We start from the raw sequence: 54,441 nt of genomic DNA on the forward strand, positions 1-54,441 counted from the left end.
CACCACCGGCGGCTACCTCACTCAGGTGCTCTACTCGATGAAGGCCGTCTTCGACATCAAGCCCGAATCCGATGTCTTCTGGTGCACCGCCGACGTCGGCTGGATCACCGGTCACTCCTATGTCACCTACGGCCCACTGGCCGCCGGCACCACTCAGATCATCTACGAAGGCACTCCGGACACCCCGCATCAGGGTCGTTGGTGGGAGATCATCGAGAAGTACAGAGCCACGATCCTCTACGCCGCACCGACGGCGATCCGCACCTGCATGAAGTGGGGCGAGGAGATCCCCGCGAAGTACGATCTGTCCAGTCTGCGCCTGCTCGGCAGCGTCGGCGAACCGATCAACCCCGAGGCCTGGCGCTGGTACCACCGCGTCATCGGCAGTGAGCGCTGCCCGATCGTAGACACATGGTGGCAGACCGAGACCGGGGCCCACATGATCGCGCCTCTGCCCGGCGTGCTCTCAACCAAGCCCGGCTCCTCACAGCGTCCGATTCCCGGCATCTCCGTCGATGTCGTCGATGATTCGGGTGAGAACCCGGCCGGCCCCGAAGGCGGACTGCTCGTCATCCGCCGCCCATGGCCGTCGATGCTGCGCGGAATCTGGAAAGACCCGGAGCGCTTCAAGGAGACCTACTGGTCGCGGTTCGAAGACACGTACTTCGCCGGCGACGGCGCCCGCCGTGATGAGGACGGGGACATCTGGTTCCTCGGGCGTGTCGACGACGTGATGAATGTGTCCGGTCACCGCCTGTCCACCGCGGAGATCGAGTCCTCGCTCGTCGCGCATCCCAAGGTCGCCGAGGCGGCTGTGGTCGGCGCCGCCGACGACACGTCCGGTCAGGCCGTCGTCGCGTTCGTCATCGTCTCCAACGGCGTCGAGGACTCCCCCGAGACCTCTGAGGAGCTGCGTCAGCATGTGGGCAAGGACATCGGCCCCATCGCGAAGCCGAAGAAAGTCCACATCGTCACGGACCTGCCCAAGACCCGCTCGGGCAAGATCATGCGTCGACTGCTCAAGGACGTTGCCGAGAACCGCGAGGTCGGCAACACGTCGACCCTCGCCGATGCCTCGGTGATGGATCAGATCGAAAAGTCCGTCACAGGAGCCTGAGCCCCTCGCTCTGAGGCCGAAATCGGATGACCCGTCGGTGACAGACGACCCTGCCGCATAACGGCGGTCGTCCGGATCCGACGGGTTTTCCCGGTTCCCCGCCGATTCGCCTTTGGCCGCAGAGCCCGTTCAGACTACTCTTAAGTTAGATTGTCCTCGTTCTCGATTTAGGAGCTCTCATGGCCGAACGGTCCATCAGCGAACTGATCAAAGGCATCAGCGACGATTCCAAAGCGATCGCCGAAGAAGAGATTGCCCTCGCCAAGGCCGAGGCCACTGCCGGTGCGAAGAACCTGGGCATCGGGGCCGGACTGGCCATCGTCGCTCTCTTCCTGCTCTTCCTGTCCTCGTTCATGGTGATCTTCGCCGGTGCGGCCGCATTCCATGAGGGCCTGGGCTGGCCATGGTGGGGCAGCTTCCTCATCGTCTTCGGCATCCTCGCCGTCATTGCGATCATCCTCGTCCTTGTGGCCCTCCCGCTGTTCAAGAAGGGCAACCCGGTTCCCGGCACCGCGATCGGTTCGGCCAAGTCGCTGGCGGCCTCTGTCAAGCGCGCAGTGAAGAATCCCTCGGGACCCAGGTACTGACACCTCTCCCAATCTGAGAACCGCGGCAGATGCGAGAAGCGGCGCCGGACATTTCGTCCGGCGCCGCTTCTCGCATTCACGCTCAGCGTCGCTTCGCGACTCGCTCCTTGGCTTCCCGCAGAACCTGACGTTCCCGTTTCCGTGCCTCAGCCAGCACCTTCTGCGCCTGCCGGACCGCTTTCTGCGCCTCTCGCAGCTTCTTATCGGCCGCTACCGCAGGGTCATCATCGGCGATCGCGGCATGCCCTGCAGCCGCTGCCTCCGTCGCATCATCGGGCGCGGCGACTGAGGTCGCTGCGCTCGAGCCGTCGTTCGCCACGTCGGACACGGCACCTGCCCGCGCGTTCACGATCGCCTCGATGAAGGCCTCCACCCCGTCCAAACCTCGTTCGAGCCCGAAGTCGAAGGGATCGAATTCCGAGGCGAAGACCCCCGCATCGATCGCCTTCCTGAGGAAGGGATATCCATCCTCGGTGATGACGGCGTCGAAGAGACGCTGCTCCCGCGCCGCCACCTCGGCGGCGTCCAACCCGGTCGCTCTGCTCTGCTCCTCGTAGCCTGCCGCAATCAGCCCTTTCCAACGAGCCGCACCGGTGACGAGAAGTGAGACAGCGATCCCCTCCTCTTCGGTCAGACCGGTATCGCGGAGCGCCTCGAGATCGGCTTCCAGCCAGGCCGAACTGTTCGGTGTGATCGGGCTGCCGGTGATCGGCATCGACAGCAGCCAGGACTGACGCGAATAGATCTGTGACTGCGCCTCATAGAGTTCACCGAGTCGTGCCCGCCAGCCGAGATCCTCCTCGCCTGGCTCCGGAGGCAGGCCGGTCGCCTCCTCCTGCATGAGCAGCAGCAGATCGTCCTTCGAGCTGACATAGCGGTAGAGCGACATCGGCGTGTACCCGAGTCGTTTCGCGACCGCCGACATCGACACCGCCTGGATGCCGTCGCTGTCGGCGATCTCAATCGCAGCGTCGACGATCTTCTCGACGCTCATCTCCCTCTTCGGCCCCCGCTGGGGAGTCGCCGCGACACCCCAGGCCAGTGCGATTCCACTGGGAAGCTGCTCGATCAGATCATCCGTGCTCATGCCGCCAGTCTATATTGTGTATGGCATATATTGCGTGTTATTGTCATACACAGTTTCTATCATATACAGAAACTTGCTCCGGGAACCACGACTCGTGAGAGGACTCCCATCATGACCACGGACAGTTCAACCAGCACCGCACAGGACTCAACGGCACCGTCACCGAAACCGACAGGGCACATCGACACGGGTGACCTCCGTTCTCCCGCTATCTCCTTCACACAGGTGGGCAAGCGCTTCGGAACGAAGACCGTCCTCGACGGACTCGACTTCCACGTGCACAGAGGCGAGGTCTTCGCACTTCTCGGCTCCAACGGCGCCGGGAAGACCACATGCATCAATATCCTCACCACGCTCGTCCGCCCTGATGCCGGATCAGTTCGAGTCATGGACGTCGATGTGCGTGAGTCACCCGCCGAGGCGAAGCGGCGATTCGCCGTCACCGGCCAGTCAGCTGCCGTCGATGCCCATCTCTCGACCGAAGAGAACCTCGTCCTCCTCGGTCGGCTCTCCGGGCTGAGTCGGAGTGCCGCGAAAGCGCGAAGCCGCGACCTTGCCGAGAGGCTCAGCCTCACAGCCTTCATGTCCACCCGGGTCGCCGCACTCTCCGGCGGTATGCGTCGCCGCCTCGACCTGGCTCTCAGCCTCGTCGTCCCTGTCGATGTGCTCATTCTCGACGAACCCACCACCGGGCTGGACACCCGCTCCCGGCAGGAGCTGTGGACTGAAGTCAGCGAGCTCTCCCGAGGCGGCGCGACGGTGTTCCTCACCACCCAGTACCTCGACGAGGCCGATGCACTGGCCGACCGGATCGGCCTGCTCGACAGCGGCCGAATGGCGGGTCTGGGCACACCGGCAGAACTCAAGGCACGCATCGGCGAGGACACCGTGTCGATCCGCGGAACAGACGGAACTCAACTGGATGAGATCGCGACCGACGGCACTGTCGCCGGCCTCGCCGCGGCTCTCGAGCCGTGGACTTCCCGATCGCCTCGGGCCTCGGTTTCCCTGCACAGTCCCAGCCTCGACGATGTCTTCCTCGCTTTCACCTCGGCCGGCTCACCTCACTGAGCGCTCGATATCCGATCCCACGTCTCCGATCTCCACACCGTCCAGAGAGGACAGACCAATGTCACACAGTCACCCGATCACCGATACCCCGACGACAGCAGCGACCACCGCCTCTCCCCTCCCCCGAGGGGTCTCCCGTACACGCCCTCGCGGGTTCTCCACCGAGGCCGCCTTCATCGGCAGGAGCCTGCGTCACGCTGTTCGCGACGTCGAATCGCTGCTGATGGCCGTCGCTCTGCCGGTGATGCTCATGCTCATGTTCACCTTCGTCTTCGGCGGCGCTCTCGATCCCGACGGCGGCTACGTCGACTACGTCGTCCCCGGAATCATCCTCACCTGCGCCGGATTCGGTGCCGCCTCGACCTCGCTGTCGGTGGCTTCGGACATGACCTCCGGGTTCGTCGACCGACTGCGGACGATGCCGGTGCGAGCGTCTGCCGTCATCACCGGGCACGTGGCGGCGAGCCTCGCAAGGAATCTGTTCGCCGCTTCCATCGTCCTCCTCGTCGCCGTCGCCATCGGATTCCGCCCCTCCGCCGGAGTGGCCGAATGGCTGGCGACCGTCGGACTCGTCGCCCTCTACATTCTGGCGATCACGTATCTCTTCGCCGCTATCGGCCTCGCCGCGAAGTCTCCCGAATCCGCCAATGGATACGGTTTCATCCTGCTCTTCCTCCCGTACGTCTCCAGCGCGTTCGTGCCGGTCGAGACCATGCCGAAGTGGCTGGAGGTGTTCGCCGACAATCAGCCGATCACCCCGATCATCGACGCTCTGCGCGCACTGCTCATCGGCACCGAGATGGGCGCTTCCGGCTATCTCGCTGTCGGCTGGTGTCTGCTCATCCTCGCTGTGGCGGCGGTGTGGGCCGCGGTGCTGTTCAGAGCGAAGGCCGGGCAGCGCTGACCGTCGCCGGAATCCGCAGTGGCCGCTGTCAGAAGTCGATGGCGATGGGAACCTTCTTGTCCCAATCACCGGCCCAGCCGAGATGGTCGAGGGCGAAGTCGAGGATGCCGGCAGTGAAGCCCCATACCTTGAGGACTCCGACGTCGAAGGCCGGGGTCGAGATCTTCAGATCGGGACGGGCGAAGGTTCCGCGGTTGGCGGGGGCGACGAGGTCGGCGATGGCCACCCGATAGACGGAGTAGGACTCCCGCTGATCCATCACCTGGACTTGGCCCGGCTGACGCCAATAGCCGATGACCGGAGTGACCTCGAACTTCGAGACGGGGATATAGAGCGGGTCCATCTCTCCGAGTACTTCGACGGTGTCCGGGGAGATTCCGGCTTCTTCCTCCGCTTCACGCAGCGCGGCGGCCGCCATGGAATCGTCTTCGGGGTCACGACCGCCTCCGGGGAAGGCGACCTGCCCGGGATGATGGCGCAGGGTCGCGGCACGCTGGAGAAGAACGATGTCGACATCGGCGACGCCGAGTTCGGCCAGGCGCGATGCTTCTGCTCCTCCTGCCTCGGTGCGAGGCTCTCCCCCGCGCCCGAAGAGCATGAGAACGGCGGCGTCACGGGCGGACTGCTCTGCGGCGTCCTTCTGTCGGCGCAGCCACAGCGGGGACCCGTGCGAGGCGGCGAGATCTTCGAGCTGCCCGCGCAAGGCCCCATCGGCGATCGTCGCCGATTCGGGTGGAAGGTCGGGGATTCGGGCGCTCATCGTCCCTCCTCGGGGACAGCCTCCTCGGCGGGAGTGGCCAAAGGCGCCATTTCGAACCGAAGCATGGCACGTGCCTTGTCCGGGTCGAGTTCCCCGATCCCGAACGATGGGCACAGCGCCGTCAGGGGGCAGGCTCCACAGGCGGGCTTGCGGGAATGGCAGATGCGGCGGCCGTGGAAGATCACCCGATGCGAAAGCATGGTGAGGTCCTTCTTCGGGAACAGGGCCGCGATCTCGTGCTCGGCCTTGACCGGATCGGTCTCCTCGGTCCAACCGAAGCGGCGGGCCAGCCGGCCCATATGTGTATCGACGGTCAGCCCAGGGGTGTCGAAAGCGTTTCCGAGGACGACGTTCGCGGTCTTTCGTCCGACTCCGGCGAGCTTGACGAGCTTGTCCAGCTTGTTCGGCACCACGCCGTCGTATTCATCGACAAGTTCGTTCGCGAGCTTGACGATGTTGCGGGCCTTGGCTCGGTAGAACCCTGTGGAGCGGATGTGCTCCTCGACCTCGATGAGATTGGCCACGGCCAGGGCGTGGGCGTCGGGGAAGGCGGCGAAGAGGCTCGGGGTGACCGAGTTGACGCGGATATCGGTGGTCTGGGCGGAGAGGACGGTAGCGATGAGCAGCTGGAACGGAGTCTCGAAGTCGAGCTCGCACTTCGCGTTCGGATACACCTCGGCGAGGATGCGATGGATCTTCCGCGCCCGGCGGGTCCGGCCCAGCGGGGTCTCCTTCGCGAACTTCCGCGCGCTCTTCTCTGCCACAGTCAACACGACTCACCATCCTAATCCGTGCCCTGTCATTCCGCAGTCATGCCGGTCACACCCGTGAATCATGTTCGCGCCCGGATCTGCGCACCTTGTTCTGGCCGGCTGCGGGAATGGTGTGGACGGGAGTCGTGTTGGGCGGTGCGGGAGAGGTTTTCATACTGATGGGCCACACTCCCGCGTCTTTGCTGGTATCGATGCAGATGACCAGGTAGATTTGTGTGTGATTATCACGACAAGGAGGAACCAGTGGATATTGAAGTGGTGCGGGGCGCGACGCTCTTCGCAGGTCTGGACGATGAAGCCACCAGTGCATTGATGAAGTTCATGAACCCGCGGAGTCTCCGTCGGGGAACCGTGCTCTTCCATGAGGGCGATGCCGGTGACGAGCTCTACATCGTCTCCTCGGGCAAGCTCAAGATCGGCCGTGAGTCCTCCGACGGCCGTGAGAACCTGCTGTCCGTGGTCGGCCCCGGCGAGATCATCGGTGAGCTCAGCCTCTTCGATCCGGGCCCGCGTTCGACCTCTGTCACTGCCGTCTCCCAGTCGGAGCTGCTCAGCCTCAAGCACGAAGACCTCACCACTTGGCTCAACGAGCGTCCGCAGGCCGCGATGAACCTGCTCAAGGCCCTCGCCCAGCGTCTGCGTCGCACCAATGAGACCGTCGGCGACCTTGTCTTCTCCGATGTGCCCGGCCGTGTCGCCAAGGCTCTGCTCGATCTCGCCGCTCGCTTCTCGAAGCCGGCTCCCGACGGTGTGCTCGTCGCTCACGACCTCACTCAGGAAGAGCTGGCTCAGCTCGTCGGTGCCTCGCGTGAGACCGTGAACAAGGCACTGGCCGACTTCGCCGCCCGCGGCTTCATCCGTCTCGAGGCCCGCTCCGTCGTCATCCTCGACATGGACCGCATGCGCAACCGCGCCCGCTGATCCTCCCAGCGACCTCCGGCCGCTGTGGCCGCGTGGACGCCGCGACAAATGGACGCCCCAGCCGATTCGGCTGGGGCGTTCGTTCTGGTCGGGACAGGTGTGCGTCGTGGCCGGCGCTCGCCGTCTCAGGGACTGTCGCGTGAGGTGTGGGAAGTTTCGTGATCACGTTCTGATCCAGTCATCGAGTTTGAACTCGATGACTGGATCAGAACCCGAGTCGTGAGTGGTGTGTCATCCAGCTGGACCGAAGATGTCGCGCACCAGGCGCCGCGGCAGGACTCAGGCGTCGGCGGCGGGCAAGGCGTCGAGGTAGGCCAGCTGAGCCTTGACGATCTGCTCGGCCGCCGACCGCACGCTGGAGTCGACGTCGTGGTAGACGATGTCGCAGACCTCCGAGGCGGTCTTCGCGCCCTGTTCCAATGCCGCTTTGACCTGCTCGATGCGTTCGAGTCGGTGGGAGCGGTAGTAGTCGATCACCTCGGCGGGGGCGTCGATGCGCTCACCGTGGGCCGGCTCGATGATGGCGAACTCCCCGTCGTCGAGCAGCTCCTTCAAACGGTCGAGGGAATTCAGATAGTCGCCCAGGGAGCCTTCCGGGTGAGTGACGATCGTCGTTCCCTCCCCCAGGATCGTATCGCCGCTGTAGAGGGCTCCGGAGTGGATGAGGCTGATGCTGTCGCTCGTGTGTCCGGGGGTGGCGACGACGCGCAGAACGTCGGCCGGAGTGTCACCGAAGGCGATCTCGTCGCCGTCGACCACGGAGTCCGTGTGCCGAGCGAAACGCTCGAGCACGGCATAGACGGGCACGTCGGGGGCCCACTGGTCGATGCTTCCGAGCATCTCAGAATGGTCGGCGTGCTGGTGGGTGAGAACGATTGCCGCCAGATCACGGTCGGCCACTTCCGCGAGGAAGGCTTCACGATGATCGGCCATCTCCGGTCCGGGATCGATGACAACTGCGGACGTGTCATCCTGGCTGGTGAGCACGTAGGTGTTCGTACCGGTCAGGGTCATCGGGCCGGGGTTGTTCGCACGGATTCTCATGAGTCGTCGTTCTCCTCGTCTGTCGTTTCGTCATCGTCACCGCTGAATGTCAGGAAGCCGGGGTTCTGGTCGGTGTCGGTCTCGCCGACGGCCACAGCCCGGTCGCGCAGGCTTCCCTTGCTGTGGGGGTCCTTGCCCGTGTGGATGACGACCTTCCAGTCGCCGTCGTCATCGACGATCTCCGGACGCAGCGGGTGGAGGTTGCGGATCTGCGCCATGGCCGCGCCCACGGTCGGGACCTCGGCGAGGCTTTCGACGATGATGCGGGCGGCCGCTCCGATGCGGTCGGGGTCTCCTCCCACCTCGGCGATGATCTGGTCGGGGCGTTTCCATCCGGCAGAGGTCTCGTTCGGTGACAGGAAGTCGACGTCCTGGCCGAAGGGCACGGTGGCGATGAAGTAGGTGGTGTCGAACCGGTGCAGCTGGGTGGGGGTGTTGATCCAACGCAGCCACGGTTTGCACAGATCGGGACGCAACCGCAGGTCTCGGTCGCGTAAGACCTGTGACCAGGACACTTCGTTCGAGAACAGCCTCGACCGGGTGGTGTTCCAGTCCGTCTGCGGTGTGGCCACGATCTCCCGGTCGACATCCTCGGCGAGCAGGATTCCGGTGGCAGCGAAGGTGATGCGGGCGGCCGCGGAGAAGTGGTGGAGGGCGCGGGATTTGTTTTCGATGCTCAGCGCACGGGCGCACCGAGCCGAATTCCATCCGGCCAAAGGCAGCTTCCGCACATCACCCGGGCGCAGGCTGCTGGTGGGAAATGCCCACCGGTTGCGGTCTTCGACGCCGCGGGCGTCGAGTTGCCGGGTGATGAAGAGTTCCAGCCCGTCCGCGGAATCCCGGATCAGCACGATCGCCGAGGTGGGGCGCGGGGCCTCCGGGACGGGCCACCGTCCGTCGGACTGCCAGTGGTCAAGCAGCCACCGCAGCTCCGACGAGACAGGAAGAGTGCGTCCGCTAAGCGGCATCGCCTGAGACCTCGACGATGACTTCGACCTCGACGGGGGTGCCCAGAGGCAGAGTGTTCACGCCGACCGCGCTGCGGGCGTGCTGCCCACGGTCTCCGAAGATCTCGCCATAGAGCTCGGACACGCCGTTGATGACGGCCGGCTGCTGGGTGAAGTCGTCGGCGGAGTTGACGAAGCCGGTGACCTTGACGACGCGCACGATCTTATCGAGATCGCCGATGACTCCGGCGATGGCGGCCAGAGCGTTGAGCCCGGCGGTGCGTGCAAGCTGGTAGCCGGTGTCGAGGTCGACGTCCGTGCCGAGGTGACCGGTCGCAGGCAGCTTGCCGTCGACGACGGGCAGCTGGCCCGAGGTATAGACGTAGTTCCCGGTGCGCAGGGCGGGGACGTAGGCGCCGGCTGGAGTGGCGATCTCGGGCAGTTCGAGGCCGAGTTCGTTCATGCGCTCAAGGGTCTTCGACATTGTTCTTCTTTCGGTGAGGGTGGGGTGTCAGCGGTCCGGCCGGTTCAGCTCATTCTTTGGGGCGTTTGAGGTAAGCCACGAGTCCGTTGTTGTCGGGACCCGGGACGACCTGCACGAGTTCGTATCCGTCCTCGCCCCATTGGTCGAGGATCTGCTTGGTCGCGTGGACGATGAGCGGCACGGTGACGTATTCCCACTTGGTCATGGTTCTCCTCAGTTGTTGGTGCGGCGCCGAGGCGGTCCGAGTGATCCGGTATGACCAGGCTTTCCTGGTGCGGTCGACGACGCAGGTCCGTTCCCCACACTAGCCCAGACTGGGCACGCTGGGCACCCGTGTTCCGTGGGCGGCGGTCACAGCTGTTTCGCTGCGGCGACACCCGTGAAAGTCAGACAGCGAAGGCGGGGAGGCCCTGGTCCTCCCCGCCTTCACCGGGACGTTCTCCGCCGGGTTCTATCGGCCGGTCACGACCGGCATCTCATCGGCTCAGTTGCCGCCGAGGCCGGGAGCCTCGCCGCCGCCGTCACCGCCGTCACTGCCGCCGTCACTGCCGCCGTTGTTGCCGCCGCCGTTTCCGCCGCCGCCTCCGTTGTTTCCGGAGTTGCCGCCTCCACCGCCGCCGTTGCCGCCGCCACCGGTGCCGCCACCGCCGTTGCCGTGGCTTCCGCCACCGCCACCAGTGCCGGTGCCGCCGCCTCCACCGCGGCCGCCGCTGGACGAACCGCCACCACCGCCGGAGCCGCCGCCGGAGAAGTACTTGCTGCTGGGCTTCGGGAACCCGGTATTGCCCTTGGTCTCCTTCACCGCCTGGCTCATGTATGCCTGCCAGGTCTTACCGGAGATGGTCGCACCGTAGATGTGGCCTCTGACGGCGCCGGCGCCGTTGGTGCGCCAGTCCCGAGTGCCCCCCGGATCGCCGGTCCAGACCGCAGTCGACAGCGTCTTGGTGAACCCGAGCAGCCAGGTGTGACCGACCTCGAAGTTCGTCGTACCGGTCTTAGCGCCTGCCGGAACTCCGATCTTCAGCGAGCTCGTCGTACCGCCGTTGAACGTCTGAGTCAGCGCGTAGGCGACGCCCTTGGCCACTTCCTTGTCGAGCACTCGCTTGCAGCCTTCGCCAGGCAGGTCGAGCTTCTCGCCCTTGCGGTCCTTGATCTCAATGATCGGCTTCGGTCCGCAGAATTCGCCTTCGTTCGCGAAGGTGGCGAACGCCGCGGCCATGGCGATCGGCGTGGTCTCCGTCGTACCGAGAATCGACGACGGTGACAGGGCTTGGATGAAGCCGGACTTGTCCTTGAAGTCGAGCGCCTCTCCGCTGCCATAGCGGATGCCGAGGTCCATAGCGGTGTCCATGACATCACACATGTTCAGCTGGTTGCCCATCGCCGCATAGCCCGTGTTGACGGACTTCTTCGTCGCCTCCAGCGCGGTCATCGAACCCTTGCCTTCACCGTCGCCGGCGTTGTTCGGGTCCCAGTCTCCGCCCATATTCGGACAGCCCTCGTACTTCCAGGAGCTGGCCGGGAAATTGCGCTTCGTCGCATTGACGGTGGTGTTGAGGCTCTTTCCTTCCTTCAGCCATGCCGTCAGGACGAAAGGCTTCCACGTCGAACCGACCTGGAAGCCGCCGCCTCCGTTGTGCTTCTTGTCGACGGTGTAGTTGATCGAGGTCTTCTTGTTCTTGTCCTTCTTCTTGACCTCTCCCGCGGTGTATTCGCGGTTCTCGGCCATGGCGATGACTTCACCGGTTCCAGGTTCGATCGTCACCAGGGCGTGACCGGCGCCGGAGGGGTCGCCGACGGGGACGCGCTTCTTGATCTCCTTGTCCGCGATCTTCTGGATATCGGGATTGAGGCTCGTCTTGATCTTCAGACCGCCACGTTGGAGGAAGGCCAGGCGTTCGTCAGCCGTGTCGCCGAAGGTGTCATCATTCATAATGACGTTCTGAACATAGTTGCAGAAGAATTCTGCCTTGCTCTTGGCTGCCGAACAGCCGTTCGGTGTCTCATGCAGGTCGAGGTCGAGGTCGGTCTTGACCGCCTTGTCGTATTCCTTCTGCGTGATGTGGTCGTACTTGAGCATCTGCCCGAGCACGGTGTTGCGACGCTTGAGCACCTGGTCGGGGAACCGCTGCGGGTTGAACGCCGAGGGGTTCTGCACGATTCCGGCGAGCATCGCCGACTGCTGGATGTTGAGATCCTTCGCGTGGATGCCCCAGTACCGGTAGGCGGCGGCTTCGACACCGTAGACGTTCGGGGAACCCGAATAGTTGTTGATGTTCATGTAGCGGTTGAGGATTTCCTTCTTGTCGTACTTCTTCTCAACCGCGACAGCGAGTTTGGCTTCGCGCAGCTTACGCGCATAGCCGGCGGTGCCTTCGGACTCCTTCGCCGCAGCCACACCTTCGGGGTCCTCCTCGGCATGCGCGTTCTCTGCCAGCACGTTCTTCACGTACTGCTGGGTCAGCGTCGATCCGCCCTGAGTCGTCGAGGACACCATATTGTGCACCGCTGCACGAGCAATGCCCTCGATGTCGACGCCGCCGTGTTCGAAGTACCGGTAGTCCTCGACGGCGATCGTCGCATTCTGCATATCCTTCGAGATCTTATCCAGCGGGACCTCCTGGCGGTTCTGCCAGTAGAACTCCGCAAGCTCGGACCCATCGGAGGCAAGCATCGTCGACTTCTCACCGAGGTCCTTGATCTCCAAGGTCGCGGGGAGTGAATCGAAGATCTCGACAGCGCTGTTCGCACTGGCTGTTGCGACACCGACTCCGGGAATGGCCAGACCGGCAGCGACGATTCCCGCCACTGCGCTGACGGCCACGAACTGCATGAACGCGCCCATTTTTGTGGGTGGGGCGTTTGACTCAGGAGACACCATGGTAGCCAGTTTAACGAATTTGCCTTGTGCAAATCTTCAGAAACCGCTGAACGGGTTAGGCCATTGCGACGAGTTCCAAGACGCTGACTTCAGGTCGGCAGGCGAAACGCACTGGTGAGTACGGTGAGAATCCGAGACCGGCGGAGATGGCGACGAGGCTCTTCCGGTACGGAAAGACTCCGCGTGCGCGTGTCCGATCGAGGTCGCAGTTCGTCACCGGCGCACCCCAGAAGGGCACGCGGATCTGTCCCCCGTGCGTGTGTCCGGCCATGATGAGGTCCGCCCCCGCCGAGGCGAACGCCTCCAAGGTCCGCGAATACGGGGCGTGTGTCACGCCCACCTTGAGCCCGGCCTCGGAATCGAACCGCGGATACTCAAGCACGCCCTTGCCGGGTGCTCCTCCACTCCAACGGATCCGGTCGCGGTCGATATGGGCGTCGCCGAGCCCGGTGAAGTGGATCCGGGTGCCCTTGATCGTCAGGGTCGCCTCGGTGTTGTCGAGGAAATGCCATCCCTGACCGCCGGCCGTCGAGTCCGACGGGGATGTCGGTTCTTCGAATCCGCGGACGAGGGCCCCTACGTCGAGATCGGGGTTCACTCGGTGTTTGACCTGGGACGGCGAGCGCAGATACTTCGCGGGATTCTTCGCCTGCGGCGAGAAGAAGTCGTTCGACCCCAGGACGAAGACACCGGGTGTGTCGAGCAGACCGGAGAAGACGTCGAGGACGTCGGGCACGATATCGGCCGAGAGGTTGTCACCGGTGTTGACGACGACGTCCGGTTCGAGCCGGGTGAGCGCTTTGACCCAGGAGGCACGGTGCTTCTGCCAGGGCGCCAGGTGCAGGTCGGCGACGTGGAGGATCCGGATGGATTCGGCTCCGGCAGGCAGGATCGGCAGGGTGTGGTGGCGGATGGCGAAGAGGTGCGGTTCGATGACCGCACCCCAGATTCCGGCGGCCGTGGGGGCGGCAAGAGCACCGGCGAGGAGAGCGCGCTTCTTCATTCCCCCAACTCTATCCGCTCCCAGAACTACCTGACGGCGGCCCAGCAACCTCGCGCGAGGTTGCTGGGCCGCCGTCAGGTAGCAACTAGGGGGTGGGGATGGGTGTGTTGTGTTCTCTTGCGGCGCGGTGGGCGCGGCGGCGGTGCAGGGATTTCATCCGGCGACCGCCGACGAGTCGGCAGACGACGTAGATGAGGAACGAGATCGTCGTGACGAACGGGCTGATCGGGACCACCGGTGAACCGAGCGCAATGAGGATGCCACCGACCGAGGCGGTCACGGCGAAGATCACGCTGAGCACCGGAACCCACACCGGCGAGGCCGAGAGCTGGGTTGCTGCGGCGGCCGGGGTGATGAGGAGAGCGAGGACGAGGAGGACACCGACGACCTGCACGCTCAGCGCCACCGCGAGTCCGAGGGTGAGCATGAAGACGATGGTGAGCACACTGACCGGCACACCTTTGGCCCGTGCCACCTCGGGGTCGAGGCTGGAGAACATGAGCGGACGCCAGACGATCGCCAACACCACGAGTACTGCCAGCGCACAGATGATGAGGGTGAGGATCTGGCCGGGTGTGATCGCGACGATCTGGCCGGTGAGCAGCCCGAACTTGCTCGCCGCTCGCCCGTCGTAGAGGGCGAGGAAGAGGATCGCCAGCCCCAGACCGAAGGGCATGAGGACGCCGATGATCGCGTTCTTCTCCGAATCCTTGGCCCCGCCGATGCCGATGATGAGAGCGGCGACGACGGACCCGACGATCGACCCGGTCACGACGTCGAAGCCGACGAGCAGGGCGAAGGCAGCACCGGCGAAGGAGAGCTCGGAGACCCCGTGGACTGCGAAGGGGATGTCCCGAGCCATGACGAAGACACTGATGAGGCCTCCGACAACGCCGAGCAGCGCCGCGGCGATGAGAGAATTGGCCAGCAGCGCCACGAGCTCGCCGTAATCCTCGAAGGTGAAGAGGTTGGCAAAGATCTCAGGAATGCTCATCGGTTCACCACCGTCCCGTCGAGGTCGAAGGAGTCATCGGGCAGGTTGTGGTGGTCGACGCATTCCTCTTCACCGCCGACGACGACGAGGCGGCCGCCGACGCGGACCACTTCGACCGGGGCCCCGTAGAGGCGGGACAGCGATTCGGTGGTCATCACCTCGGCGGGGGTGCCGATGAGGAAATGACCGCCGACGATGTAGAGGACCCGGTCGACATACGGCAGGATCGGGTTGATCTCGTGGGTGACGAAGACGACGGCGGCATCGCGTTTGACCCGCTGTTCGTGCAGCAGCGCGGCCACCACCTGCTGGTGGTGCAGGTCGAGGGACAGCAGCGGTTCGTCGCAGAGCAGCACCGTGGGATCGTTGGCCAGGGACTGTGCCACGCGCAGTCGCTGCAGCTCACCGCCGGAGACCGTGCCGGCGGGGGCGTCGGCATAGTCGGTGGCGCCGACGGAGGCCAAGAGGTCTTCGACCTTCTTCTTTCGTCCCCGGGACAGCAGGCCCATCCCCCACCGGTGACCATCGATGCCCATGCGCACCAGATCGCGGCCGCGCATCGGAGTGTGCGGATCGATTCCGCGCTGCTGCGGAATGTAGCCGATGGCGGGATTGCCCTTGTGCACTTCCCGACCGCCGACCTCAGCGGTGCCGGCCGACAGCGCATTCTGGCCCAGCAGCACCTTGAGCAGGGAGGTCTTGCCGGTGCCGTTGGGGCCGAGCACGGCGAGGAACTCCCCGGGCGCGACGTCGAGGTCGAGATCGTGCCAGAGCACACGCGGGCCGAACCGCAGTTCGGCATCGCGCAGTCGAATCACCGGCTCCCGTCGCGTTGCCGGTGCGGAAGCGTCGGATTCCTTGGCCATGTTCAGTGCTTGTGCCCTTCGAGTGCGGTTGAGATTTCGGTGATGTAGCCACCCATCCAGTCGGCGTAGTGCGTTCCCGAAGGCATGGTCTCGGCGAGGTCGACGACCGGGACGTCGGAGTCCTCAGCGGTGGACTTCAAGGCCTCTGCCTGCGGACCTGCCGCTTGAGTATTGTATCCAAGCAGCACGGCATCTCCATCGGAGATCTGCTTCTCCGCGGCCTTGAGCACCAGCGGCGGCACATCATTGCCCTCTTCGACCGCGGCGAGGAACTCCACCGAGGTGACGTTCTCGAGCCCCATATCGTCGAACAGCCACAGCGGAATCGGTTCGGTCGCAGCGACCTTCTCGCCGCCGTGTTCCTTCTTCACCGCATCGATATCGTCCTGCAGGGCGGTCAGCTGCGCCTTGTACTCTTTCGCGTTCTCCTCGAACTCGCCCTGATGTTCCGGCAGGGCCTTGCCGAGGTGGGTCGCCGCCTCGTCGACGAGCTTCGTCATCGTCGGGACCGAGTACCACAGGTGTTCGTTGAATGATCCGTGATCGTGGCCTTCGTGGCCCTCTTCATCGTGGCCTTCTTCGGCATGTTCATGATCATGTGCCTCCTCGTCTTCGTGAGCGTGCCCGCCGCCGTGGGCTTCCTCGTCGTCATGGCCCTCACCGTGTTCATGGTCGTGGGGCTCGTTGCCGAGGCCTTCCGAGCCGGGCAGGCCCGAGATCGAAACGGTATCGATGATGTCGACGTCAGTACCGGAGGCATCGAGCATTCCGGTCATGAATGCGTCGTAGCCGCCGCCGTTCTGTACCACGAGGTCGGCCTTCGACAGTTTGAGTCGATCCTGCGTGGTCGCCTCGTAGGAGTGAGGATCCTGGTTCGGATCATCGATGATCGGGCTCACCTCGGCGAAATCGCCGGCGACTTGGGAGACGATGTCGGCGTAGACGTTGGTCGAGGTCACCACGCGCAGTGCCCCGGTGTCGGCTTCGGAGGCCTGTCCCCCGCAGCCGCTGAGGACCAGCGTCGCCGAGGAGGCGATGGCAGCGGAAGTGAGAAGAATGCGCGAGGAGGTCATGAGGAGCCTTTCTAAGGCATCGAGGATGAAGCAACATCGTCGACGATACTCAGATCAGAGGCCCGCCACTAATATAAATATTTATATATAGCAACGCTTTTATATGTTCTGGCCACTTTCGACACTTGGCACCCATACCGTCACCCGAGGTCCGCTCGTTCAAGGCGGAGCGCACTTTTCGCTCCGTGTACCGCGTGCAATCTGCGGTTGCGCTTGAACAAGTTCGACCGGCGTGCGGGAACTCTGGATAAACGAGCGTGGCCTTGAACGAGACTGCCGCTGACGGGCAGTCGAGTGCGACTGTAGGAAACAACGAACCGCCCGAAAGCGTGTGCTTCCGGGCGGTTCATCACCTGACTGTCGTTGCCTTGCCGGCTCAGGCGGCCTTCGCCTCGAGCTTCTTGGCCAGCAGAGCGGCGATCTGCACGGTGTTCAGTGCCGCGCCCTTGCGCAGGTTGTCGTTGGAGACGAAGAGGACGAGTCCCTTGCCTGCTGGTGCCGACTGGTCGGCGCGGATGCGGCCGACGTAGCTGTCGTTCCGACCTGCGGCCTTGAGCGGGGTCGGGACCTCGTCGAGGGAGACTCCGGGTGCCTGCGACAGGATCTCGGTGGCCTGCTCGGGGCTGATGTCGGAGTCGAATTCGGCGTGGATGCTCAGGCTGTGTCCGGTGAAGACTGGCACGCGCACGCAGGTGCCGGCGACCAGCAGGTCGGGCAGTCCGAGGATCTTCCGGCTCTCGTTGCGCAGCTTCTTCTCTTCATCGGTTTCGTTCTGCCCGTCGTCGACGACCGATCCGGCCATCGGCAGGACGTTGAACGCAATCGGTTCGACGTAGTTGTCAGGCTCCGGCAGGCTCACCGCGTTTCCGTCGGTGGTGAGCTTGCGCGCATCGGGCAGACCGGCTTCGAGCTGACCGGCGAGCTCCTCGACCCCGGACAGACCCGAACCGGACACGGCCTGGTAGGTGGCCACGATGAGACGGCTCAGTCCGGCCTTGTCATGGAGAGCCTTGAGCACGGGCATGGCGGCCATGGTCGTGCAGTTCGGGTTCGCGATGATGCCCTTGGGCGGCTCATCAAGGGCATCCGGGTTGACCTCACTGACGACGAGCGGAACCTCCGGGTCCGAACGCCACGCCGAGGAGTTGTCGACGACGATGGCACCGGCCGCGGCGAAACGCTCGGCCTGTGCCTTCGACGTCGCCCCACCGGCGGAGAACAGGGCGATATCGAGTCCGCTCGGATCCGCCTCGGTGGCGTCTTCGACGGTGATCGGCTGACCCTTGAAGTCGATCGTCTTCCCGGCCGAACGGGCCGAGGCGAAGAGCCTCAGGGCCCCGATCTCGAACCCGGGATCGTCGGCCAGCAGGTCGAGCATGACTCCGCCGACCTGGCCGGTCGCACCGACTACTCCGATATTGACGCTCATCGTCCGGTACCTCCGTACACCACTGCTTCGTTGTCTTCACTGTCGAGTCCGTAGGCGGCATGAGCGGCACGGACCGCGTCGTCGAGCAGGTCTGCTCGGGTGACGACGCTGATGCGGATCTCCGAGGTGGAGATCATGTCGATATTGACCTGGGCTTCGCTGAGCGCTTCGAACAGGGTAGCGGTCACGCCCGGGTGGGAGCGCATTCCGGCGCCGACGACGGAGAGCTTGCCGATCTGGTCGTCGTAGCGGACCTGGTCGAAGCCGATCTCTGCCTTCACACCGTCGAGGGCCTCGAGCGCCTTGGCTCCGTCGTCCATGGGCAGGGTGAATGAGATGTCCGTCTTCCCCGGCTCGCGGGTGGAGATGTTCTGGACGATCATGTCGATGTTGGCTTCCTGCTTGGCCAGAGTCTTGAAGATCTCAGCGGCCTTGCCGGGGACATCGGGAACACCGACGATCGTGACCTTGGCTTCCGAGCGGTCGTGGGCGACGCCGGAGATGATTGCCTGTTCCATGGTGGACTCCGTTTCTGGTTCCGCTGCCGGGGTCGATGATCCCCGGCCCTGGCGGAAGGCTTCGGGGATGGGTGAATCGGTCACCCAGGTTCCTTGGTTGCGAGAGAATGAGGACCGCACGTGCACCGGCACGTTGTAACGGCGGGAGTATTCGACGCAGCGGAGCATGAGGACCTTGGCGCCCGAGGCGGCCATCTCCATCATCTCTTCGTAGCCGATCTCATCGATCTTGCGCGCCGTGGGCACGATCCGCGGATCCGCGGTGAAGACGCCGTCGACGTCGGTGTAGATCTCACACACATCGGCGTCGAGCGACGCGGCCAGTGCCACAGCGGTGGTGTCGGAGCCGCCGCGGCCGAGTGTGGTGATGTTCTTCGCAGTCTGGCTGACGCCCTGGAATCCTGCGACGATGGCAACGTATCCCTCGTCGAGGGAGGACCGGATGCGGCCGGGAGTGACGTCGATGATTCGGGCCTTGCCGAACTGCTCATCGGTGATGACTCCGGCCTGGGAGCCGGTGAAGGACTGGGCTTCGAAGCCGAGGTTGGCGATCGCCATGGCCAGCACCGCCATCGAGATGCGCTCACCGGCGGTCAGCAGCATATCGAGTTCACGGGCGGGGGGCATGGGGGAAACCTGTTGGGCCAAGTCGATGAGATCATCGGTACTGTCACCCATGGCCGACACCACGACAACTACTTCGTGACCGGCTTGACGGTACTCGACAATTCGTTTGGCCACCCGCTTGACCGATTCCGCATCGGCTACCGAGGACCCACCGAACTTCTGGACGACTATGCTCACTGCAGTATCTTCCTTATCGCTGATAAGTTCCGTGCCAGGCGATCGATTCCATGGTTCCAAACATGGAGGTCTCGTGCTGCATCGATCAGGATTTCAGCCGTGTCGGGCTCCCGGCACCTGAACCATTGTATGAGGTGCGTCATTCCGCTTCACCTTCGCCCGTCATTCAGACACCGCCTGACCGGGCCGAATGTCCGCCCCTGCGGACCCGAGCGTTGACTGTGCACATAGGCGAGGCGGCGGTTGGTCACCGGGCGTTCAGCCCCTGCTCAGAAATCGTTATAAACGAGGCATCGTGGAACGCCGGATTCACTCGCCGAGGCGGCCCGCCGGCTTCGTGCCGACGGGCGCTGCTCTTGACGGTCAGTCCGATCGTCGCTCCACGGTGAAGAGGTCACCAGGCTGACAGTCGAGGACCTCGCACAGAGCGATGAGAGTGGAGTAGCGCACGGCCTTCGCTCTGTTGTTCTTGAGCACGGAGAGGTTCGCGAGCGAGACCCCGACGCGTTTGGACAATTCGGTCAGGCTCATGTCTCGCCGGGTCAGCAGACTGTCGAGGTGGCAGATGACCCGGGAGGAGCCGAATCCCTCGACCATCACACGAGCCCTTCGAGCTCTTCTTGAGCTTCGCGTCCTGATCTGAAGCACCGCCGCAGCAGTTCGGCGCCGCCGACGACCCCGAGAACGAAGAATGCGTGGACGACGGTGATTCCCGGCTCCACTTCATCAGCGATGCCGATATCGGCGGAGATCCAGTTGCCGCCGGGAACCTTGGTGATGAAGTGGAGAATCCACCCGATCGCCACGATCCACTCGAACGCCGCAAAGGCGCGGGATGCCCGGGGCGTGAAGGGTGTTCCCGCCGCGATGTCACGGATGACAGGCACCAGGGAGATCGCGGCCGCCAACACGGTGAGGATAAGAGTGACTTCGGCAATGGTCACCAGCACGACCGCCCCGGCCGAGACGTCGGCCGTCGGAACGACGATCTCGGTGAGTCCGGACAGGGATACCGCTCCGTTCCCGGCATCGAGCGAGGAGGCGGAGCCGTCGGAGAAGTCCACCGTCACCGCCACTTCGGAGCGGATCATTCGCGTGACGAGATCAGTGACGGCATAGATGACGTAGAAGCCGACCGCTAAACCGATCCATAGTTCGTAACCTGTTCCGAACGCCTTGCGCTTCTGAGGTTCGCCGTCCGGCCTCTGTTCCTCTGTCGGTGACATGACAACGCCTTCCCGTCCCGGCGAGCAGCAGACGAGCTTTCCGCCGACCTTCGCCGCATCCGATGATTTATCGTTTGTCGATATATCGATAAACAATATGTTTCACGATTATCGATATGGTGTCAAGAGGGCGAAACCGAGGCGGTCAGTCGATTTCGCGACGACCGGAGAATGCCCGACCGAGGGTGACTTCGTCGGCGTATTCGAGGTCGCCGCCGACGGGCAGCCCCGAGGCCAGGCGGGTGACGGTCACGCCGAGTGATCCGAGCAGGCGGACGAGGTAGGTGGCGGTGGCTTCGCCCTCGAGGTTCGGGTCGGTGGCGATGACGGTCTCCTTGACCTCACCGTCCTGCAGACGCGTCATGAGCTCTTTGATCCGCAGGTTGTCGGGCCCGACCCCGGCCATCGGGTCGATGGCTCCGCCGAGGACGTGGTAGAGGCCCCGGTATTCTCGGGTCCGTTCGATTGCGACGACGTCCTTGGGCTCTTCGACCACGCAGATCATCGACCGATCGCGGCGCGGGTCCTGGCAGACCGTGCATTCGGCCTCCTCGGAGACGTTTCCGCAGATCTCGCAGAACCGCACTCGCTTCTTCACGTCGGTGAGCGCCTGGGCCAGCGCATTGACGTCCTGCGAGTCCGTCTGCAGGATGTGGAACGCCAGACGCTGGGCCGATTTCGGCCCGATGCCCGGAAGCTTGCCGAACTCTTCGACCAAGTCCTGAAGGGCACCTTCGTATACAGCGCTCATACTTCTCTTTCGTCAATGATTTCGCCGCCGAGGACCCGTGCGATCACATCGACGCCCATCTGCGGCGCTTCGGAGACGTCGAGGTCCGTTTCCGGATCATACTCGTCCTCGTCCGATCCCGACCCCTGCGGGTAGGGGTTCGATCCCGGCGCCGAGGCGGCCCCCGGTGCTGTCCCGCCTGCCGGGTTGGCCTGCGGAGCAGATCCGTAGCCGGGTCCGGCAGGCGGAGTGGTGGTGGCACCGTGCTTTTCGGCGAGTGCGGCGAAGCGCGATTTGAACGGTTTCGCCTCTCCCCCATGGGTCGGTGGCGGCGACTGCACGGCAGGTGCCGACTGGTCGAAGGCACCTCCTCCGAAGTCGCTCGAGGTGTCGCCGAGATCGGGATAGTCGAGATCGTCGTCGGGCGGCGGAACGACGACGGCACCGACGTCGACAGCTCCGCTGCCGGCGCTCGTCTCGTCGACGTCGTTCGAGGCTGTGCCTGTCGATGCCGCATCGACCGGTGAGGGGTCGATCGGGGAGGGACCGTCGTTCCAATTCGGTTCCTCCCACCGCGGTTCGACATATTCCATCGGCGAATCGTCGGCGAAGCCGGACGACCTTGCTGGAGCTGGTTCCTGCTCGCGCGAGTGGTCAGACCGTCCGAAGTCGTCGGTCGGTGCGTTACCGGAGTCGGTCGACTCGGTTCCGGTGTCTGTCGGCGCACCGAAGAAGTCGTCGTCGGACAGGTCGGGCACAACAACATCCGGGACCGCTGGTTCGGAAGAATCGTGGTCAGGATCTCTCGGCTCAGGAGCAGTCCAGTCTGATCCTTCAGAGTCGGCCGAGTCCGCAGCGGGAACCTGAGCGACCGAGGATTCCGGCTCAGAATCGGCCGATCCCTCTTCGGTAGTTTCGGCCGGTTCACCGGGGTTGTCCTGAGGTGTGGGTTCAGTCGGAGGGCCCGGCTGTTCCCCCTCCTCGTCGTCGGAGGACCAGGGACCCTGTGTCGGACCGCTGGGTTCCCAGAACTTCTCGTGGTCAACCTGTGGTTTGTCGACTTCACGAGTACCGACGACTGCGGCGACCTCCTGTGGACTCGGGCGTCGTTGGCTCGGCACCGGTCCGTGATTGCCGCCGGAGTCATTCATGGGCGGAGCCGAGGATCCTTTGCCCTGGCTGCCTCCGCCGGCAGTTCCTCCGCCGATCCGACCGACATCACCGACGTCGATACGAGCCTGGATGCCGAGAACGTCGTTGATCGCCGCCGCGAGTTTGGCCGCATGGTCACGCTGCTGGAATCCCTGCACGGATCCGGCGTTGTTGAAGCCGAGGTAGACGACCCCGTCGGAGAACGACTGCGGGATCGCATTGGCCGCGATGATCGCTCGTGTCAGTCGGCTGCGCTTCTCCACCGAGGCGAGGATGCTCGGCCATGCGCGGCGGATCGCTTCGATCTCACCGCCGATGTCGCCGGATCCCGCCACCGAGGTCGCTTCCGGTGCCGCTGCCTGCTCGGACTGTTGTGAGCCATCGCCAGGTCCGGCTGGTGACGCAGACGCGGGAGCCGACTGACGCTGAGGCTGGTTCGCCGGCGCGGAGTCCGGTGCAGAGCTGTGTGCGGAGGCACCGGCAGAGCCCTGTCTCTGCTGGTTGTCCTGCACAGATTGCGACTCATTCTGCGGCGCGCCCGACGCTTCGGCCGCAGGCTCGGGCGGCGAATCGGGAGATGGCTGCTGTTCCTGCGCCGGCTGGCCGTCAGCTGCGCTCCGGGGATCCTCAGCAGACTGCTGCTGCGGACCCGCGAGCGCTGTCTGAGATTGAGGTCCGGACGGCGATGCCTGCTCCGGCTCGGTCTGGCCATCGTGCTGATACGACTGAGCCTGCTGATCCGACTGATCTCGTTGCTCGGCCTGCCCTTGCGCCCCCTGCCGATCAGATTGACGCTGCTGCCCCTGCTCACGCTGCTGCGCTGGCTGCGCTACCGGTTCGTTGAGCATCGACTCGGCGGCCGCGGCCATGGCCGCGATGTCGTCGAAGTCGTCGTGAGCTGCGCTCTGAGGCTGACCGGCAGTCGCATCCGCATCCGGTGCTCCGGCCCCGCGGCCCGGCGCACCAGGCGACGCATCACCTGCCGGCGGTCGACCGCCCGACTGTCCCTGATCGACAGCAGGTGCCTGCCCCTGCACAGGGGCTTGCGCCGCACCCTGATCCGGGACTGCCTGCGGCGGCGGCACGTTCGCTGCCACACCGGTGGCCGACATGCCGATGCGACGTTCCATCCGCTCCATACGACTGAGCACAGCATCCCGGCTGCGGCCGGAACCGGGCAGCAGAATGCGGGCACAGATGAGTTCGAGCTGCAGCCTCGGCGAGGTGGCACCCGACATCTCCGTCAGTCCCACGTTGAGCAGGTCTGCGGCGCGGGAGAGTTCACCTTGTCCGAAACCATTGGCCTGCAGGGTCAGCCTCTCCAGGCGGTCCGGCGGCACTTCGGGCAGGAAGGCATGGGCCGCCTCGGGGGCGGCGTTGATGACGATGAGATCCCGGAAGCGCTCGAGCAGATCTTCGACGAAGCGCCTCGGATCCTGACCGGATTCGATGACCCGCTCCACCGCGCGGTACACCCCGGCACCGTCGCCGGCAGAGAACGCATCGACGATGTCGGACAACAGCGAATCCGGAGTGTATCCGAGCAGCGCGACGGCTCGACCGTAGTCGACCCCATCGGGCCCAGCCCCGGCGATGAGCTGGTCGAGGACCGACAGCGTGTCACGCACCGATCCACCTCCGGCCCGCACGACCAGCGGCAGCACGCCCTTGGCCACCTGCACACCCTCACGAGCGCACAGCTCCTCGAGGTAGTTGCCCAGGGCCTCCGGCGGCACCAGTCGGAACGGATAGTGGTGGGTCCGCGACCGGATCGTGCCGATGACCTTCTCGGGTTCGGTCGTGGCGAAGATGAACTTGATGTGCGGAGGCGGCTCTTCGACGATCTTGAGCAGAGCGTTGAATCCCTGCGAGGTGACCATGTGCGCCTCATCGAGGATGAACACCTTGTATCGATCGCGCGCAGGCGCATAGACGGCACGTTCACGCAGGTCACGGGCATCATCGACGCCATTGTGGCTGGCCGCGTCGATCTCGACGACATCGAGCGAACCGGGTCCGCCGTTGGCCAGATCCCGACAGCTCGGGCATTCCCCGCACGGCACCGGGGTCGGCCCCTGCTCGCAGTTGAGGCACCGGGCCAGGATCCGCGCCGAAGTGGTCTTGCCGCACCCGCGCGGGCCGGAGAACAGATAGGCATGGTTGATGCGGCCGCGTTCGATGGCGGCCTTCAGCGGATCGGTCACATGCTCTTGACCGATGACCTCATCGAAGGTCTCTGGGCGGTATCTTCTGTACAGTGCGGTGGACACGTCCCCTAGCCTAATGCCAACGGCTGACACGAGACACGGCCCCGGACTCCCCGCCGTTGTCGCCGACTTCCCGATCAGGCACGATAGAGATCATGAGCTCAGCCACCCCCTCCCCCGACGAGAACGACCCCGCAAAGACCTTCCGCATCGGCCACAAAGAGCGCGACGAGGCGATCGAGCTGCTCCGCGAAGCCGCCGGCGACGGTCGGATCACGGTCGACGAGCTCGACGAACGGATGGAGAAGGTCCAGTCCGCGAAGTTCCCCATCGACCTCGACGCGGTGCTCGCCGACCTCACAACCGAGCTGCCCTCCGATCGCTTCCGCCCCGCCTCGGCGATCGCCCCTGCCCCTGGCCGCGCGATGGCGATCACGGGGCATGACCGCTTCGATCCGCTCGTCATCAAGGCCGGCTGGGAGTCCGCGGTCCGCCGCGCCAGGTGGGCGGTCCCGCCGTATATCCGCTGCGAACCGTCGATGTCGAACATCGAGCTGAACTTCCTCGAGGTCGAGACCGATCTCGAGGTCATCGAGATCGAGATCGTCGCCGGTATGGGCTCGGTCACCGTCGTCATCCCCGACGACTGGGCGGTCAACGTCGACCAGCTCTCAAAGTCCTGGGGCAGCGTGAAATCCGTGGTCGATGCGGTGCCAACCGGGCGCCGACCCCTCGTGCGCGTGGGCGGATCGATCGGCATGGGCTCGTTCAAGGCCCGCTTCGCGAACTACTTCGACCGTCGGCGAATGGCGAAATGATGCAACCCGGACTCGGTGCTGTCATCTTCCTCACCCTGTGCATCGTCGTCGTCTTCAGCGTCGGTGCCTTCCTCGTGTACCGGGTGATGAACACTCCCGGTTCTCATATCGGCTCCCGCCTGCCCAAACACGATCCCCACGCCGAGGCGGCCCCCACCGACCCACCCGACCGCGGATCCGCTGCGGACCAGTCCGACCCCGAGGGAACGAACAGCACCGACGGCCCTGACCGTCCTGAGGACCCCGAACCGCGGCGTCCTTGAAAACCGGCACCTGCCGTGATCGACTTTCACTATGTCTGAGATTCAGATCACGCGCATCGCCGCCGACGATGAATCTGCGCTGCTGACGTGGAACGACGTCATGCGCACCGCTTACACCGAGGGCCGCACCGCCGCCTGGTGGCGCAGCGCCGAGACGACGCTGACCCAATTCGCCCACCCGCGTCCGGGAGGGCAGGACATCGCCCTGGCAGGCCGCCTCGGCGAGGAGATCATCGGCGGCGTCGAGATCAGTCTCTCCCCCGAAACTCCGACCGATATCGAACTCGGAGTCCTCTCGGCTCACCGTCGGCAGGGTTTCGGCACTGCCCTCGCCGAGGCGGCCGCACAGTTCCTCGATGATGGTGACGATTCCTCGGAGATCGTGCAGACCGAAACCTACTGCCCGGCCGGGGTCGCCTTCGCGCAGGCGCACGGGATGAGCATCGGCAACGAAGAGCACCGACTGCTGCTCGACCTGCCCGCCTACCTGGACGCCGATGCGAATCGGTACAAGGATTCGGGCGCGTCGACGGTTGTGCCGGTGATCAGGGAGGACCCGGACTTCTCGGTCACCTCATGGATCGGAGCCTGCCCCGAGGAGGTGTTGGAATCCTGGACCCAACTGCGTGTGCAGATGGATGAGGACGTGCCCGTCGGCAAGCTCACCCGCTCCGCCACCCATGCCAGCACTGCGGCGATCCGCAGCCATGAGGAGCGGATGGAAGAGCAGGGCTGGACCTTGGTCAGCTCGATGGCGCATGTCGGCGATCTCGCCGTCGGCTATACGGAGATCATGGTCTCGTCCCACGATCCGCAGATCGTCATCCAGGAGGACACGCTCGTCGACCGAGCCTATCGAGGCCGCGGGATCGGTCGGGCCCTCAAGGTCGCGAACCTGCGACAGCTGCCCGCGGTCGCGGCGACCGCCTCGGCGAAATGGGTGCAGACGTACACGGCGACGGACAACGAACCGATGCTCGCACTCAACCGCGACCTCGGGTTCTTCATCGCCGACACGATGACCGCTCTGGAGAAGAAGTCCGATCACAGCCGCGCGTGACATTCCGGTCGACTAGAGTGGGCGGTGACCCGTCCGGCCATCGAACCGAAGCAGACCGCCGTGCCCACAGAACTCCTCATCGCCGTCCTCGTCTTCATCATCGTCGTCCTCGTGACCGTGCTCGTCATCCGAACACGTGCCAACAAGGCCCGCAAGCAGGAGCAGACACAACAGCCGCCCGCCCCGCGCGATCCCTTCGCCGCCGACCAGAACACCGGCGGTGATCCCGAGACCATCAAGGCCGGGGACCTCCTCGAATTCGGCAACGAGAAGTTCTTCGTCCGCGGCACCCTGCGCATCTCCGAAGGCGGCTACGACTGGGCCGAGCACTTCTTCCAGGCCGACGCCTCGGCGACCCGCATGTGGCTGAGCGTCGAACGCGACCCCGACGTGCAGATCGCCCGCTGGCGCGACCGCCCCGACCTCGACATCGAACCGAAGGCCCGGACCATCACCATCGACGGCACCGACTACGACCTCGTCGAGCACGGCACCGCATCCTACCGGTCCGAAGGCACCACGGGACTGAATGAGAAGGGCGGGGTCGACTATGTCGACTACGAATCCGGCGACGGCCGCCTGCTCGCCTTCGAACGCTTCGACCACGGACGCTGGGAAGTGAGCACGGGAGAGACCATCCCGACCGGTTCCTTCACCATCTACTCCGGCAGCTGATGCTCACCCTTCCCCGCCCGCTCGACGTCCCCTTCACCGACACCAGTGCCGAGGCGCTGCGGCTGAGCCTCGACCACGGCCGGATCGTTCCGCTGGCCTCCCGCAACGTTCATGTGCCTACCGTAGCCGCACCCACTGACACAGTGATCGCTGACACCGGGCCCACCCCCGCCGAGGAGGCACCGCACCTCACCCTGACACTGACCGTCATCGGTTCCTCCCACCAGGCGGTCCTGAGCACCGGGCCCACCGATGTGTTCATCGAGACCTTCGCCTGCCTCGGCGAGGATGGGGACGATTCGTCGCAGACACGACCGCGGTGGGACCGCGAGGACATCCGCCACGGCAGGTGGGCCGGATTCACCGAACACCGGTTCACCGCGACCCGCACCCACGTGTCCGGGGACTTCCCGACGGCCGCCGCCGAGGTACTCGCCGTCGGTGCCGACCGTGCCCTCACCGCAGACGACCACCTCTCGGTCGCGTTCCCCGGACAGCCCGGCGCACTGACGGCGCTGTCGCTGACCGCAGCAGGTCCCGAGCGGATCGCTTGGCAGTCGTGGCACTGCTACCCGCAGCATGGAGAGATCGTGCACAGCAGCAGCGAGCTGAGGAGGTCGACATGAGCCAGGGACCGAACGTCTCGATGGGCGGAGGCTCTTTCGATTTCGACCGCGAAAACTCCGGCCCTTCCGGCCCACAGCGTCCCTCCGGACCGCAGCGGCCCGGCGGCGGATCGGGGCGGAAGCCGCGCCGCATCGGCTGCGGAACGATCATCTTCTTCGTCGTCATCCTCATCGTCATCGGCAACATGTTCCGAGGCTGCGGTTCGTCCGGGTCGTCGGCGAACTGCGGTGACTACGACCTCAGCAACGGCCAATACGTCTCGAACCCCGGCGAGGGCGATTACGAGAAGAACGGCAGCAGCTATGACTACGTCGGCTGCGACTCGTCCCGCTCCGGAGGCGGCGGATTCTTCTTCCTCCCGTTCTTCTCCGGCGGCGGATCGAACTACGGCGACGGCTCCGGCTTCCGCGGCGGCGGACCGGGCACCGGAAAATAGGCACGATCAGGCACAGCGAAAGGCAGACATGCTCCTGAATTACCTCATCTACGAGACCGGAGTCGTCCTCTCCTATGCGGGCTGCGGACTCCTCCTCATGGTCATCGGCTACTTCGTCGTCGACCTGCTCACCCCGGGCAAGCTCCACGTCATCCTGTGGGAGCAGAAGTCGCGCAATGCCGCGGTCCTCGTCGCCTCCGACCTGGCCGGAGTCGCGATCATCGTCATCGCAGCCATCCGCGCCAGCTCAGATGACCTGGCCGCGGGCATCCTGTCCACTCTCGTCTTCGGCATCCTCGGCATCATCCTCATGGGAGTGAGTTTCGTGCTCATCGGCCTGCTCACCCCGGGCAAGACAGGCGACATCATCAACTCCCCACAGATGCACCCCGAGGTCTGGGTCAACGCCACCGCCCACCTGGGCATCGCGGGCATCATGGCCGCAGCCCTCCTTTGAACACCGCTGACGACGGCTCCGGCACCACCACCGAGGCGGCCCGACCGATCACCCTCCCGATGCGTCCGGGGCCGGCCCGATTCTTCGTCCTGCTCGCCGTGTTCATCTGCGCGAGCTGCGGAATGGTCTACGAGCTCGCGCTCGTGGCCTTGGGGTCCTATCTGCTCGGCGACACCATCGTCCAGGCCTCCATCGTCCTGGCCGTCATGGTCTTCGCCATGGGTGTGGGCTCGCTGGCGACCAAGCGGCTGACCGGGTTCGCCGCGGTCTCCTTCGCCCTCATCGAGGCGGCCCTGGGCATCATCGGCGGGCTCTCCGTCATCCTGCTCTACCTCGCCTTCGCGTTCGCCGACGTCTACACGGTGGCCATGGTGGCCCTCGCGTTCGTCATCGGCGCGCTCATCGGCGCGGAGATCCCGCTGCTCATGGAGCTCGTCCAACGCATCCGCGCGCAGAAGGCCTCGAGCGCAGTGGCCGACCTCTTCGCCGCCGACTATGTGGGCGGACTCATCGGCGGGCTCGCCTTCCCGTTCCTCCTGCTGCCGCTGCTCGGTCTGCCGCGCGGTGCGCTGGCCGTGGGGATGACGAACGCGCTGGTGGGCATCCTCATCGTCCTCTGGCTCTTCCGCTCCGAACTCAGCCGCGCCGCCCAACTCATGTTGGCAGCGCTGCTTGTGCTCATCCTCGGCGGGCTCACCGTTGTGTGGGTGTATACCGACGACATCGAAGTCACCACCCGGCAGCGTCTCTACCGGGATCCGATCGTGTATTCGCAGCGGTCGGACTACCAGGAGATCGTGCTCACCGAGGCGACGAGGACCGGTGATACGCGGCTGTTCCTCAACGGGGATCTGCAGTTCGCCTCGGCCGATGAGTACCGCTATCACGAAAGCCTCGTCCATCCGCTGCTGAACGGTCCGCGGCGCAACGTCCTCGTCCTCGGCGGCGGCGATGGATTGGCCGTGCGCGAGATCCTCAAGTATCCCGACGTCGAGTCAGTCACGCTCGTCGACCTCGACCCCGCGGTCCTCGAACTGGCGAAGACCTCGGAGCACTTCACCGCGTTCAACGACGACTCGCTCGACGATCCGCGGGTGACAACGATCGCCGCCGATGCCTTCACGTGGCTGCGCGAGGCGAAGCATTCGGCCTATGACGCGGTCATCGCCGATCTTCCCGACCCCGATGATGTGGCGACTTCGAAGCTCTACAGCATCGAGTTCTACGGGCTCATCCGCCAGGTGATGTCCCCGGAGGCGCGCCTCGTCGTCCAGGCCGGCTCCCCCTATTTCGCCCCTGAAGCCTATTGGGGCATCGGAGAGGCCGTCGCCGAGGCGGGACTGTCGACGACTCCGTATCACGTCGATGTCCCCAGCTTCGGTGATTGGGGATATTTCCTCGCCGATCTCGACGGGGAGGGCCCCGAGGTGACCGTGGCCGATGATGCTCCGGACGGATTGAAATTCGCCACCGCCGAGGTGCTCGCCGCCTCGACGACGTTCCCACCGGACCGTGATCGCGCGGCTGTGGGCAAGGTCGAAGCCTCGACGCTGCTGCACCCGCGGGTCCTCGACCAGGAACGCGGGGCCTGGGTCGGATACTGAATTCGTCTGACACGGGCTTCTCAAATCGGCAGAGGGCCGACCCACACGGGTCGGCCCTCTGCGGTTTCTCTGTCGGTGTTGCCTTCTTGTCGCGGTCAGCCGGCCATGAGGCTGGCCAGGCCGCCGACGATGCCGAAGGAGATTCCGAGTGCCCATCCGAGGACAAGGAGACCGAGGAAGACGAGGCCCAAGATGAAGCCCCATTTGCCCATCTCGTTGTCTCCGAAACCTGCTTCCTGTGAGCGCTTGCGCGCCATGTGACCGGTGATGATGCCGACGACGGGTCCGATGAAGTTGAATCCGAGGAAGGTCGACAGGGTCGCCACGAGCGAGACGATGCCGAGCACCTTGCCCGGATCCTCCTCGGCACGCTGGCCATTGCAATACTGCGTCGGGTAGCTCTGCGGTGCTTCGTACTGCCCGGCGGACGGGTGTGGGTACTGTCCCGCGGAGGTCTGGTCGAACTGATCGGGAGTCGGGGTGGGTGTTGCGTTCATGGTGCTGGTCTCCTTGGTATCGGCTGTTGATACCAGCCTAGGAAGACGTCACCGGACGCCGACAGGGACCAATCCCCCGACCTGGATAGGGTTTTCCCGAAGTTCAGCGCACGTCGACGAGTGCGTGGTCAACCCGTCCCATGAGATAGAGAAGCAGCTCGAGAGGTGCCCCGGTGATCGTCGTGGCCTCACCGCTGCCCTTCTTCCCTGCTGTGCGGGTACCGAAGCCCGGGGCTTCGATCGTCACGGGCCCCTTCGCCTTCGCCGCGTAGGGCAGGAGGGCCACCTTCGTCTGTGCCCACACGGTCGCGGTCTCCGCCTTCGACAGCCGACGCGGAATCCATTCGATCGCGGCGCGGCGGATGTCTTCGTGGTGGACGAGGAACTCGGTCGTGTTCATCACCGTCTCCACTCCCGGCAGGGCGCCCGGGGTCCACTTCGGCGGTGCGGCGACGAGTCCGAGCAGCCGGCTGAACGGCATCTCGGCGTACTCGTCTTCCTTCGCCTGCAGGCGGTCGGAGAACTTCGGCATGAAGATGCCCGCGGCAGCGCGGGGATGACGTTCGCGGATGACGAGGTGGGTGGCAAGGTCCCTGACCGTCCACCCTTCACACAGGGTGGGTGCGTCGTCCCCGGCACGGCGGGCTGTGTCGACAAGGCGCAGTCGTTCGGCGCGAGCCAGATTGTCTCTCATGACTCTCAGTCTTCCATTCCCGGCTTGGACTCCCCTGGATGCCTGGCCGAATCGCAGCCTGATCTCCTCACCGGCTTGCCCACGCGGTGACGAAGTCGGCGACGCGGGAGATCGACCGGAAGTCGGCGAATTCGTCTCCGCGGGTCGGCCCGTCGGTGACGATGACGACGGGTTTGCCTTCCTTCGCTGCGGTCCGGACGAACCGCAGTCCCGACAGCACTGCCAGCGAGGACCCGAGCACCACGAGACCTGCGGCCCCGTCAGCGATCCGATTGGCTGCCTGGACCCTGGCGGCCGGGACGGAATCGCCGAAATAGACGACATCGGGCTTGAGCAGTCCACCGCATTCGGGGCAGTCGAGGACTGCGAATCCGGCGGTGTCCTCGAGTTCGACGTCGCCGTCGGGTGCGGTTTCGACGTCGATGGGGTCGATGCCGACCTCCTCGGCGAAGTCCGGGTTGAGTTCGCTCAGTCTCCGCTGTACCCAGTCGCGGTCGAACAGGTGTCCGTTGCTCAGGCAGATCACTCGGTCGAGGCTGCCGTGGAGGTCGATGACGGGACTCGGCGCCGGGGCTCCGGCGTCGTTCCCCCGGTCGGCGGCGACCGCCTCGGCGGCGGCCTGATGGAGTCCATCGACGTTCTGGGTGATGATCCCGGCCACGGACAGGTCGGCCAGGGCGAGGTGGGCTTGGTTCGGTTGGGTGCTGCGCATCCGCGGCCAGCCCATCCATGACCGTGCCCAATACCTGGCTCGCTGATCGGGGTGGGAGAGGAAGGTCTGGATCGTCATCGGATTCCGCGGCGGGGAATCCGGTCCGCGGTAGTCGGGCACGCCGGAGTCCGTGCTCATTCCCGCGCCTGTGAGCACCGCCCAGTCCGCATCGGAATAGGTCCTCGTGAGCACGTCGATGATCGCGGCATCGGGGTGGCTGGCCTCCGGACGCACGCGTCCGCGCAGGGGGTCGAAGATGACTGCCATGGTTCCACTGTAGACATGGCAGCTGACGGAGGGCACCGAGCGGGGCTAGGGTGGGGCCATGGTCAACGTTCTGCTCGTTCATCATTCCCCGTCCGCTGCGACGGTACGGATCGCCGAGGCGGCCGAGTCCGGACTGCGTATGCCCGAGCTCGGCGACATCGACGTCACCATCCGCCCGGCGCTGGAGGCAAGTGTTGCTGATGTGCTCGCCGCGGATGCCTATGTGCTCGGCACGACCGCGAACTTCGGCTATATCTCCGGTGCCCTCAAGCACTTCTTCGACACCACCTATGACGCGGTGCGCGAGCCGACCGCCGGCAGGCCGTTCTCCTACTGGATCCACGGCGGCTACGACACGACCGGTGCCGAAACCGCGATGAAGCAGATCACGACCGGCCTAGGTTGGAAGCTCGCCTTCGACCCCCTCATCTTCACCGGCGAAGTCACCGAGGAGCATTTGGAGCGGGCCACGGAGCTGGCCGCCACAGTCGCAGTCTCCACCCCCTAATTGCTACCTGACGGCGGCCCAGCTACCTCGCGCGAGGTAGCTGGGCCGCCGTCAGGTAGTAATTTTGGTGAAAGTACTTTCCACTATGGAAAGTAATTGGTACTGTGGAATTACTTCCACAGAGCAACCCCAATCAGAGGAACCGACATGAACACGAACCCCACCCCGCAGCAGGCGGCAGATCTTCTCAGCCAGGTCGAAGCGAACCAGTCCCGGGCCCGCGGTGGAGATGCGTGGCCGCTGGTCACTCTGCTCTTCGTCCTTTCCACAGGACTCTCCGTCGGTCTCATGGCCATCGGCATCATCGACGACAACACCACCCAGCTCGTCGTCGCCGGAGCCGGACTGAGCTGGCTCGTCCCGGCACTGATCGTCTACCTCGTCAAGGCCCTGTCCTGGAGCCGCCGCTCCACGGCTCTGCTGCTGTCATGGCTGGGCGTCATCATCGTCGCCTTCGTCGCCGGCGTCATGGCCGATTCGTTCGCCGCCGGCGGTCCGATCCCGTTCATCGCCGCAGGACTGCTGTGGGTCGCCGCCCCGGTCTTCTCCCTGCTGGCCCTGCGCCGCTGAGGAGGGACCGACGATGACTGCGAAACAGAACTCCGCGACCGAACCAGAGGACGCGCACACCGAAGACGAGACGATCCCCCACCTCGGCGACTCGCTGACCCGGCTCGAACCGGAGCTGAACAACCCCACGAGGCTCGGCATCGTCTCGAGCCTGAAGAACCGGGACAAGGCCGAGTTCAAACTGCTGCGCGACAGCCTCGGTGTCTCCGATTCCGTGCTCTCCCGGCACATCACCGCACTCGAGAAGGCCGGAATGATCGAGGTGAAGAAGGGGTACGTGGGCAAACGCCCGCGCACCTGGGTCTCGATCAGCAAAGACGGGAGCAGACGTCTCGAGGCACACATCCAAGCACTGCGGGAACTGGCCGGAGCATAGCCCCGTAGATGACTGTTCACCCTGGTGAGAAGATCGACTAGGGTGATGGAAACCGATGCAGGGAGGCATGATGACCACACCGACGAGCACCGAGATCCCGTTCCTCGAGCTCCACGAAGTCTCGACACTCATCCGAACCAGGCAGCTGTCCTCGCGTGAGGTCACCGAAGCGATGCTCGAACGCATCGACGACCTCGAGCCCCGACTGCAGGCCTTCGCCGCAGTCATGGCCGAATCGGCCCTCGCTGAGGCCGACCGCGCCGATTCCCTCCTGGACCGCGGAAACTGGCTCGGCGATCTGCACGGAGTCCCCGTGGCGGTGAAGGATCTTGCGAACACCCACGACGCACCGACCGGTGCGGGCACCACGATCCATGCGGACTTCCGCCCTGACTTCGATGCCGCCGTCGTCAACCGACTGCGAACCGCCGGAGCCGTCATCCTCGGCAAACTGCGTCTGACCGAGGGGGCGTTCACCGGTCACCATCCCGACCTGCCGACCCCGGTCAACCCGTGGGATGCCGACACCTGGTCGGGGGTCTCCTCCTCGGGGTCCGGTGTGGCCACTGCGGCCGGACTCTGCTTCGCCTCACTCGGCTCGGACACCGGCGGCTCGATCCGGCTTCCGTGCTCGGCCAATGGCGTCACTGGACTCAAACCGACCTGGGGCCGGGTCTCCCGCCACGGCATCTTCGCACTCGCTCCCAGCCTCGATCACATCGGGCCGATGACCCGCAGCTCCCGTGATGCCGCGATCGTGCTGCGGGCCATCGCCGGCCACGATCCGGCCGATCCCACCTCGTCGCTCGAACCGGTACCGGACTACTTGCAGAGGTTGCGCGTCGACGGAGCCCCGGTCGTCGGTTTCGACCGCAAGCTGGCCGAAGAGCACTTCGACGCTGCGACGAATGAGATGCTCGAGGACACCATCGAGACGGTGACCGACCTGGGCTGGCGGGTGCTCGCGGTCGAGGCTCCCGGTTTTGAGGCCGCGGCCAAGGAATGGACGGCTCTGTGCGGGGTCGAGACCGCCGGTGTCCATTCGGAGACGTATCCGGCCCGGGCGGACGAATACGGTCGCGACCTGTCCGGTCTCATCGAGATCGGGCGCGGACTCTCCGCCGTCGACTACCACCGGCTGCTCGAATCGCGGAGAGACTTCACCGGCCGTATGCGCACTCTCATGGCCGATATCGATCTGCTCCTGCTGCCGGGAATCGGCGTCGGCTCACCGACGATCGCGCAGATGGCGAACCTGGGTTCCGACCAGAAGCTGTTCGCTGCGGTGACCGTACCGACGGCACCGATCGACAACTGCGGAATGCCGTCGATCACTCTGCCCGCAGGGTTCACCGACCGGGGCACTCCCCTGGCAGCACAGTTCGTCGGCGGTGACTTCACCGAACCCTTGGTGCTGGCCGCCGGTCATGCCTTCCAGCAGGTCACAGACTTCCACACCAGCCACCCGGCCGGGCTCTGAGCCCACCGACCGCAGGGGCACCTCAGGCCCCGAGCGGTCTCTCCTCGGGGCTGTGGAATGCATTCCGGTAGGCAGTGGGGCTGATGCCCAGTTCGTTCCGGAAGTGACGTCGCAGGGTGGCTGCGCTGCCCATCCCGCAGCGGGCGGCGATGATCTCGACGGCAGCATCGGTGCGCTCGAGCAGATCCTGCGCACGGAGGATCCGCTGGTTGTGAAGCCATCTGAGCGGGGTCACCCCCACCGAAGAAAGCATTCGGCGCGCGAGCTGTCGGCTGCTTACGGCGGCCCGACTGGCAAGGTCGTCGACGGTAAGCGGCTCATCGAGATGTCCCTTGGCCCAATCGAGTGCGGCACCGAGACAGTCATCGAGTGCAGGATCGGCCGGGGCGATGACGAACTGCTTCTGACCACCTGGTCGATGCGAGGCCACCACGAGCGTGCGGGCGAGCGCATTGGCTGCCGCGACTCCGAAGTCGAGGCGAACCAGATGCAGACACAGGTCGAGAGCAGCGGTCTTTCCCGCGGAGGTGAGAATCGTCCCGTCATCGACGTAAAGGACATTGTCGCGGACATCGACTCTCGGATGCAGTCGGGAGAGTTCGGCCGCGTGCATCCAATGCGTGGTCGCCGGACGCCCATCGAGCAGCCCCGCCGCAGCGAGGACGAAGGAACCGGTGCACAGGCTGGAGATCCTGATGCCGTCGTCGGCGGCGGTCCGCAGCACCTCGAGAAGCTGCGGATCCGGTTCTCCGTCGAGGACGGTGGTCGAGGGCACGACGATCGAATCCGCCTCGAGCAGGTCGGCAAAATCGCCTCTGCGTCCCTGCGGAAGCCAGTGCGCACTTTCGCCGGTGGGGGTGCACACGATGAGGTCGTACCAGTCGCCCTGCGGCGTGAGGTCCGAGCGATCGGTGCCGAAGACCTCGGCCGCGATCGCGGTCTCATAGAGCATGGAATCTCGGTGCAGGGCCAGCCCGACGGTATGCATGTCTGAAATTGTACGCAGAGTGTCCCATCGTCTCCTGGTGCCCGCAGCCGCGCGGTGATGAGCTTGAACCATGCAGAAGAACTCAGCAGTGCTCGTCTACGGAGCCTACGGACATACCGGTCGTTTCATCGTCGCCGAGGCGCTTCGGCGCGGACTGCGACCGATCCTCTCCGGTCGTAGAGAAGCCGCCCTCACCGCCATGGCCCAGAATCTTCCGGGAACGGAGATCCGCGTCGCGGACGTCGCCGTCACAACAGATCTCGATGCCGCAGTCGCCGGAACCGCCGCAGTCATCAACGCCGCCGGCCCATTCCTCGACACCGCAGAGCCATTGGCCGCAGCAGCCGCCCGCGCCGGGGCCCACTACCTCGATGTCTCCGCCGAACAGGGGTCCGTGCAGGCACTCTTCGAGACATTCGGATCGAATCGGACACCGATGAGCACGGCAGTGGTGCCGGCCATGTCCTTCTACGGCGGACTGGCGGACCTCCTCGTCACCGCCGCTGCCAGGGAATGGGAGGAGATCGACTCGGTGACAGTCGCCATCGGCCTCGACCGGTGGTGGCCGACCCCGGGGACTCGGATCACAGGCCGACGCAACACAGCCACTCGACTGAGGGTGTCCGAATCGATGCTCGTTCCCGTCTCCCCACAGCCCAGTCGCCACCAGTGGGCCTTCCCGGCACCGATCGGTGAGCAGACTGTTCGCGAGCAGCCATTCAGCGAGATGATCACCATGAACCGGCATCTGCGGGCCCGCCGGATCGACAATCTCCTCTCAGAGACCGCACTGGCCGATATCTCCGATTCGGAGACCGGTGCCCCACAGGCGGTGGATGACTTCGGTCGTTCCGCCCAGAACTTCACCGTCGATGTCCGGCTCGACCGAGCCGGTCACCGACGCGAACTGCGAGCGTCCGGCCGCGACATCTACCAGGTCACCGCCCCACTCGTGGTCGAAGCCGCCATCCGCCTCATCGACGGTCGGTTCACCGGCACAGGGGCTCTGGCGCCGGGCGGGGCCTTCGACGCCGCCGACTTCCTCACCGCCCTGAGCGCGAATTGGCTGACGATCAGCTCTCCGGACGAAGAATCAGCGGCGTCCGGTCTCGCGGGGCAGGTGCCTGCCGAATCAATCCGCTGACTTCCGAGCCACCATCTCCGTGATCCAGGTCGGGGCGAAGGGCGAGGTGCAGCCGGGCGAGGTCGGGTAGTCGCGGAGAACGCCGAGGCGCTCACCGATGTCGATGGCACGTTTCCGCAGGTCCGGGTTCTCGATGCCGATATAGGACAACGTCTCGTTCATCGCCCACTGCAGACGTTCGGGGGCATCGGACATCTCGGCCTCGATCACATCGAGCAGACCGGTCAGGTCGAGGCCTTCGGGGTTCCGGTTCACCCGTTCGCTCGTCAGCGCCCACCCGGCGGAGGCGACCACGGGATCCGGATCGTCCATCCACGACCGGCGCAGCGCCTCGGCGTGGGGCGATTTCTTGACGATATAACTGACCAGCCAACCGTGGACCTTCGGGACACGGGAGTCACGCAGCATCTCATCGAGCTGTGCTTCGCTCCAGGCCTTCGGACGCATGATGAGGATCGCGACGAGGCGGGCCGCAGTGTCACCGGAGTCCCACAGTTCGGAGGCGAGTTCATCGTTCTTCTTCAGGTCCTTCGCCACGGCGCGCAGCTTCGTCAGGTTGACCGCGTGGTCGTCGCCGTGGCGGGCGTTGACGGCGCGGATCTTCTCGTCCTCGAGCGAGGCCAGGGTGGCGAGCACCTCGGTGCTGGTGGTCATCATGTGCTCCCGGTTCGGTTGAGCATTAGGGCAGTGCGGATGAGTTGAGGTGAGCCGATGATATCCGACGCACAGGCGGCGTGGCAGAAGTTCTGGCAGCCGAGGACCAGGTCAGTCATCATCATCGGCATGCGGGGAGGCATCGATTTCAGCGCGCGTCCTCTTCGCACTGCTGAAGCCGACGATGACGACGACCATGCCGACGACGGCGCCGATGACGGTTTCGATGGCACGCGAGGCCAACAGCTCCGGAACCGGGTGGGGGCTGCCGATCTGGGTCATGAGCAGGGCCAACGGGGTGATGAAGAGCAGAGCCACCGAGTAGTTGCGCAGGACGAAGATCTCGGCGAGGAACTGCAGCAGGATCACCCACACCACCAGCTGCCACGCCTCGGAGGGGAACGATAGCAAGAACGCTGTGACGATCACGCCCAGCAGGGTTCCGACCACCCGGTGGACGCCGCGCTTGAGACGAGCCGAACGACCGGGCGGAGTGATCGGTGCGACCGCTGCGACCATCGCCCAATAGCTGTGTGACAGAAGCGGGAGCACATCGATGAGCAGGGTGCCGAGAACTCCGGCGATGAACGGGGCGATCGTGAATCGGGCGGCGTGGGCTGCCAGATCAGCCTTGCCCACCGGCGACAGCCCGACCCGCACATAGGTCTCCTTCTCCGGAGGCATGCGTTCGCCGGCATAGTGGGCGAAGGCTCCGAGACCGATGCACACCAGCGCCGAGGCGGCCGCCACACCCATTGCCACCGGCACCGATGCGCCGCCCGGAATGGATCCGACGGCTCCCGTGGCGAAGATGAAGAAGATCGACCCGCCGGGTTTGAGCCGGAAGCGCAGGGCGATGGCCGCACCCGCACCGGACACGAGTGAGGTGATGACGACGAGCGCCCAGACCGAAGCTCCGAGGCTGCTGAGCAGGGCGCCGATGCCCACGCAGACGACGAGGACGGAGGCAGCGATCGACTGGCGTCTGGTCCGCGATCGTGGGGACTCGAAGCGCGCGTAGATGCCGGTGAAGGCACCGAAGGCGGCATAGACGGCAAGGTCGAGGCGGTCGATTCCGAGCAGCACGAGGAGTGGGATAGCGACTCCCAGGGCGATGCGGAACGCGGGAATATGGTCGCGTTCGCCCGGTGGGATGCGGAAGAACTCCTGCAGGTGGCTCAAACGGGTTCGGCCTCTTTCGACATCGGGAACGGACCCCGGTGACGGGATCGCTGACATGGGGTGGTGAGCTGAGTGCTCCCTTCGATCGTAGTCCGCCATCGGTGCTGACGAATGTCTTCTGCCGACAGGAGTGATCAACCTCGCTCGCCGAGGCGGCCGAGCGAGACCGTGATCACCGCCGTCACGGTCACCTCGGTCACGGTCGGTGGCCCTGCCCCGACCGTGCGCGTGCCGCCTGCCGGTTGAGATGGTCGCGTTCGGCGAGGTTGCCGGCCCGTTCGGCGGCCCGTGCGTAGAGCTCGGCGGCCTGCTGTGACTCCCCTGCGCGTTCGCGCAGGTGCGCTTCGACGGCGAAGTAGCGCGGCAGGCTCTCGTCCAGTCCCTGCAGTTCGGCCAGGCCCGCCGCGGGTCCGTCGGCTTCCCCGACGGCCACGGCACGGTTGAGTCGCACGATCGGTGTATCGCGCAGGGCCAGCAGTTCGTCGTACCACTGAACGATCTGCACCCAGTCGGTGTCCTCGACTGTCTGCGCATCGGCGTGGAGTGCCGCGATGGCGGCCTGTGCCTGATATTGGCCGAGTTCATCCCGACCAAGGGCTGCCTGCAGGATTTCGATGCCCTCAATGATGAGTCGTCGATCCCACAGGGTGCGGTCCTGATCAGCCAGCGCGATGAGTCGTCCGTCTGGACCGAAACGGGCATCGCGGCGGGCGTGGTGGAGGAGCATGAGGGCGAGCAGTCCGTCCACCTCGGCGGAGTCGATCATCGCCCGCAGGCCGCGGGTCAGTCGGATCGCCTCGGCGACGAGGTCGACCTCGCCCGAGTGGCCTTCGTTGAACACGAGGTAGAGGGTGGTGAGCACTGCGGACAGGTCGCCGGGTCGGTTGAGTCGGGAGCCTGCGATCGTGGATTTGGCGCGGCTGATGCGCTGGGCCATCGTCGGCTCGGGCACCATATAGGCTGCGGCGATCTGCTTCGTCGTCAGTCCGCCGACCGCCCGCAGGGTCAGGGCCACCGCCGAGGCGGGGCTGAGGTCGGGATGGGCGCAGAGGATGTAGAGGTCGAGGGTGTCATCGACGTTCGGGACGCCGTCGGTTCCGGGTTCGGCCGAGGTTTCGGGCTCGGCGAGCGTGGCGGCCATGACCCGTTCCTCGCGTTTCATCCGCGATCCCTCAGATCGCACGATGTCGAGGAACTTCCGCCACGCCACCGTCACGAGCCAGCCCCGCCGGTCACGGGGCGGATCCGACGGCCACGACCGCAGGGCTTCGATGAGCGCGTCCTGAACGGCGTCCTCGGCGGTCGCGAAGTCTGCTCCACGACTGACGAGGATGCCGATCACGGCGGGGACGAGCTCACGCAGCTCCGCCTCGGCGAGGGGATCCGGATCGATCATCGCGGACTCCGTTCGCGTCCCTGATCATTCGTCCACGCTGGGTGCGTGGTCGAGGAAGGGACGCAGTTCGAGCCATTCGTTGATCGGCTCTCCGCCCTTGCCCGGTGCGGCGGACAGCTCACCGGCGAGTTCGAGAGCGCGGTCGTAGTTCTCGACGTCGATGACCATCCACCCGGCGATGAGGTCCTTCGTCTCGGGGAAGGGACCGTCGGTGACCGGAGGCTTGCCCGGTCCGCCGGATCGGACGAAGGTGCCCTCGGGCGAGAGTGCCTGGGAGTCGACGAATTCGCCGGAGTCCTTGAGTCTGTCGGCGAAGGCGTTCATGTACGCCACATGCGCGTCGACTTCGTCGGGACGCCACTGATCCATCGGGGTGTAATCCATATACTGCTCCGACATCCGATAGTGCTTGAGCATGAGGTACTTGGCCATGATGGTCTCCTTGTCTCGTGTCGCTCGCACGGGTTGTGCTCGCTGACATGTCTGGGACGCAGCCGGACTCGTGTTCTCGACATCGGCGGCGAAGATTTCTCGATCTTCTTCGGCTCCGATCATCGAACACAGTCCCAGAATAGGCCGATGTGTCCGTCCTGGAACATGCGTCACCGGATCCGAACACGAATCGGCCCAGGTCACGGCTCCGCGCTGAGAGGCTTGTCTTGTACGAAACACCGACAGCCTTTTGCACACGAGACCAGGAGCAGACCATGAAGGCACAGACACTTCTCAAGACCATCACCGTTGCCGGAGCTCTCGCCGCGACCCTGACACTCTCGGCCTGCGATATGAACATCACCTTCGGTCCGGAAGGTCAGGGCCAGGAACAGGGCCAGGAGCAGGACGGTCAGCAGGACCAGCAGACCGAGAGCACCGAGACGACCGCCGAAGAACCGGCATCGGATTCGGGCTCCGCCTCGGACTCCACCGGTTCGGGTTCGACCGGAACGACCGATAACGGCACGACGGACAACGGCACCACCGGCAGCGGCGGATCCACGGATTCGTCCAGCGCCTCCTCGGCGAGTGGCTCCTCCACCTCGAACGGCTCGTCGTCCACCGGATCGTCGTCCTCGAGCGACTCCGCATCGAGCGGATCATCGTCGTCGAGCGGCACGACCGACAACGGCTACCAGGGTCCGCGGATCGGCGAAGACGGAGTCGAACTCGACGCCGACGGCAACGGCAAGATCCCCGCCGACGTTCTCGAGGCGGACATCAAGAACGCCTACGCCAAGCAGGGCACCACGGTCGACAACGTCGACTGCTACTCTGACCTGCGGATCTTCTCCCACAGCGGCTCACAGAACTGCACCGTCACCGCTGCCGGCAAGAATCACTACGGCACTGTGAAGATCACCTCGGCGTCGCAGTCCGGCATCGGCTACAGCCTCGAATTCCCGAACATCTGAGCCGACGGTGCCCGGTCGCCTCATCGGCGCGGCCACCCTGATCCGCTCCCCTCGAGCAGCCGCGATTCGCCTGACGAATTCCGCGCATCCCCAACTGCACTCCCCTGGCCCGCTGCGGCCCGGGGAGTGCGGTCATTCGTGTCGTGGAACAAGTCGGCTTCCTGTGGTGTTGTCGCTGATGTGGGCCACGGAACAGGTCGGGCCCCCAACCGATTCGTCAGTCGGACTGATTCGCCCACCGATGAGGAGCAGAGCATGACCAGACGCGTCCAGTACACCTCCAACGGAGACATCGATCAGCTTCACCTCGCCGAGGTGGCCGTCCCCGAGGTCGGCGAGGGCCAGGTCCTCGTCACCGTCCTCTATGCCGGGCTCAATCCCCTGGATTGGAAGATGCTCCAGGGCGGTCGCTTCGGTTCCGTCGAAACTGCCTCCGGCAACGGCGTGGACTTCTCCGGCGTCGTCGCCTCGGTCGGCGAAGGCGTTACGGACTTCACGCCCGGAGACCTCGTCTACGGCGGGCTGCCGAAGCAGGCGCAGACCGAACAGCTTCTCATCACCGATCCTGCCGACAGGCTCGACAGGATCCCGCGCGGACTCGGCGTCGACACCGCCGGAGGTCTCTACGTCGCAGGGCGCACCGCCGTCGCCGGAATCCGCGCCCTGCGCCTCAGCGAAGGCGACACTCTCTTCGTCTCCGGGGCCTCCGGCGGCGTCGGCATCATCGTCGCCCAGCTCGCCCGCAACCTCGGGGCGAGGGTCATCGGCAGCGCCAGCCAGGGCAATCATGCTCTCTTGGAAAGCCTCGGGATCGAACCCGTCACCTATGGTGAGGGCCTATGGGACCGAGTCAGTGAGCTCGCCACCGACGGGATCCAGGCCGCGTACTCGACGCAGGGTGAGGACGAGATCACCGGCATGATCGACCTCGGCGTCCCAGCCGACCGCATCGTCTCGATCGGTGCGGGCCCCACGGTCGCGGAGAAGTACGGGGTGAGCATCGACGGCGAAGCCAGGGCCCGCCGTGATGACATGGTCTGGCTGGGCCAGGCCATCGCCTACAGCCATGTCCACGTCCCGATCGCCCGGGTCTTCGACGCCGAAGAGGTCTACGACGCCTACCGGCATCTGCTCACCGCCCACCCGGCAGGCAAGGTGCTGCTGCGCTTCCCCGCGAAGCCGCTGACCGACGAGCAGCGAGCCCATCTGACCTGAGGCGCCGGCTCAGGTTCCGCGGCGGCTCAATTCCCACGACAAACAGATTTCACGACAGACAGCATTTCCAGAACACAGAGAAAAGGAGCACCATCATGGCCATCACCGATAAGAAGGTCGCATTCCTCCTCACCCGCGGCGTCGAGCAGATCGAACTCACCAGTCCCCGCGCGGCACTCGACGAGGCCGGGGCGACGACCGTCATCGTCTCCCCGTCCGAGGGAACACTGCAGGCGATGGAAGGCGATTGGGAGCACGCCGAGACCTTCGACGTCGACGTTCCCGTCGCCGAAGCCACGGTCGATGACTTCGACGCCCTCGTCCTGCCCGGCGGCACCCTCAACGCCGACGCTCTGCGTCTGGACGAGGACGCCGTCAACCTCGTCAAAGCGTTCTTCGCTGCCGACAAACCTGTCGCGGCCATCTGCCATGCCCCGTGGATCCTCGCCGAGGCGGGAGTGGCCAAGGGACGGAAGCTGACGTCCTTCATCGCGACGAAGACCGACCTCATCAACGCCGGCGCCGACTGGACCGACACCGAGGTGGTCGTCGACGGCAACCTCATCACCTCCCGCAACCCCGGCGACCTCGACGCCTTCAACCAGGCGATCGCTGACAAGCTGAGCTGAGCAGGAACGATGCCTCTTTCGCCGAGGTCGGACCGCCTCGGCGACGAACTCCCCGGAACGATCGTTTCGGGGAGTTCGTCTGTTCGTCACCCGGGGTCTTGACAGCCGCGCTTATGATCTACTCATGCCAGCTTCCCCGTTCGTCAAGGCGACGACTCCTGCCCTCGCGTCACTGCTCATCGGGTTCCTTCTCCTTCTCTGCTCCACACCGCCTCCGGCACATGCCGCCTATTCGACCTCGGGCGCGATCGGGACGATGCACAGATCGCTCGGCGGGAATTCCGGCAAGCTCGGCCCAGCGGTCGGCCCGCAGCGGTGCACGCTGATCCAGAAGGGCTGCTATCAGTCGTTCAAGCACGGCAGCATCCATTGGACGAAGGCCACCGGTGCCCATGCGACTCTGGGTGCGATCCGCACGGCGTGGAAGAAGTCCGGGTGGGAACGCGGTCCGCTCGGCTATCCGACGAGCAACGAGTACCGGTCCGGGTCCGAGACCCGGCAGAAGTTCCAGAAAGGCATGATCGTGTGGACGGCGAAGTCCGGGGCGAAAGTGACGCTGACGAAGGCGCCGTCGTCGTTCACGATCAAGGGGTCGGGGTTCGGCCATGGAGTCGGGATGAGCCAGTACGGAGCGCGCGGAATGGCGGCAGCCGGAAAGTCGTCGACGCAGATCTTGCAGCACTACTACACCGGGGCCAAGGTCACGACTATGTCGAAGGACGCCGACGCCAGTCTCAGGGTGCAGCTGCTGACCGGGAAGAAGTCCGTGACGGTCTCTCCGCGGTCCGGCCGTCTGCGGGTCAAGGTCGGGTCGAAGACCATCGAATCGGCTTCGAAGGTCACGATCGAACGGACCTCGTCCGGTTCGGTCAAGGCGATCATCGGGTCGAAGAGCTATTCGGGATCGAAGCTCACCCTCGAATGGCAGGGCACCCGATATTGGAAGAGTTCGTCGGCGACGACGGTGTCGGTCAGCGGTGCCCAGAACGGGGCGACCGGCACCTACCGGCACGGACGGCTCGAGATCGGTCAGCTGAAGAGCTCGCTCAACGTCATCAACGTGGTGGGTCTCAACAAGGAATATCTGCCGGGCATCGCCGAGATGCCGGCATCGTGGCAGTCCGAAGCCCTGCGCTCTCAGGCCATCGCTTCGCGCACCTATGCCTACCGCAATCTCGGTGCGGTGAAGCCTGCCTGCGGGTGCAACGTCTATGACGAGGTGGCCTCGCAGCGTTTCCTCGGGTGGACTCATGAGAATGCAGGCGATTCCGGTCCATGGCGCAAGGCCGTGGCCGCGACACAGAGCACGAGCGGGTCGACGGTGAAGTCGGCGCGCCTCATCACCTACAAGGGCGGGCTCATCGATGCTGTCTACTCGTCGTCGGCAGGCTCGAAGACGCATTCGGCTGCCGAGGTGTGGGGGTCGGCCGTGCCGTACCTGGTCTCGGTCGATGACTCTCCGTCGAAGTATGCCTCTGCGCAGAACCCGAACGCCTCGTGGTCGGTGACGGCCAAGCAGGCCGACATGGCACGGGCGTTCGGGCTGGCAGACGTCCGGTCTGTGACGGTGGCGAAGACCGGCTCAGGTCTGGTGAAGACGGTGAAAGCCACCTCGGTGAAGGGGAAGACCGCGAGCCTCACCGGCGATCAGCTGCGGACCAAGCTGAAGCTCAAGTCCGCGTCATTCAGCGTGGCCTGAGGCAAACCCGCCTCCAGGGTCAGACTCCGGCAGGGGTGAGCAGTCCCCTGTTGACGAGTTCGGCTTCCTTCTCGCGAACGATCGGGATGACGGTTTTGCCGAACGCTTCGAGTTCCTCCTGGAAGTGCAGGAAGCCGGTGAGGATGAGGTCGACGCCGATCTTCTTGTACTCGATGATGCGGTCGGCGACCTGTTCGGGAGTGCCGATGAGCTGGGTGCGGAAGCCGTCGTTGTACTGGACGAGGTCTTCGAAGCTCGAATCCGCCCACATGCCCTTCTTATCGTGAGTCGAGGCTCCGGCCTGCTGGACGGACTTGCGGAATCCTTCGACAGCGCTTTCATCGGCTTTGGCGATGATCTCACGCAGCTGTTCGCGGGCTTCGGCCTCGGTGTCGCGGACGATGGCGAACCCGTTGAGCCCGAAACGGACCTTCCGATTGTGCGCTCGGGCCACCTCGGTGACGTCGTCGTACTGTTCGCGGAAGCCGTCGAAGTCCTTGCCGTTGGAGAAGTACCAGTCGGCGTGCTTGCCGCCGTTGATGCGAGCGGCCGAGGAGTTTCCGCCTTGGAAGATCTCCGGGTGGGGGCGGCCCTCGACCGGGTAGGGGCCGGGGCGGAGGGTGAAGTCGTCGACGGTGTAGAAATTGCCGCGGTACTCGACGTTCTCCTCGGTGAAGAGCTTGCGGACGACATCCATGAACTCGGCGGACCGGCGGTACCGTTCGCCGTGTTCGAGCCACGGCAGGCCGAGGCGGGTGTATTCGTCCTTGAACCAGCCGGAGACGACGTTGATGGCGGCCCGGCCCTTCGTGAACTGGTCGGCGGTGAGGATGAACTTCGCGAGCACGGCCGGTTCCCAGATGCCCGGATGAATGGCGGCGATGACCTTGAGCTTCTCAGTGGCAAGGGCGAGCGCGAGTGACGTGGAGGTCGATTCGTGCTGCTGGGCCGCGCCGTAGCTGGAGAGGTAGCGGACCTGGCTGAGTGCGTATTCGTAGCCGACTGCCTCGGCGGTCTGTGCGAGCTTGACGTTGTAGTCGTAGCCCCAGTCGGTGCGCTGTTCGATGTTCGACACGACCAGGCCGCCGGAGACGTTGGGCACCCAGTAGGCGAACTTCAGGTCTTCGGGTTCACCGGTATAGATCGGGTTGGCGTGGAGATTCGTCATTGTGTGTCCCTTCCCATCGAAACTGGCATGAGCACCGTGTCCGCGGGGCGCGCGCTGCGCGATCTTCCGCGCCGGACCGGTTGCTGCGACGTCATCGGGCCAGTTCCCTTCAGTCGCTCGTGATGTGTGCAGGTGTGCAATATCGTGTGTGCGGGTGTGCCGTGCCAGACTACTGAGACGCAGACCACACTCGGCGGGCAGACTTCGCAGGCCGACGCATGCCGTCACAATGACGCATTCCGCCACGAACCGTCATGCGATTTGCCTTCCGGCAGCTGCGCTCCGCTGCACCCAGCTCCGCACCCCTCACCCTTGGCGGCACACCACCTCGTTGCACCGGTGCGTTGGACCAGGACCGCCGAGGGATGCGAAAGCACCGGTAGCAGGTGGCACGAATGGTGCGAACTGTCACAATCGGTGTGGGATGTCCGAATACGAGCCTCCCGCGACCGGCATGGAGGTCCGCCGCCGGTGAATCGACGAAGTCCCGGCCCGCAGCAACTGCGAGACCGGGACTTCCGTGGCGGAGGATAGGGGATTCGAACCCCTGAGGGCGTTAACCCAACCCGCGTTCCAGGCGAGCGCCATAGGCCACTAGGCGAATCCTCCGCGAATCAGCTTATCCGAGTCATGACGACAATGCGAAATCGCGGTGGCCGAGTGTGAAGCATCCCACTTCCCGCAGGTGAACACGCGACCTCGTCACCCGACGGCACACGGTTCAGTCCGCGACGGCGCGGAGATGCCGTTCTGCCGACGGCTGCGCCCCGTCCTCCCGTCTGCGTTCGATGCTGCCGTCATTGATCCAGCCGTGCAGCGTCTCCAATCGGGACCGCGTCACCGTGTCCACCGGCTGATAGACCGAGAGCGTCAGCCTCTGGTTCTCCTGCGCGATGAGCGTCGTCATCGTCAGCTTGAGCGTGCCCACATACGGGTTCTCAATGGTCTTGACCCGCCCGACAGATCGACCGACCGTTCCCGAATCCCACAGGCGGCAGAATTCCGGATTCCTGCGCAGCCGCGACAGCAGCGGCGACCACTCGGGATCGTCGATCGACTCCGCGTACGAGGCACGCAGCTTCGCCACGACCTGCGCCCGATGGCCGTCGTCGGAGTGGAAGGTCCGCGCCCATTCCGGGCTCTCGAAGGACTGGATCGCGCAGTTGCGGTCGGCCGGAGCGAGTGCTTCGAGGTCGGAGGCGAGATACCGTTCGACGGAGTTGAAGGCGAGGATCGTATACCGCGGATCAGTGACCATCGCCGGCAGCGGCAGCAGTTCGTCGAGCAAGGTGCGCATCTGCTCTCCCACCGCCGAGTCCCCCGGGTTCGCGACTCGATCCGGATATCCGCCCAGCAGGAAGAGATGGGCACGCTCCTCACGGTCGAGCAGGAGCGCCTCGGCGATGGATTCGAGCACCGACTCCGAGGGGTGGACCTCGCGCCCCTGCTCAAGCCAGGTGTACCAACTGGTGCCGATGTTCGCGAGCACAGCGACCTCTTCGCGCCGCAGTCCCGGCACCCTCCGCCGGGTGCCGGCCGCAAGACCGACCTCGCAGGGCCGCACTCGGTTGCGTCGCGAACGCAGGAATCGTCCTAGCTCCTCGGTTCTCACTTGTGCCATGCCTCCATTGTCCGTCCGACGCTCACCCCGTTCCACCCTGTCACCGCCCTCAGCCTGGTGGTGCGACCAACACCATCAGCACGCCCTCCCACTCCCCCGCGGCCCATCGCAGACTGGATCCATGAGAGATTCCCACACGCAGACATCATCGACCTCCGCCGAGGCGGTTCCGACCTCGGTCCTCGCCGAGGCTGCTCCCGGTCACGCACCCGACGTCGAGCCCGCCCCCACCGCAGGCCATCCTGCCCCCGTCCTCTGGCCGCTCCACCTCGGTGCGTTCCTCGCGACGTTCATGTTCTCCGTCTCAAACGTCGCGATCCCCGCGGTGCAGGCCGACATTGGTGCGAGTGATGCGACCTCGGCGCTCATCGTCGGTCTGTTCTCCGCCGCCTTCGCCTCCGGCCTCATCCTCTGCGGTCGCATCGGGGACCGCTTCGGGCGTCGCCGCCTGTTCATGATCGGCACGGGCGCGCTCGTCATCACCTCAATCGCCGTCGGACTGGCACCCGATCCGCTCTTCCTGCTCGTGGCTCGCGCAACCCAGGGTTCGGCAGCGGCGGTGATGATGCCGCAGATCCTCGCGAGCTTCCAGCATTCGCTGTCCGGGGCCGCACGGTTGAAGGCGATCAGCCTCTTCGGCGCATTCTCCGGAGTCGGCACCGTCGGTGGTCAGGTCCTCGGCGGCGGACTCATCTCCCTCTTCGGCCAGACCTGGGGGTGGCGGGCGGCGTTCCTCAGCTGCGCGATCGCCGCCGCAGCCGCCTATCTCGGTTCCCTGCGCCTGACCGAATCACGCAGCATCGACCCGGCACCCCTCGACGCCCCCGGCGCAATCCTCCTCGGCGTGGGCATGATGAGCCTCGTCACCGGACTGGCGCTGGGACCGGTCACCGGCTGGCTTCCGCTGCCCGCAACCCTCTTGGCAGCCTGCGCTGCAGCTCTCACCGCGTTCGCACTCTGGCAGAACCGCGCCGAGGCGGCCGGACGTGACCCACTCATTCCGCCACAGGTGGTTCGCATCCCTGCCGCATGGATCGGGATGCTCATGGCCTTCGTGTTCTTCGCCGGCTTCGGCACGTTCCTCTACAACTTCGCGCTCACATCGCAGACCGGCCATGGTGACCCCGCCGCCGTCTCCGGACTCACGCTCGGCCTCTTCGCCGCAGCTTTCCTCATCACCTCTCTCCTCGTCCCCCGGGCCGTCGGTCGACTCGGCGGGCCCGGCACGATGGTCCTCGGCACGACCCTGCAGGCGATCAGCCTTCTCGGGGTGGCTTGGGCGTCGGCGACGGCCCCAGCCACAGAATGGAATCTGTGGTTCCAGCTTCCGGGAGTCGTCCTCGGCGCAGCTCAGGCTCTCCAGTTCGGTCCTCTTGTCGGCACCGTGGTCGGAGCGGTCCCCGACCGAGTGGCCGGGCTGAGCGGCGGTCTCATCGCAACGATGCAGCAGGCAGGCATCGCCGTGGGCGTGGCACTGCTCGGAGCGCTCTTCCATGTCTTCACGCTCAGCCTCGGCTATGACAATGCCTTCGCCGTGGCATGCCTCGTTCAGGTCGGGCTGTGCCTGGCCTTCGGAACGGGCGCTCTGGCACTCCTCAGGCTCGGATCGCGTCGATGATCCGCACCCGAGTGGCGACGACAGCAGGCACCGATCCTGCCAGCGCTCCGGCTCCGACCGAGACGAGCATGCCCACGATCGCGGCAGAGATCGGGACCTGCGGAGTACTCGCACCGTCGAACATGAACTCAGAGACGAGCGGCGCCTTGAGCACGAGCACGGCGATGAGAACGCCGACAGCACCTGCGATGGTCGTCGCGACGACGCTCTCCATCATCACGGAGAAGAAGATGCGCCGACTCGTCGCCCCGAAGGATCTGCGGATGCCGATCTCCCTGATCCGCTGTTGGATCGTCACAAGAGAGATGTTGAGCAGGCCGAGCATACCCATGAAGAGAATGAGGATGCTGATGACCAACAGTACGTTCTTCACCGGACCCAGTGTTTCATCGATGTCCGAGGCGAAATCGGTTCTGTCCGCACTGACGTCGAAGCCGGGCAGCTGCCGTCTGAGATCACTCGTCACCTGTTTGCTCAGCTCCTCACCGACCTCGGGCGGCACCCACATCTCGAATTCGGTGACGGCGTAGGCGTCTGCGGCGAACTGCTTCTCCTGCCCGTTGAGGACGTAGATCTCCCCGTACTCCTGGAATTCGGAGGAGGGCACCGAACCGATGACCGTGGCCGTCTTCTTCGGGGAACCGGACAGCTCGATCGTGGCCGGCAGGGAAGTCGGGTCGATGCCGTATTCGCTGAGGAAAGTCTCATCGGCGACGACGGCCGGCGACAGGTTCGCGGCGTCACCGGCGGTGAACCACCTGCCGTGATCGACGGAGAGTCGGCGCATGACGTCGAAATCCGGGTCGACGATGTACATCGAGGCGCTGACGGTGCCAGCCGGTCCCGGCACCGTGGTTTCGGCCTGACCGTAGGCGGAGATGTGGCTGATTCCGAAACGGTCGGCGGTCTCGTCGAGTGCTGACCGGACCTTCTCGACCTCGGATTCGCCCATCTCGGACTCGGTCGGATTGAGGCTCAGGGTGTAGGTCGCGGCTCGACCACCCTGCTGCTCGTACGAGTCGGCAAGCCCCTTCTGCATCATGTTCCCGAACCCGACGACGAGGGTCAGTGCACACACTGCCACGCCCACGCCGATCAGGGACATCAGCACGCGCACCTTGTGCACCCTCAGTTCCTGCCAGGCCTCGACGATCGATGCGGCGAATCCTGTGATCATCGGCTCTCACCCGCCAGCGCCTCGGCGGTGGCCCCGTCGAGGACCGGATGGAGACACCCCTGACTGAGCGAGAACTGTCGAGTGGCCATGTTCGCCACCCCGAGATCATGGGTGATCGTGATGAGCGCGGCACCCGAGTCCTTGGTGATGCCGTCGAGGATCTCCATGACCTGACGCCCCGTCTCAACGTCCAGGGCGCCCGTCGGCTCGTCGGCGAGCACGAGCTTCGGCTCACGCACCAGCGCGCGTGCGATCGCGACTCTCTGCTGCTCACCTCCGGAGAGACGGTTCGGCTTCGCCTCGATCCGGTCGCCGAGGCCGAGGCGCTCGAGCATGGCTTCGGCCGATCTCCGCCGATTGCGGAACTCCCGTCCAGTGGCGTACATCAGTGGGGCTTCGACGTTTTCGACCGCGGTGCGTCCGGGCAGGAGGTTGAACTGCTGGAAGACGAATCCGATGTCCCGTCCTCTGATCGCTGCGGCCCTGTTCCGGGAGATCTTCTGCACGGGTTCACCTGCGAACTCCATGTCCCCGGTCGTCGGCGCGTCGAGGAGTCCGAGGATGTTGAGCAGCGTCGATTTGCCGGTGCCGGAGCGACCGACGATGCCGATGTGCTCCCCCACCCCCACCTCGAGGTCGATATCGGCAAGGATCGTGAGCAGCTGATCGTCAGCGATCGGCACCGAACGCGACACATGTCGCAGCGAGAGCAGAGTCTCTGCCGCCGTCGGCTCCGGGCGGCTCACCAGTCCTCTCCCTCGCCGAACTCGTCATCCATGCCGCCCTCGGAACTCTCATCTTCAGGTTCGGTGCCGGGAACGAACTCATCGATCTCCTCACCTTCGTCCAGGCCCGACTTCACTTCGACCATGGACCCGTCGTTGAGGCCGATCTCGACCTCACGCTCCTCGGACTTACCACCGTCTCCGGTCACCCAGACTGATCCCTTTTCGGTGAGTCCGCGCACCGCGGTCACCGGAACGACGATGACGTCCTTCGCCTCTCCCGCATCGATGGTCATAGTGAGATCGAGGCTGTTGTAGACGGTGACATCGTCGGGGATGGCACAGATCAGCTGCGGACCGTCTCCGGAACCTCCCTCCGAGCCTTCGGCGGCAGAACCGTCGTCACCTGCGCTTTCAGCCCCTGGGTCCTCGGACTCCTCCTCGCTCGTCGACGACGATGCCGAGGCTGTACCCGGCCCCTGGTCGAGTCTGAGACCCGTGCAGTCGAAGGGCTTCGGGCCCTCGTCGATTGCGATGTTCGCGGTGTCCGGAAGCTCCTGCACCCGGTAGAGATCGGTCGCCTTGATCGGCGCCTTGGCGGTGAAGGTCTTCTTCAGCAGCTCGGTCACCTGGGTGTCGGCAGAGACTGTGTCACCCTGCTCGACGGAGAAATCACCCACCGTGCCGTCTTCCGCAGCGATCACCGAATGATACTTCGGCTTGGCCGGGGTCGACGGGTCACCTCCCGATGCCTCGTCCCCGCGTTCCGAGTCTGCTGTCTCGGCATCGTCGCTGCCGCCGTCCGGCTCTTCGGGCGCCTCCTGCTCACCCTCGCTTCTGACCTGGAACAGCTCCGCGCCTTTGAATACCTCATCACCGGGCTTGACGAAGAGATGGTTGACCACGCCGTCGTGGTCGGCTTTGACCGCAGTCGGGGAGTCGACGTTGATGCGTCCCTTGACTTCGATTGTGTTGGAGATGTCGCCGCGTTCGGCGGTGATGGTGGATTCCGCCGGCTCCCCACTGGCACCGACATCGTCGAATTCGTCGTCGGCAGCCGGTTTGAAGGCGATCCAGCCGAGGAATACAGCGATGAGGATGAGGACGAGGAGGAAGGCCAGCGGCAGAACCACTCTGCGGAAAATGTGCATGATTCCTTAGGGATGGGAAACGAGGATGCGTCCACACTATCCAGTGAATGTCCCGGTCAGATGATGTTTCTGTCACGAGTGGATAACAGTGTCCTTGTCGCAATCATGTGGCCCCGCCCACTCGTTTTGTCCACCGAGGCCGCTCTCGACTAGACTGATTCACGGCTCCCCGTGCGGCGTCATCTTGTGAACTCCCCCAGGGCCGGAAGGCAGCAAGGGTAAGCGAGCTCTGTCGGGTGCACGGGGAGTCCTCTATTCCCCAACATCACAATTCCACAACTCCCCCTCTCCCTCATCTGCCCAGGTCAGGTCTGCCTCCACGACCTTTCGGGCGCCAGAATCGGGGCGAAGAAGCGAAAGCGTTAATACTTTCGTGATTTTGCTTCATTACCATGATTCGCAGTTCTCATCCCTGTGTTCAAACGAGGTTTCCCTGTTGTCCACGAAGATCCAAGGGGCCATTGCCGCCCTTTCGGCACTGGCCCTGCTCACGGCGTGCACACCGTCGAGCGACGATCCCGACGCGACCCGCAATGGCGCGAACAAGACCGCCGAGGCGGCCGCGGATCCCGTGTTCCGCGTCGGAGCCATCACCTCCGAGGCAGCAGAATCCGCGTCCGAATCGACGCCGACGTCGCAGCCCAGCGATGCGACCTCCTCAGCTGCACCGAGTGAGTCCGCCGATGCGGCGACCGCGATGCCCGGCGCCGGGGACTTCGGCGAGGTGACCGAATCCGGTGACGACATCGACCTCGAGGCCGGCCAGCGGATCGGCATCTCAGTCGAGAACGCAGATCTCAGTGACATCTCCGTCACCGAGGAGGCCCACCCCCGGATCGCGCACGATCCCGGCACGTTCTTCGACGCTTCGGGCACCGCGCTCGAGACAGATGACGACGCCCAGGCCGGTTCGTCGACGCCGAGCTCCACCGAGTCCGGGACCGCCGACGATGGTTCGAAGGACGCCGAAACAGACACCAAGGACACCGCCGAGGCGGTCGCCGCCCCGGACGAATCCGCCGCCTGGATCTCGACCTACGGCC

At 65.1% G+C, this 54,441-nt stretch carries 55 protein-coding genes, 1 tRNA gene, 1 other RNA gene and 1 riboswitch (2 of these 58 only partly in view); of the genes, 25 read left to right on the forward strand and 32 right to left on the reverse strand.

The features are described 5' to 3' along the window. Together acs and ACU4IU_RS04120 are read left to right on the forward strand one after the other, a co-directional pair. Positions 1-1,117: the 3' portion of an acetate--CoA ligase gene (acs, locus tag ACU4IU_RS04115; protein WP_446655923.1), read on the forward strand. It extends 821 nt beyond the left edge of the window; the window shows 1,117 of its 1,938 coding nt (coding positions 822-1,938); its start codon lies beyond the left edge, outside the window; it ends in the stop codon at positions 1,115-1,117. A 179-nt stretch (positions 1,118-1,296) separates the two neighbouring features. Beyond that, positions 1,297-1,704 carry a phage holin family protein gene (locus ACU4IU_RS04120; RefSeq protein ID WP_446655924.1) on the forward strand — a complete coding sequence of 136 codons (408 nt, stop codon included), beginning with the start codon at positions 1,297-1,299 and terminating at the stop codon, positions 1,702-1,704. Between the two features lie 82 nt (positions 1,705-1,786). Here the strand turns inward: ACU4IU_RS04120 and ACU4IU_RS04125 are convergent, their stop codons facing one another. Next, on the reverse strand, positions 1,787-2,791 hold the full coding sequence (locus ACU4IU_RS04125) for a TetR/AcrR family transcriptional regulator (protein ID WP_434594185.1): 1,005 nt from the start codon (positions 2,789-2,791) through the stop codon (positions 1,787-1,789). A 111-nt stretch (positions 2,792-2,902) separates the two neighbouring features. Between ACU4IU_RS04125 and ACU4IU_RS04130 the strand changes: the two genes are divergently transcribed. After that, on the forward strand, positions 2,903-3,862 hold the full coding sequence (locus ACU4IU_RS04130; RefSeq protein WP_446655925.1) for an ABC transporter ATP-binding protein: 960 nt from the start codon (positions 2,903-2,905) through the stop codon (positions 3,860-3,862). A 58-nt stretch (positions 3,863-3,920) separates the two neighbouring features. Continuing rightward, positions 3,921-4,766, forward strand: a complete 846-nt coding sequence (locus ACU4IU_RS04135; protein WP_446655926.1) for an ABC transporter permease — start codon at positions 3,921-3,923, stop codon at positions 4,764-4,766. Between the two features lie 28 nt (positions 4,767-4,794). Here ACU4IU_RS04135 and ACU4IU_RS04140 read toward each other — a convergent pair whose 3' ends face one another. Together ACU4IU_RS04140 and nth are read right to left on the reverse strand one after the other, a co-directional pair. Next, positions 4,795-5,526, reverse strand: coding sequence for an NUDIX hydrolase (locus ACU4IU_RS04140; RefSeq protein ID WP_139468711.1), 732 nt, complete (start codon positions 5,524-5,526; stop codon positions 4,795-4,797). Next, the gene (gene nth / locus ACU4IU_RS04145; protein ID WP_139468712.1) at positions 5,523-6,299 is read right to left on the reverse strand and encodes an endonuclease III; all 777 of its coding nucleotides are present in this window, start codon (positions 6,297-6,299) and stop codon (positions 5,523-5,525) included. Before nth ends, ACU4IU_RS04140 begins: the two co-directional genes overlap by 4 nt. A 243-nt stretch (positions 6,300-6,542) precedes the next feature. On the opposite strand from nth, the gene ACU4IU_RS04150 reads away from it, so the two are divergent. Continuing rightward, a complete protein-coding gene (locus tag ACU4IU_RS04150) occupies positions 6,543-7,220 on the forward strand; it encodes a Crp/Fnr family transcriptional regulator (RefSeq protein ID WP_101545702.1) in 678 nt (225 codons plus the stop codon). 279 nt (positions 7,221-7,499) lie between these two features. Here ACU4IU_RS04150 and ACU4IU_RS04155 read toward each other — a convergent pair whose 3' ends face one another. The 15 genes from ACU4IU_RS04155 to ACU4IU_RS04225 all read right to left on the reverse strand — a co-directional run bounded on the left by ACU4IU_RS04155 (position 7,500) and on the right by ACU4IU_RS04225 (position 24,641). After that, positions 7,500-8,264 (reverse strand): MBL fold metallo-hydrolase, encoded by a 765-nt coding sequence (locus ACU4IU_RS04155; protein ID WP_446655927.1) that lies wholly within the window; start codon positions 8,262-8,264, stop codon positions 7,500-7,502. Beyond that, on the reverse strand, positions 8,261-9,232 hold the full coding sequence (locus ACU4IU_RS04160) for a hypothetical protein (RefSeq protein ID WP_181270935.1): 972 nt from the start codon (positions 9,230-9,232) through the stop codon (positions 8,261-8,263). The genes ACU4IU_RS04155 and ACU4IU_RS04160 overlap by 4 nt, the downstream gene beginning before the upstream one ends. Further along, positions 9,222-9,695, reverse strand: a complete 474-nt coding sequence (locus ACU4IU_RS04165; RefSeq protein WP_139907182.1) for a RidA family protein — start codon at positions 9,693-9,695, stop codon at positions 9,222-9,224. The genes ACU4IU_RS04160 and ACU4IU_RS04165 overlap by 11 nt, the downstream gene beginning before the upstream one ends. A gap of 49 nt (positions 9,696-9,744) precedes the next feature. Further along, positions 9,745-9,900: a hypothetical protein gene (locus ACU4IU_RS04170; protein WP_009883339.1), complete on the reverse strand. Its 156-nt coding sequence runs from the start codon at positions 9,898-9,900 to the stop codon at positions 9,745-9,747. A gap of 279 nt (positions 9,901-10,179) precedes the next feature. Then, positions 10,180-12,576, reverse strand: a complete 2,397-nt coding sequence (locus tag ACU4IU_RS04175) for a transglycosylase domain-containing protein (RefSeq protein ID WP_446655928.1) — start codon at positions 12,574-12,576, stop codon at positions 10,180-10,182. A 55-nt stretch (positions 12,577-12,631) separates the two neighbouring features. Beyond that, positions 12,632-13,579 (reverse strand): metallophosphoesterase, encoded by a 948-nt coding sequence (locus ACU4IU_RS04180; protein WP_446655929.1) that lies wholly within the window; start codon positions 13,577-13,579, stop codon positions 12,632-12,634. An 85-nt stretch (positions 13,580-13,664) separates the two neighbouring features. Next, a complete protein-coding gene (locus ACU4IU_RS04185; protein ID WP_172173965.1) occupies positions 13,665-14,573 on the reverse strand; it encodes a metal ABC transporter permease in 909 nt (302 codons plus the stop codon). After that, positions 14,570-15,439, reverse strand: coding sequence for a metal ABC transporter ATP-binding protein (locus ACU4IU_RS04190; RefSeq protein ID WP_446655930.1), 870 nt, complete (start codon positions 15,437-15,439; stop codon positions 14,570-14,572). The genes ACU4IU_RS04185 and ACU4IU_RS04190 overlap by 4 nt, the downstream gene beginning before the upstream one ends. Positions 15,440-15,441: 2 nt before the next feature. Beyond that, a complete protein-coding gene (locus tag ACU4IU_RS04195) occupies positions 15,442-16,512 on the reverse strand; it encodes a metal ABC transporter solute-binding protein, Zn/Mn family (RefSeq protein WP_446655931.1) in 1,071 nt (356 codons plus the stop codon). 376 nt (positions 16,513-16,888) lie between these two features. Continuing rightward, positions 16,889-17,941: an aspartate-semialdehyde dehydrogenase gene (locus tag ACU4IU_RS04200; RefSeq protein WP_181270940.1), complete on the reverse strand. Its 1,053-nt coding sequence runs from the start codon at positions 17,939-17,941 to the stop codon at positions 16,889-16,891. Further along, entirely contained in the window at positions 17,938-19,263 is a 1,326-nt protein-coding gene (locus tag ACU4IU_RS04205; protein WP_446655932.1) for an aspartate kinase, read from the reverse strand. The genes ACU4IU_RS04200 and ACU4IU_RS04205 overlap by 4 nt, the downstream gene beginning before the upstream one ends. Before the next feature lie 363 nt (positions 19,264-19,626). Beyond that, on the reverse strand, positions 19,627-19,860 hold the full coding sequence (locus tag ACU4IU_RS04210; protein ID WP_376906131.1) for a helix-turn-helix domain-containing protein: 234 nt from the start codon (positions 19,858-19,860) through the stop codon (positions 19,627-19,629). Beyond that, the gene (locus tag ACU4IU_RS04215) at positions 19,860-20,489 is read right to left on the reverse strand and encodes a DUF2975 domain-containing protein (RefSeq protein WP_376906133.1); all 630 of its coding nucleotides are present in this window, start codon (positions 20,487-20,489) and stop codon (positions 19,860-19,862) included. The genes ACU4IU_RS04210 and ACU4IU_RS04215 overlap by 1 nt, the downstream gene beginning before the upstream one ends. A 145-nt stretch (positions 20,490-20,634) precedes the next feature. After that, positions 20,635-21,240, reverse strand: a complete 606-nt coding sequence (gene recR / locus ACU4IU_RS04220) for a recombination mediator RecR (RefSeq protein ID WP_025780860.1) — start codon at positions 21,238-21,240, stop codon at positions 20,635-20,637. Beyond that, positions 21,237-24,641, reverse strand: a complete 3,405-nt coding sequence (locus ACU4IU_RS04225; RefSeq protein WP_446655933.1) for a DNA polymerase III subunit gamma and tau — start codon at positions 24,639-24,641, stop codon at positions 21,237-21,239. Before ACU4IU_RS04225 ends, recR begins: the two co-directional genes overlap by 4 nt. A gap of 92 nt (positions 24,642-24,733) precedes the next feature. On the opposite strand from ACU4IU_RS04225, the gene ACU4IU_RS04230 reads away from it, so the two are divergent. From ACU4IU_RS04230 to ACU4IU_RS04265, 8 genes are read left to right on the forward strand one after another with little or no spacing between them, the layout of a single operon-like run. Continuing rightward, positions 24,734-25,396 (forward strand): DUF1707 SHOCT-like domain-containing protein, encoded by a 663-nt coding sequence (locus tag ACU4IU_RS04230; protein ID WP_181270943.1) that lies wholly within the window; start codon positions 24,734-24,736, stop codon positions 25,394-25,396. Next, complete coding sequence (locus ACU4IU_RS04235; RefSeq protein WP_446655934.1) at positions 25,393-25,659, forward strand: hypothetical protein; 267 nt, start codon at positions 25,393-25,395, stop codon at positions 25,657-25,659. The genes ACU4IU_RS04230 and ACU4IU_RS04235 overlap by 4 nt, the downstream gene beginning before the upstream one ends. 31 nt (positions 25,660-25,690) lie before the next feature. Further along, positions 25,691-26,719: a GNAT family N-acetyltransferase gene (locus tag ACU4IU_RS04240; protein ID WP_446655935.1), complete on the forward strand. Its 1,029-nt coding sequence runs from the start codon at positions 25,691-25,693 to the stop codon at positions 26,717-26,719. Between the two features lie 24 nt (positions 26,720-26,743). Beyond that, entirely contained in the window at positions 26,744-27,394 is a 651-nt protein-coding gene (locus tag ACU4IU_RS04245) for a DUF4178 domain-containing protein (RefSeq protein ID WP_258041890.1), read from the forward strand. Next, positions 27,394-28,020 carry a DUF2617 family protein gene (locus ACU4IU_RS04250; RefSeq protein ID WP_446655936.1) on the forward strand — a complete coding sequence of 209 codons (627 nt, stop codon included), beginning with the start codon at positions 27,394-27,396 and terminating at the stop codon, positions 28,018-28,020. The genes ACU4IU_RS04245 and ACU4IU_RS04250 overlap by 1 nt, the downstream gene beginning before the upstream one ends. Continuing rightward, on the forward strand, positions 28,017-28,457 hold the full coding sequence (locus ACU4IU_RS04255; RefSeq protein WP_446655937.1) for a hypothetical protein: 441 nt from the start codon (positions 28,017-28,019) through the stop codon (positions 28,455-28,457). The genes ACU4IU_RS04250 and ACU4IU_RS04255 overlap by 4 nt, the downstream gene beginning before the upstream one ends. Before the next feature lie 28 nt (positions 28,458-28,485). After that, complete coding sequence (locus tag ACU4IU_RS04260; protein WP_052240077.1) at positions 28,486-28,914, forward strand: DUF350 domain-containing protein; 429 nt, start codon at positions 28,486-28,488, stop codon at positions 28,912-28,914. After that, the gene (locus ACU4IU_RS04265; RefSeq protein ID WP_229664005.1) at positions 28,911-30,518 is read left to right on the forward strand and encodes a polyamine aminopropyltransferase; all 1,608 of its coding nucleotides are present in this window, start codon (positions 28,911-28,913) and stop codon (positions 30,516-30,518) included. Before ACU4IU_RS04260 ends, ACU4IU_RS04265 begins: the two co-directional genes overlap by 4 nt. Positions 30,519-30,613: 95 nt before the next feature. Here ACU4IU_RS04265 and ACU4IU_RS04270 read toward each other — a convergent pair whose 3' ends face one another. From ACU4IU_RS04270 to ACU4IU_RS04280, 3 genes are all read right to left on the reverse strand, one after another. Beyond that, on the reverse strand, positions 30,614-31,015 hold the full coding sequence (locus tag ACU4IU_RS04270; RefSeq protein ID WP_446655938.1) for a DUF4190 domain-containing protein: 402 nt from the start codon (positions 31,013-31,015) through the stop codon (positions 30,614-30,616). A gap of 103 nt (positions 31,016-31,118) precedes the next feature. After that, positions 31,119-31,709 (reverse strand): TIGR03085 family metal-binding protein, encoded by a 591-nt coding sequence (locus tag ACU4IU_RS04275; protein ID WP_259357038.1) that lies wholly within the window; start codon positions 31,707-31,709, stop codon positions 31,119-31,121. Between the two features lie 67 nt (positions 31,710-31,776). Beyond that, positions 31,777-32,688 carry a Sir2 family NAD-dependent protein deacetylase gene (locus ACU4IU_RS04280; protein ID WP_446655939.1) on the reverse strand — a complete coding sequence of 304 codons (912 nt, stop codon included), beginning with the start codon at positions 32,686-32,688 and terminating at the stop codon, positions 31,777-31,779. Positions 32,689-32,746: 58 nt separating this feature from the next. Between ACU4IU_RS04280 and ACU4IU_RS04285 the strand changes: the two genes are divergently transcribed. From ACU4IU_RS04285 to ACU4IU_RS04300, 4 genes are all read left to right on the forward strand, one after another. Further along, complete coding sequence (locus tag ACU4IU_RS04285; RefSeq protein ID WP_152349221.1) at positions 32,747-33,196, forward strand: flavodoxin family protein; 450 nt, start codon at positions 32,747-32,749, stop codon at positions 33,194-33,196. 147 nt (positions 33,197-33,343) lie between these two features. Beyond that, positions 33,344-33,766: a hypothetical protein gene (locus tag ACU4IU_RS04290; protein WP_172174022.1), complete on the forward strand. Its 423-nt coding sequence runs from the start codon at positions 33,344-33,346 to the stop codon at positions 33,764-33,766. A 13-nt stretch (positions 33,767-33,779) separates the two neighbouring features. Continuing rightward, positions 33,780-34,142 (forward strand): winged helix-turn-helix domain-containing protein, encoded by a 363-nt coding sequence (locus ACU4IU_RS04295; RefSeq protein WP_139907164.1) that lies wholly within the window; start codon positions 33,780-33,782, stop codon positions 34,140-34,142. Positions 34,143-34,212: 70 nt separating this feature from the next. After that, a complete protein-coding gene (locus ACU4IU_RS04300) occupies positions 34,213-35,622 on the forward strand; it encodes an amidase (RefSeq protein WP_446655940.1) in 1,410 nt (469 codons plus the stop codon). Positions 35,623-35,644: 22 nt separating this feature from the next. On the opposite strand, the gene ACU4IU_RS04305 is transcribed toward ACU4IU_RS04300, so the two are convergent. Continuing rightward, entirely contained in the window at positions 35,645-36,610 is a 966-nt protein-coding gene (locus ACU4IU_RS04305) for a GlxA family transcriptional regulator (RefSeq protein ID WP_446655941.1), read from the reverse strand. Positions 36,611-36,680: 70 nt separating this feature from the next. Between ACU4IU_RS04305 and ACU4IU_RS04310 the strand changes: the two genes are divergently transcribed. Continuing rightward, a complete protein-coding gene (locus ACU4IU_RS04310; RefSeq protein WP_446655942.1) occupies positions 36,681-37,754 on the forward strand; it encodes a saccharopine dehydrogenase NADP-binding domain-containing protein in 1,074 nt (357 codons plus the stop codon). On the opposite strand, the gene ACU4IU_RS04315 is transcribed toward ACU4IU_RS04310, so the two are convergent. The 4 genes from ACU4IU_RS04315 to ACU4IU_RS04330 all read right to left on the reverse strand — a co-directional run bounded on the left by ACU4IU_RS04315 (position 37,743) and on the right by ACU4IU_RS04330 (position 41,418). Beyond that, positions 37,743-38,408, reverse strand: a complete 666-nt coding sequence (locus tag ACU4IU_RS04315; protein WP_446655943.1) for a DNA alkylation repair protein — start codon at positions 38,406-38,408, stop codon at positions 37,743-37,745. The two genes, ACU4IU_RS04310 and ACU4IU_RS04315, sit on opposite strands and share 12 nt — an antisense overlap. A 111-nt stretch (positions 38,409-38,519) precedes the next feature. After that, a complete protein-coding gene (locus ACU4IU_RS04320) occupies positions 38,520-39,590 on the reverse strand; it encodes an FUSC family protein (RefSeq protein ID WP_180345649.1) in 1,071 nt (356 codons plus the stop codon). Positions 39,591-39,786: 196 nt separating this feature from the next. Beyond that, the gene (locus ACU4IU_RS04325) at positions 39,787-40,986 is read right to left on the reverse strand and encodes an RNA polymerase sigma factor (protein ID WP_446655944.1); all 1,200 of its coding nucleotides are present in this window, start codon (positions 40,984-40,986) and stop codon (positions 39,787-39,789) included. 24 nt (positions 40,987-41,010) lie between these two features. Then, on the reverse strand, positions 41,011-41,418 hold the full coding sequence (locus ACU4IU_RS04330; RefSeq protein WP_139469366.1) for a YciI family protein: 408 nt from the start codon (positions 41,416-41,418) through the stop codon (positions 41,011-41,013). 275 nt (positions 41,419-41,693) lie between these two features. Between ACU4IU_RS04330 and ACU4IU_RS04335 the strand changes: the two genes are divergently transcribed. From ACU4IU_RS04335 to ACU4IU_RS04350, 4 genes are all read left to right on the forward strand, one after another. Beyond that, the gene (locus tag ACU4IU_RS04335) at positions 41,694-42,395 is read left to right on the forward strand and encodes a hypothetical protein (protein WP_446655945.1); all 702 of its coding nucleotides are present in this window, start codon (positions 41,694-41,696) and stop codon (positions 42,393-42,395) included. Between the two features lie 255 nt (positions 42,396-42,650). Next, the gene (locus ACU4IU_RS04340; RefSeq protein WP_446655946.1) at positions 42,651-43,610 is read left to right on the forward strand and encodes an NADP-dependent oxidoreductase; all 960 of its coding nucleotides are present in this window, start codon (positions 42,651-42,653) and stop codon (positions 43,608-43,610) included. 95 nt (positions 43,611-43,705) lie between these two features. Beyond that, a complete protein-coding gene (locus tag ACU4IU_RS04345; protein ID WP_446655947.1) occupies positions 43,706-44,239 on the forward strand; it encodes a type 1 glutamine amidotransferase domain-containing protein in 534 nt (177 codons plus the stop codon). Positions 44,240-44,363: 124 nt separating this feature from the next. After that, the gene (locus ACU4IU_RS04350; RefSeq protein WP_181270962.1) at positions 44,364-45,938 is read left to right on the forward strand and encodes a SpoIID/LytB domain-containing protein; all 1,575 of its coding nucleotides are present in this window, start codon (positions 44,364-44,366) and stop codon (positions 45,936-45,938) included. Between the two features lie 19 nt (positions 45,939-45,957). Here the strand turns inward: ACU4IU_RS04350 and sfnG are convergent, their stop codons facing one another. The 3 genes from sfnG to ACU4IU_RS04365 all read right to left on the reverse strand — a co-directional run bounded on the left by sfnG (position 45,958) and on the right by ACU4IU_RS04365 (position 48,727). Continuing rightward, positions 45,958-47,106: a dimethylsulfone monooxygenase SfnG gene (gene sfnG / locus ACU4IU_RS04355; protein WP_139469361.1), complete on the reverse strand. Its 1,149-nt coding sequence runs from the start codon at positions 47,104-47,106 to the stop codon at positions 45,958-45,960. A 10-nt stretch (positions 47,107-47,116) separates the two neighbouring features. Further along, positions 47,117-47,235, reverse strand: a riboswitch (SAM riboswitch). Positions 47,236-47,627: 392 nt separating this feature from the next. Continuing rightward, a tRNA-Ser gene (locus ACU4IU_RS04360) sits at positions 47,628-47,715 on the reverse strand. A 112-nt stretch (positions 47,716-47,827) separates the two neighbouring features. Continuing rightward, a complete protein-coding gene (locus ACU4IU_RS04365; RefSeq protein WP_139469360.1) occupies positions 47,828-48,727 on the reverse strand; it encodes a helix-turn-helix transcriptional regulator in 900 nt (299 codons plus the stop codon). A 121-nt stretch (positions 48,728-48,848) separates the two neighbouring features. On the opposite strand from ACU4IU_RS04365, the gene ACU4IU_RS04370 reads away from it, so the two are divergent. After that, complete coding sequence (locus ACU4IU_RS04370; RefSeq protein ID WP_446655948.1) at positions 48,849-50,345, forward strand: MFS transporter; 1,497 nt, start codon at positions 48,849-48,851, stop codon at positions 50,343-50,345. Here ACU4IU_RS04370 and ACU4IU_RS04375 read toward each other — a convergent pair. Genes ACU4IU_RS04375 through ACU4IU_RS04385 form a run of 3 tightly spaced genes read right to left on the reverse strand, consistent with a single transcriptional unit; the run spans position 50,323 to position 53,398 of the window. Further along, positions 50,323-51,522 (reverse strand): ABC transporter permease, encoded by a 1,200-nt coding sequence (locus ACU4IU_RS04375; RefSeq protein ID WP_139469358.1) that lies wholly within the window; start codon positions 51,520-51,522, stop codon positions 50,323-50,325. The two genes, ACU4IU_RS04370 and ACU4IU_RS04375, sit on opposite strands and share 23 nt — an antisense overlap. Next, positions 51,519-52,268: an ABC transporter ATP-binding protein gene (locus ACU4IU_RS04380; protein ID WP_229664009.1), complete on the reverse strand. Its 750-nt coding sequence runs from the start codon at positions 52,266-52,268 to the stop codon at positions 51,519-51,521. Before ACU4IU_RS04380 ends, ACU4IU_RS04375 begins: the two co-directional genes overlap by 4 nt. Then, on the reverse strand, positions 52,265-53,398 hold the full coding sequence (locus ACU4IU_RS04385) for an efflux RND transporter periplasmic adaptor subunit (protein WP_446655949.1): 1,134 nt from the start codon (positions 53,396-53,398) through the stop codon (positions 52,265-52,267). Before ACU4IU_RS04385 ends, ACU4IU_RS04380 begins: the two co-directional genes overlap by 4 nt. Before the next feature lie 160 nt (positions 53,399-53,558). Here ACU4IU_RS04385 and ffs point away from each other — a divergent pair. After that, an RNA gene (ffs, locus tag ACU4IU_RS04390) (signal recognition particle sRNA small type) lies at positions 53,559-53,654 on the forward strand. Positions 53,655-53,834: 180 nt separating this feature from the next. After that, positions 53,835-54,441, forward strand: the beginning of a protein-coding gene (locus tag ACU4IU_RS04395) for a L,D-transpeptidase (RefSeq protein WP_446655950.1). The gene runs 890 nt beyond the window's last position; 607 of the gene's 1,497 nt are visible here — the first part of the coding sequence; the start codon lies at positions 53,835-53,837; the stop codon falls past the right edge of the window.

The sequence above is a fragment of the Brevibacterium sp. CSND-B09 genome (assembly GCF_052906525.1).

What these genes read in the sequence shown, in the direction of transcription:
- ACU4IU_RS04120 (WP_446655924.1), top strand. Translation starts at nt 1,297, where the DNA reads ATGGCCGAACGGTCCATCAGCGAACTGATCAAAGGCATCAGCGACGAT.
- ACU4IU_RS04125 (WP_434594185.1), bottom strand. Translation starts at nt 2,791, where the DNA reads ATGAGCACGGATGATCTGATCGAGCAGCTTCCCAGTGGAATCGCACTG.
- ACU4IU_RS04130 (WP_446655925.1), top strand. Translation starts at nt 2,903, where the DNA reads ATGACCACGGACAGTTCAACCAGCACCGCACAGGACTCAACGGCACCG.
- ACU4IU_RS04135 (WP_446655926.1), top strand. Translation starts at nt 3,921, where the DNA reads ATGTCACACAGTCACCCGATCACCGATACCCCGACGACAGCAGCGACC.
- ACU4IU_RS04140 (WP_139468711.1), bottom strand. Translation starts at nt 5,526, where the DNA reads ATGAGCGCCCGAATCCCCGACCTTCCACCCGAATCGGCGACGATCGCC.
- ACU4IU_RS04155 (WP_446655927.1), bottom strand. Translation starts at nt 8,264, where the DNA reads ATGAGAATCCGTGCGAACAACCCCGGCCCGATGACCCTGACCGGTACG.
- ACU4IU_RS04160 (WP_181270935.1), bottom strand. Translation starts at nt 9,232, where the DNA reads ATGCCGCTTAGCGGACGCACTCTTCCTGTCTCGTCGGAGCTGCGGTGG.
- ACU4IU_RS04165 (WP_139907182.1), bottom strand. Translation starts at nt 9,695, where the DNA reads ATGTCGAAGACCCTTGAGCGCATGAACGAACTCGGCCTCGAACTGCCC.
- ACU4IU_RS04170 (WP_009883339.1), bottom strand. Translation starts at nt 9,900, where the DNA reads ATGACCAAGTGGGAATACGTCACCGTGCCGCTCATCGTCCACGCGACC.
- ACU4IU_RS04175 (WP_446655928.1), bottom strand. Translation starts at nt 12,576, where the DNA reads ATGGTGTCTCCTGAGTCAAACGCCCCACCCACAAAAATGGGCGCGTTC.
- ACU4IU_RS04180 (WP_446655929.1), bottom strand. Translation starts at nt 13,579, where the DNA reads ATGAAGAAGCGCGCTCTCCTCGCCGGTGCTCTTGCCGCCCCCACGGCC.
- ACU4IU_RS04185 (WP_172173965.1), bottom strand. Translation starts at nt 14,573, where the DNA reads ATGAGCATTCCTGAGATCTTTGCCAACCTCTTCACCTTCGAGGATTAC.
- ACU4IU_RS04190 (WP_446655930.1), bottom strand. Translation starts at nt 15,439, where the DNA reads ATGGCCAAGGAATCCGACGCTTCCGCACCGGCAACGCGACGGGAGCCG.
- ACU4IU_RS04195 (WP_446655931.1), bottom strand. Translation starts at nt 16,512, where the DNA reads ATGACCTCCTCGCGCATTCTTCTCACTTCCGCTGCCATCGCCTCCTCG.
- ACU4IU_RS04200 (WP_181270940.1), bottom strand. Translation starts at nt 17,941, where the DNA reads ATGAGCGTCAATATCGGAGTAGTCGGTGCGACCGGCCAGGTCGGCGGA.
- ACU4IU_RS04210 (WP_376906131.1), bottom strand. Translation starts at nt 19,860, where the DNA reads ATGGTCGAGGGATTCGGCTCCTCCCGGGTCATCTGCCACCTCGACAGT.
- ACU4IU_RS04215 (WP_376906133.1), bottom strand. Translation starts at nt 20,489, where the DNA reads ATGTCACCGACAGAGGAACAGAGGCCGGACGGCGAACCTCAGAAGCGC.
- recR (WP_025780860.1), bottom strand. Translation starts at nt 21,240, where the DNA reads ATGAGCGCTGTATACGAAGGTGCCCTTCAGGACTTGGTCGAAGAGTTC.
- ACU4IU_RS04230 (WP_181270943.1), top strand. Translation starts at nt 24,734, where the DNA reads ATGAGCTCAGCCACCCCCTCCCCCGACGAGAACGACCCCGCAAAGACC.
- ACU4IU_RS04235 (WP_446655934.1), top strand. Translation starts at nt 25,393, where the DNA reads ATGATGCAACCCGGACTCGGTGCTGTCATCTTCCTCACCCTGTGCATC.
- ACU4IU_RS04240 (WP_446655935.1), top strand. Translation starts at nt 25,691, where the DNA reads ATGTCTGAGATTCAGATCACGCGCATCGCCGCCGACGATGAATCTGCG.
- ACU4IU_RS04250 (WP_446655936.1), top strand. Translation starts at nt 27,394, where the DNA reads ATGCTCACCCTTCCCCGCCCGCTCGACGTCCCCTTCACCGACACCAGT.
- ACU4IU_RS04255 (WP_446655937.1), top strand. Translation starts at nt 28,017, where the DNA reads ATGAGCCAGGGACCGAACGTCTCGATGGGCGGAGGCTCTTTCGATTTC.
- ACU4IU_RS04260 (WP_052240077.1), top strand. Translation starts at nt 28,486, where the DNA reads ATGCTCCTGAATTACCTCATCTACGAGACCGGAGTCGTCCTCTCCTAT.
- ACU4IU_RS04270 (WP_446655938.1), bottom strand. Translation starts at nt 31,015, where the DNA reads ATGAACGCAACACCCACCCCGACTCCCGATCAGTTCGACCAGACCTCC.
- ACU4IU_RS04275 (WP_259357038.1), bottom strand. Translation starts at nt 31,709, where the DNA reads ATGAGAGACAATCTGGCTCGCGCCGAACGACTGCGCCTTGTCGACACA.
- ACU4IU_RS04280 (WP_446655939.1), bottom strand. Translation starts at nt 32,688, where the DNA reads ATGGCAGTCATCTTCGACCCCCTGCGCGGACGCGTGCGTCCGGAGGCC.
- ACU4IU_RS04285 (WP_152349221.1), top strand. Translation starts at nt 32,747, where the DNA reads ATGGTCAACGTTCTGCTCGTTCATCATTCCCCGTCCGCTGCGACGGTA.
- ACU4IU_RS04290 (WP_172174022.1), top strand. Translation starts at nt 33,344, where the DNA reads ATGAACACGAACCCCACCCCGCAGCAGGCGGCAGATCTTCTCAGCCAG.
- ACU4IU_RS04295 (WP_139907164.1), top strand. Translation starts at nt 33,780, where the DNA reads ATGACTGCGAAACAGAACTCCGCGACCGAACCAGAGGACGCGCACACC.
- ACU4IU_RS04300 (WP_446655940.1), top strand. Translation starts at nt 34,213, where the DNA reads ATGACCACACCGACGAGCACCGAGATCCCGTTCCTCGAGCTCCACGAA.
- ACU4IU_RS04305 (WP_446655941.1), bottom strand. Translation starts at nt 36,610, where the DNA reads ATGCATACCGTCGGGCTGGCCCTGCACCGAGATTCCATGCTCTATGAG.
- ACU4IU_RS04310 (WP_446655942.1), top strand. Translation starts at nt 36,681, where the DNA reads ATGCAGAAGAACTCAGCAGTGCTCGTCTACGGAGCCTACGGACATACC.
- ACU4IU_RS04315 (WP_446655943.1), bottom strand. Translation starts at nt 38,408, where the DNA reads ATGACCACCAGCACCGAGGTGCTCGCCACCCTGGCCTCGCTCGAGGAC.
- ACU4IU_RS04325 (WP_446655944.1), bottom strand. Translation starts at nt 40,986, where the DNA reads ATGATCGATCCGGATCCCCTCGCCGAGGCGGAGCTGCGTGAGCTCGTC.
- ACU4IU_RS04330 (WP_139469366.1), bottom strand. Translation starts at nt 41,418, where the DNA reads ATGGCCAAGTACCTCATGCTCAAGCACTATCGGATGTCGGAGCAGTAT.
- ACU4IU_RS04335 (WP_446655945.1), top strand. Translation starts at nt 41,694, where the DNA reads ATGAAGGCACAGACACTTCTCAAGACCATCACCGTTGCCGGAGCTCTC.
- ACU4IU_RS04340 (WP_446655946.1), top strand. Translation starts at nt 42,651, where the DNA reads ATGACCAGACGCGTCCAGTACACCTCCAACGGAGACATCGATCAGCTT.
- ACU4IU_RS04345 (WP_446655947.1), top strand. Translation starts at nt 43,706, where the DNA reads ATGGCCATCACCGATAAGAAGGTCGCATTCCTCCTCACCCGCGGCGTC.
- ACU4IU_RS04350 (WP_181270962.1), top strand. Translation starts at nt 44,364, where the DNA reads ATGCCAGCTTCCCCGTTCGTCAAGGCGACGACTCCTGCCCTCGCGTCA.
- sfnG (WP_139469361.1), bottom strand. Translation starts at nt 47,106, where the DNA reads ATGACGAATCTCCACGCCAACCCGATCTATACCGGTGAACCCGAAGAC.
- ACU4IU_RS04365 (WP_139469360.1), bottom strand. Translation starts at nt 48,727, where the DNA reads ATGGCACAAGTGAGAACCGAGGAGCTAGGACGATTCCTGCGTTCGCGA.
- ACU4IU_RS04370 (WP_446655948.1), top strand. Translation starts at nt 48,849, where the DNA reads ATGAGAGATTCCCACACGCAGACATCATCGACCTCCGCCGAGGCGGTT.
- ACU4IU_RS04375 (WP_139469358.1), bottom strand. Translation starts at nt 51,522, where the DNA reads ATGATCACAGGATTCGCCGCATCGATCGTCGAGGCCTGGCAGGAACTG.
- ACU4IU_RS04385 (WP_446655949.1), bottom strand. Translation starts at nt 53,398, where the DNA reads ATGCACATTTTCCGCAGAGTGGTTCTGCCGCTGGCCTTCCTCCTCGTC.